General features: G+C 64.4%; 42 protein-coding genes (2 of these 42 cut by a window edge). 24 read left to right on the plus strand and 18 right to left on the minus strand.

Annotated features, from left to right (window positions below; all coding sequences use genetic code 11):
- Positions 1 to 12,540, plus strand: the final stretch of a protein-coding gene (locus ACNEOT_RS15500; RefSeq protein WP_415974913.1) for a non-ribosomal peptide synthase/polyketide synthase. 14,220 nt of this gene lie to the left of the window's left edge; the window shows 12,540 of its 26,760 coding nt (coding positions 14,221-26,760); its start codon lies beyond the left edge, outside the window; the stop codon is at positions 12,538 to 12,540.
- 100 nt (positions 12,541 to 12,640) lie between these two features.
- Entirely contained in the window at positions 12,641 to 13,237 is a 597-nt protein-coding gene (locus tag ACNEOT_RS15505) for a hypothetical protein (RefSeq protein ID WP_415974914.1), read from the plus strand.
- Between the two features lie 54 nt (positions 13,238 to 13,291).
- On the opposite strand, the gene pabB is transcribed toward ACNEOT_RS15505, so the two are convergent.
- From pabB to ACNEOT_RS15520, 3 genes are all read right to left on the minus strand, one after another.
- Complete coding sequence (gene pabB / locus ACNEOT_RS15510) at positions 13,292 to 15,364, minus strand: aminodeoxychorismate synthase component I (RefSeq protein WP_415974916.1); 2,073 nt, start codon at positions 15,362 to 15,364, stop codon at positions 13,292 to 13,294.
- A gap of 10 nt (positions 15,365 to 15,374) precedes the next feature.
- Complete coding sequence (locus ACNEOT_RS15515) at positions 15,375 to 15,770, minus strand: chorismate mutase family protein (protein ID WP_415974918.1); 396 nt, start codon at positions 15,768 to 15,770, stop codon at positions 15,375 to 15,377.
- 278 nt (positions 15,771 to 16,048) lie between these two features.
- Entirely contained in the window at positions 16,049 to 16,387 is a 339-nt protein-coding gene (locus ACNEOT_RS15520; RefSeq protein WP_027497120.1) for an RNA polymerase-binding protein RbpA, read from the minus strand.
- Between the two features lie 192 nt (positions 16,388 to 16,579).
- On the opposite strand from ACNEOT_RS15520, the gene ACNEOT_RS15525 reads away from it, so the two are divergent.
- The 3 genes from ACNEOT_RS15525 to ACNEOT_RS15535 all read left to right on the plus strand — a co-directional run bounded on the left by ACNEOT_RS15525 (position 16,580) and on the right by ACNEOT_RS15535 (position 19,289).
- On the plus strand, positions 16,580 to 16,912 hold the full coding sequence (locus ACNEOT_RS15525; protein ID WP_415974919.1) for a hypothetical protein: 333 nt from the start codon (positions 16,580 to 16,582) through the stop codon (positions 16,910 to 16,912).
- Positions 16,913 to 17,003: 91 nt separating this feature from the next.
- A complete protein-coding gene (locus ACNEOT_RS15530) occupies positions 17,004 to 17,459 on the plus strand; it encodes a tellurite resistance TerB family protein (protein WP_415974920.1) in 456 nt (151 codons plus the stop codon).
- Positions 17,460 to 17,666: 207 nt separating this feature from the next.
- The gene (locus ACNEOT_RS15535) at positions 17,667 to 19,289 is read left to right on the plus strand and encodes a cation:proton antiporter (protein ID WP_415974921.1); all 1,623 of its coding nucleotides are present in this window, start codon (positions 17,667 to 17,669) and stop codon (positions 19,287 to 19,289) included.
- Positions 19,290 to 19,310: 21 nt separating this feature from the next.
- On the opposite strand, the gene ACNEOT_RS15540 is transcribed toward ACNEOT_RS15535, so the two are convergent.
- Together ACNEOT_RS15540 and ACNEOT_RS15545 are read right to left on the minus strand one after the other, a co-directional pair.
- Positions 19,311 to 20,393, minus strand: a complete 1,083-nt coding sequence (locus ACNEOT_RS15540) for a diguanylate cyclase (protein WP_415974922.1) — start codon at positions 20,391 to 20,393, stop codon at positions 19,311 to 19,313.
- Positions 20,394 to 20,954: 561 nt separating this feature from the next.
- Positions 20,955 to 21,425, minus strand: a complete 471-nt coding sequence (locus ACNEOT_RS15545; RefSeq protein ID WP_415974923.1) for a MarR family winged helix-turn-helix transcriptional regulator — start codon at positions 21,423 to 21,425, stop codon at positions 20,955 to 20,957.
- A gap of 86 nt (positions 21,426 to 21,511) precedes the next feature.
- Here ACNEOT_RS15545 and ACNEOT_RS15550 point away from each other — a divergent pair, with 86 nt between their 5' ends.
- Positions 21,512 to 22,444: an alpha/beta fold hydrolase gene (locus ACNEOT_RS15550; protein WP_415974924.1), complete on the plus strand. Its 933-nt coding sequence runs from the start codon at positions 21,512 to 21,514 to the stop codon at positions 22,442 to 22,444.
- A 149-nt stretch (positions 22,445 to 22,593) separates the two neighbouring features.
- Here ACNEOT_RS15550 and ACNEOT_RS15555 read toward each other — a convergent pair whose 3' ends face one another.
- A complete protein-coding gene (locus ACNEOT_RS15555) occupies positions 22,594 to 23,745 on the minus strand; it encodes a GNAT family N-acetyltransferase (protein ID WP_415974925.1) in 1,152 nt (383 codons plus the stop codon).
- 109 nt (positions 23,746 to 23,854) lie between these two features.
- On the opposite strand from ACNEOT_RS15555, the gene ACNEOT_RS15560 reads away from it, so the two are divergent.
- The 4 genes from ACNEOT_RS15560 to ACNEOT_RS15575 all read left to right on the plus strand — a co-directional run bounded on the left by ACNEOT_RS15560 (position 23,855) and on the right by ACNEOT_RS15575 (position 28,073).
- Complete coding sequence (locus ACNEOT_RS15560) at positions 23,855 to 24,403, plus strand: hypothetical protein (RefSeq protein WP_415974926.1); 549 nt, start codon at positions 23,855 to 23,857, stop codon at positions 24,401 to 24,403.
- 41 nt (positions 24,404 to 24,444) lie between these two features.
- Entirely contained in the window at positions 24,445 to 25,107 is a 663-nt protein-coding gene (locus ACNEOT_RS15565; RefSeq protein WP_415974928.1) for a methyltransferase, read from the plus strand.
- 129 nt (positions 25,108 to 25,236) lie between these two features.
- A complete protein-coding gene (locus ACNEOT_RS15570; protein ID WP_415974929.1) occupies positions 25,237 to 27,432 on the plus strand; it encodes an EAL domain-containing protein in 2,196 nt (731 codons plus the stop codon).
- Between the two features lie 224 nt (positions 27,433 to 27,656).
- Positions 27,657 to 28,073: a hypothetical protein gene (locus ACNEOT_RS15575; RefSeq protein ID WP_415974930.1), complete on the plus strand. Its 417-nt coding sequence runs from the start codon at positions 27,657 to 27,659 to the stop codon at positions 28,071 to 28,073.
- Positions 28,074 to 28,076: 3 nt separating this feature from the next.
- Here the strand turns inward: ACNEOT_RS15575 and ACNEOT_RS15580 are convergent, their stop codons facing one another.
- Positions 28,077 to 28,652, minus strand: coding sequence for a hypothetical protein (locus ACNEOT_RS15580; protein ID WP_415975227.1), 576 nt, complete (start codon positions 28,650 to 28,652; stop codon positions 28,077 to 28,079).
- Between ACNEOT_RS15580 and helR the strand changes: the two genes are divergently transcribed.
- Positions 28,627 to 30,840, plus strand: a complete 2,214-nt coding sequence (gene helR, locus ACNEOT_RS15585) for an RNA polymerase recycling motor ATPase HelR (protein ID WP_415974931.1) — start codon at positions 28,627 to 28,629, stop codon at positions 30,838 to 30,840. The genes ACNEOT_RS15580 and helR overlap by 26 nt on opposite strands.
- Here helR and ACNEOT_RS15590 read toward each other — a convergent pair.
- On the minus strand, positions 30,801 to 31,700 hold the full coding sequence (locus ACNEOT_RS15590; RefSeq protein WP_415974932.1) for a LysR family transcriptional regulator: 900 nt from the start codon (positions 31,698 to 31,700) through the stop codon (positions 30,801 to 30,803). The two genes, helR and ACNEOT_RS15590, sit on opposite strands and share 40 nt — an antisense overlap.
- A 72-nt stretch (positions 31,701 to 31,772) precedes the next feature.
- Between ACNEOT_RS15590 and dapA the strand changes: the two genes are divergently transcribed.
- From dapA to ACNEOT_RS15620, 6 genes are all read left to right on the plus strand, one after another.
- A complete protein-coding gene (gene dapA, locus ACNEOT_RS15595) occupies positions 31,773 to 32,708 on the plus strand; it encodes a 4-hydroxy-tetrahydrodipicolinate synthase (protein ID WP_415974933.1) in 936 nt (311 codons plus the stop codon).
- Between the two features lie 6 nt (positions 32,709 to 32,714).
- Positions 32,715 to 35,099: an ATP-binding cassette domain-containing protein gene (locus ACNEOT_RS15600; RefSeq protein ID WP_415974935.1), complete on the plus strand. Its 2,385-nt coding sequence runs from the start codon at positions 32,715 to 32,717 to the stop codon at positions 35,097 to 35,099.
- Positions 35,100 to 35,133: 34 nt separating this feature from the next.
- Positions 35,134 to 35,688 carry a cysteine hydrolase family protein gene (locus tag ACNEOT_RS15605; protein WP_415974936.1) on the plus strand — a complete coding sequence of 185 codons (555 nt, stop codon included), beginning with the start codon at positions 35,134 to 35,136 and terminating at the stop codon, positions 35,686 to 35,688.
- A gap of 19 nt (positions 35,689 to 35,707) precedes the next feature.
- A complete protein-coding gene (locus ACNEOT_RS15610) occupies positions 35,708 to 36,385 on the plus strand; it encodes a GAP family protein (protein ID WP_415974937.1) in 678 nt (225 codons plus the stop codon).
- Between the two features lie 23 nt (positions 36,386 to 36,408).
- Positions 36,409 to 37,209 (plus strand): HugZ family protein, encoded by an 801-nt coding sequence (locus ACNEOT_RS15615; RefSeq protein WP_415974938.1) that lies wholly within the window; start codon positions 36,409 to 36,411, stop codon positions 37,207 to 37,209.
- A gap of 107 nt (positions 37,210 to 37,316) precedes the next feature.
- On the plus strand, positions 37,317 to 38,720 hold the full coding sequence (locus ACNEOT_RS15620; protein WP_415974939.1) for an NAD(P)/FAD-dependent oxidoreductase: 1,404 nt from the start codon (positions 37,317 to 37,319) through the stop codon (positions 38,718 to 38,720).
- Positions 38,721 to 38,804: 84 nt separating this feature from the next.
- Here ACNEOT_RS15620 and ACNEOT_RS15625 read toward each other — a convergent pair whose 3' ends face one another.
- The 8 genes from ACNEOT_RS15625 to ACNEOT_RS15660 form a co-directional block, all read right to left on the minus strand.
- Positions 38,805 to 39,473 carry an urease accessory protein UreD gene (locus ACNEOT_RS15625; protein ID WP_415974940.1) on the minus strand — a complete coding sequence of 223 codons (669 nt, stop codon included), beginning with the start codon at positions 39,471 to 39,473 and terminating at the stop codon, positions 38,805 to 38,807.
- Positions 39,474 to 39,479: 6 nt separating this feature from the next.
- Entirely contained in the window at positions 39,480 to 40,184 is a 705-nt protein-coding gene (ureG, locus tag ACNEOT_RS15630; protein ID WP_415974941.1) for an urease accessory protein UreG, read from the minus strand.
- 53 nt (positions 40,185 to 40,237) lie between these two features.
- Positions 40,238 to 40,894, minus strand: coding sequence for an urease accessory protein UreF (locus ACNEOT_RS15635; RefSeq protein WP_415974943.1), 657 nt, complete (start codon positions 40,892 to 40,894; stop codon positions 40,238 to 40,240).
- Positions 40,894 to 42,615, minus strand: a complete 1,722-nt coding sequence (locus ACNEOT_RS15640; protein ID WP_415974944.1) for an urease subunit alpha — start codon at positions 42,613 to 42,615, stop codon at positions 40,894 to 40,896. The genes ACNEOT_RS15635 and ACNEOT_RS15640 overlap by 1 nt, the downstream gene beginning before the upstream one ends.
- On the minus strand, positions 42,615 to 43,247 hold the full coding sequence (locus ACNEOT_RS15645; protein ID WP_415974945.1) for an urease subunit gamma: 633 nt from the start codon (positions 43,245 to 43,247) through the stop codon (positions 42,615 to 42,617). Before ACNEOT_RS15645 ends, ACNEOT_RS15640 begins: the two co-directional genes overlap by 1 nt.
- Before the next feature lie 85 nt (positions 43,248 to 43,332).
- Positions 43,333 to 44,613, minus strand: a complete 1,281-nt coding sequence (locus ACNEOT_RS15650; RefSeq protein WP_415974947.1) for a DUF6986 family protein — start codon at positions 44,611 to 44,613, stop codon at positions 43,333 to 43,335.
- Between the two features lie 5 nt (positions 44,614 to 44,618).
- Entirely contained in the window at positions 44,619 to 45,080 is a 462-nt protein-coding gene (locus ACNEOT_RS15655; RefSeq protein ID WP_415974948.1) for a PaaI family thioesterase, read from the minus strand.
- A gap of 223 nt (positions 45,081 to 45,303) precedes the next feature.
- Positions 45,304 to 46,065 (minus strand): hypothetical protein, encoded by a 762-nt coding sequence (locus ACNEOT_RS15660; protein WP_415974949.1) that lies wholly within the window; start codon positions 46,063 to 46,065, stop codon positions 45,304 to 45,306.
- Positions 46,066 to 46,248: 183 nt separating this feature from the next.
- On the opposite strand from ACNEOT_RS15660, the gene ACNEOT_RS15665 reads away from it, so the two are divergent.
- From ACNEOT_RS15665 to ACNEOT_RS15675, 3 genes are all read left to right on the plus strand, one after another.
- Positions 46,249 to 47,724 carry a FecCD family ABC transporter permease gene (locus ACNEOT_RS15665; protein ID WP_415974951.1) on the plus strand — a complete coding sequence of 492 codons (1,476 nt, stop codon included), beginning with the start codon at positions 46,249 to 46,251 and terminating at the stop codon, positions 47,722 to 47,724.
- 83 nt (positions 47,725 to 47,807) lie between these two features.
- Positions 47,808 to 48,818, plus strand: a complete 1,011-nt coding sequence (locus ACNEOT_RS15670) for a FecCD family ABC transporter permease (protein ID WP_415975222.1) — start codon at positions 47,808 to 47,810, stop codon at positions 48,816 to 48,818.
- On the plus strand, positions 48,815 to 49,684 hold the full coding sequence (locus tag ACNEOT_RS15675) for an ABC transporter ATP-binding protein (RefSeq protein ID WP_415974953.1): 870 nt from the start codon (positions 48,815 to 48,817) through the stop codon (positions 49,682 to 49,684). The genes ACNEOT_RS15670 and ACNEOT_RS15675 overlap by 4 nt, the downstream gene beginning before the upstream one ends.
- A 9-nt stretch (positions 49,685 to 49,693) precedes the next feature.
- Here ACNEOT_RS15675 and ACNEOT_RS15680 read toward each other — a convergent pair whose 3' ends face one another.
- Together ACNEOT_RS15680 and ACNEOT_RS15685 are read right to left on the minus strand one after the other, a co-directional pair.
- Positions 49,694 to 52,216 (minus strand): bifunctional lysylphosphatidylglycerol flippase/synthetase MprF, encoded by a 2,523-nt coding sequence (locus tag ACNEOT_RS15680; RefSeq protein ID WP_415975223.1) that lies wholly within the window; start codon positions 52,214 to 52,216, stop codon positions 49,694 to 49,696.
- 140 nt (positions 52,217 to 52,356) lie between these two features.
- On the minus strand, positions 52,357 to 53,658 hold the full coding sequence (locus ACNEOT_RS15685) for an alpha/beta hydrolase (RefSeq protein WP_415974954.1): 1,302 nt from the start codon (positions 53,656 to 53,658) through the stop codon (positions 52,357 to 52,359).
- 201 nt (positions 53,659 to 53,859) lie between these two features.
- Between ACNEOT_RS15685 and ACNEOT_RS15690 the strand changes: the two genes are divergently transcribed.
- The 4 genes from ACNEOT_RS15690 to gndA form a co-directional block, all read left to right on the plus strand.
- Positions 53,860 to 54,276 carry a BlaI/MecI/CopY family transcriptional regulator gene (locus ACNEOT_RS15690; protein WP_415974955.1) on the plus strand — a complete coding sequence of 139 codons (417 nt, stop codon included), beginning with the start codon at positions 53,860 to 53,862 and terminating at the stop codon, positions 54,274 to 54,276.
- A gap of 23 nt (positions 54,277 to 54,299) precedes the next feature.
- Positions 54,300 to 55,256, plus strand: a complete 957-nt coding sequence (locus ACNEOT_RS15695) for a M56 family metallopeptidase (RefSeq protein ID WP_415975225.1) — start codon at positions 54,300 to 54,302, stop codon at positions 55,254 to 55,256.
- Positions 55,257 to 55,534: 278 nt separating this feature from the next.
- Complete coding sequence (locus tag ACNEOT_RS15700; RefSeq protein ID WP_415974956.1) at positions 55,535 to 57,265, plus strand: DEAD/DEAH box helicase; 1,731 nt, start codon at positions 55,535 to 55,537, stop codon at positions 57,263 to 57,265.
- Positions 57,266 to 57,430: 165 nt separating this feature from the next.
- Positions 57,431 to 57,671, plus strand: partial view of an NADP-dependent phosphogluconate dehydrogenase gene (gene gndA / locus ACNEOT_RS15705; RefSeq protein WP_314143064.1) — the 5' end (the start) only. Its footprint extends 1,211 nt past the window's final position; the window shows 241 of its 1,452 coding nt (coding positions 1-241); it begins with the start codon at positions 57,431 to 57,433; its stop codon lies off the right edge, out of view.

The raw sequence follows: 57,671 nt of genomic DNA on the forward strand, positions 1-57,671 counted from the left end.
CGTTTCGTCGCACATCCGTTCGGTGAGCCAGGTGCTCGGATGTATCGGACCGGCGACGTGGTGCGCTGGACCGAATCCGGAACCCTCGAATACGTCGGACGCAGTGACTTCCAGGTCAAGGTGCGCGGTTTCCGCATCGAACTGGGCGAGATCGACGCCGTCCTGACCGACGATCCGACGGTCGAGTTCGCCACCACCATCGGCGTCGACGGCCCGACGGGCAACACGATTCTGGTCGCCTACGTCCTCCCTCGATCCGGCGAACAGGTCGATGCGGCAGCACTGCGCACTCACGTGTCGAGTTCGCTACCGACTCACATGATCCCGACGGCGTTCGTCGCGCTGGAGTCGATTCCGTTGACGCCGTCCGGCAAGCTGGACCGCAACGCACTGCCTGCGCCCGATCTTCATCTCGGAGGCGACTCGCGTGCACCGAGAAACGACACCGAGCAGGTCATCTGCGACATCTTCGGCGAGGTATTGGGGATCGACGGCGTCGGAATCGATTCGAGCTTCTTCGATCTGGGTGGCGACTCGCTCAGCGCCACCAGACTCACTGCGCGGGTGAACTCTGCCCTCGGCACCACCATCAGCGTTCGCGCACTGTTCGAGGCACCCACCGTCGAATCGCTCGCGGTGCGGGTGCACAGCGACCCGATCGGCGCGCTTCGTCGTCCGGCACTCGCGGCGAAACCTCGACCGAATTCGATTCCGTTGTCGCTGGCGCAGCAGCGAATGTGGTTCATCAATCAATTCGACGTGACCTCGGCGGCGTACAACATCCCGCTCGCGGTCCGTCTGACGGGTCGACTCGACATCGCCGCGATGAGCGCGGCAATCGGAGACGTCCTCGAACGGCACGAATCTCTTCGGACGGTGTTCCCCACCCACGGTGAGCGCCCCGAGCAGAAGATCCTCGACGTGCAGGCTGCGGAAACGGAACTCGACGTCGTCGATCTGGACGCCACCGAGGTCGTCGCGGCGATCTCGGCCGCTGCCGCAGCGGGATTCGACGTCTCGATCGAGCTACCGTTCCGCGCGGTCCTGTACCGGCTCGCGCCGGACGAGTTCGTACTGTCCATCGTCGTGCACCACATCGCTGCCGACGGCGCGTCCATGGCTCCACTGGCACGAGATGTCATGGTGGCCTACAGTTCTCGCGCGGCGTCCAGCGCGCCGAAGTGGGCACCGCTCGAGGTGCAGTACGCGGACTTCGCGATCTGGCAGCGGACGGTACTGGGCGACGAGTCCGATGCGTCGTCGTTGGCCGCCCAGCAATTGGACTTCTGGAAGACCGCCCTTGCAGATCTTCCCGACGTTCTGCCTCTGCCGCTCGATCATCCGCGACCGGCTCGGCAGTCGCTGCGCGGCAACAGTGTTCGGTTCGAGATAGACGGCGACACCCATGCCGGACTGGTGGACATCGCGCGCGCCAACGAGGCGACCGTCTTCATGACCGTGCACGCGGCGTGGTCGATCCTGATGGCGCGTATCAGCGGCATCGAGGACATCGCTGTCGGCACTCCGATCGCCGGCCGTGGTGACGCTGCACTCGACGATCTGGTCGGCATGTTCGTCGGAACGCTGGTTCTGCGTACGCAGGTGGCCCCGCAGCTGTCGTTCAGCGACCTGCTTCGTGCCACTCGCACAGCCGATCTGGCCGCGTTCGAGAACACCGATGTCCCGTTCGAGCGACTGGTCGACGTTCTCGACCCAGCTCGTTCGACCGACCACTCACCGCTGTTCCAGGTGCTGCTCGAATTCCAGAACAACACTTCGGCGACACTCGAACTGCCGGACCTCACGGTCGAAGCCGTCAACATCGATGCCCATGTCGCGAAGTTCGATCTGCAACTGACCGTCGCGGAGACGTACGACGAGTCGGGCGCGCCATCCGGGATGACCGCCGCCATCACCTACGCGGTCGACCTGTTCGAGGAATCCTCCGTGGAGGAGTTCGCGGCACGATTCGGTGCCGTGCTCGCCACCGTGACGGTCGACTCCGACCGCGCCGTCGGCGACATCGACGTGCTGCTCCCGGGCGAGCTCGATGCGATGACGCGCGAGTGGAACCATGCGGGCCTCGCGGCAGACGACGCGACGTTGGCCGATCGATTCTCCTCTGCCGCAGCTCGATTCCCCGATTCGCGCGCCGTCGTCTTCGGCGACCACTCGCTCACCTATGCCGAGTTGGACGAGCGGTCGAACCGACTCGCACGGGTGCTCGTTCGACGCGGAGTGACCTCGGAGTCGCTCGTGGCGGTGGCGATGCCGCGCAACGAGGAGCTCATCGTGGCTCTGCTCGCGGTGATCAAGTCCGGTGGCGGTTACCTGCCGATCGACGTCTCGTACCCGGCAGACCGGTTGGCGTTCATGCTCGAGGACGCCTCGCCCGTCTGTGTGATCTCCACGATGGCCGACAGCGCGTCGGTGCCGGCTTCCGATCTCGATGTCCTCGAGGTCGATTCACCGGACCTGATCGCCGAGCTCGACGGTGTGTCGGGTGACCCGCTGACGGACGCGGACCGCTCGGGAAGCGTGAGTGCCGATTCGATCGCGTACGTCATCTACACCTCGGGCAGCACCGGTCGCCCCAAGGGCGTGCAGATCGCGCACCGCAACGTCGCAACCCTGTTCGCGAACACCACGAATCTGTTCGATTTCGACGACCGCGACGTCTGGACGATGTTCCATTCGTACGCGTTCGACTTCTCGGTGTGGGAGCTGTGGGGACCACTGCTGCACGGCGGAACCCTCGTCGTCGTCGACTATTACACGGCGCGCTCGCCGGAACTGTTCCGCGAGTTGCTGATACGCGAGAAGGTCACTGTCCTCAACCAGACACCGACGGCGTTCTATCAGTTCGCAGAAGCGGACAGGGTGGCCACCGGCAGCACTACCGGCTCCGACCTCTCGCTCCGGTACGTGATCTTCGGCGGTGAGGCACTCGACCTCGGCCAGTTGGGTCGCTGGTACGCCCGACACGACGAGTCCGCCCCGACATTGGTCAACATGTACGGCATCACCGAGACGACCGTCCACGTGAGCCACTTGGCCCTGACCGAGCAGTTCGCGGCATCCGCGTCGGCGAGCGTCATCGGTCAGGCGATTCCCGCACTGCACGTCGCCGTTCTCGATACACGTCTCAATCCCGTGCCGCCCGGTGTAATCGGCGAAATGTACGTCTCCGGGGCACAGCTCTCCCGCGGCTACCTCGGCCGGGCCGGGCTCTCGGCCACTCGTTTCGTCGCAGATCCGTCCGGGGAGATCGGTGCCCGGATGTACCGCACCGGCGACACGGCCCGCTGGAACCGCAACGGCACACTCGAGTACCTGGGCCGCAGTGACATGCAGGTCCAGTTGCACGGATTCCGCATCGAACTCGGCGAGATCGAGAGCGCACTTCTCGGATTCGACGGTGTCGCGGCCTCCGTGGTCTCGGTTCGAGACGACGGATTCGGCGATCGACTGATCGGATATGTCGTCGCCGAGGCGGGTCGAACACTCGACCACTCCGCCGTTCTCGAGTTCGTCGGACACTCACTGACGTCGTACATGGTGCCGGCTGCCCTGATCGTGTTGGACGAGCTTCCGCTGACCGCCAACGGAAAGCTCGATCGCCGCGCACTGCCGGCTCCGGACTTCTCCGCCAACGTCACCGAAAGCCGTTTGCCGGCAACCGAAGTCGAGTCCATTCTCGCCGGCCTGTTCGCCGACGTCCTCGGTCTCGACACCGTCGGCGTCGACGACTCGTTCTTCGCACTCGGCGGCGACAGCATCATGTCCATTCAGCTGGTCTCGCGCGCCAAGGCAGCCGGCCTGGTCCTGGCACCGCGTGACATCTTCGAGCGCAAGACCGTCGCCGCGTTGGCCGAGGTCGTGGTTCTCGGCGGCGACGTCGTCGTGCTCGAGGAACTCGCCGGTGGGGGAGTCGGTTCGCTGCCCCTGACCCCGGTTGTTCGCTGGATGTTGGACCGCAGCACCGACTTCGGTCGCTACACCCAGACCGCCTTGCTTCAGCTTCCGGTCGGCATCGACAGCGACACGCTGGAGCGCACCGTCCAGGCCGTGCTCGATCGTCACGACATGCTCCGGTCGAGGCTGTTCGAGGATGCGGACGGCATCTGGCACGAGGAAGTATCTCCGATCGGCACGGTGTCCGCCGCGTCGGTCCTCCATGCCGTCCCCGTCGATTCCGTCGACGGTGCCGAGTTCTCTTCCTGCGCCGCAACGGAACTCGACGCCGCAGCAGATCGGCTGATTCCTGCCGACGGTGTCATGGTGCAGATGGTGTGGTTCCAGGGCCCGAACGGCTCCGGCCGACTGCTCGTCGTCGCGCATCACCTCGTCATCGACGGCGTCTCCTGGCGCATCCTCGTTCCCGATCTCGCGACGGCATGGAGCCAGATCGTGGCGGGCGACGAGCCCGTGTTGGCACCGATCGGCACGTCCATGCGTCGGTGGTCGACCGGTTTGACCGAGGTCACCGCGAGCCGTACCGACGAGATCGCCCTCTGGCAGCGCATTCTGGGCGGTGACGATCCGACCATCGGTTCGCGGCCGCTGGACAAGCGCGTCGATGTGGACGCGACCGTGCAGCGCATCCGCACGTCCTTGCCGATCGAGGTGACCGATCGCCTGCTGACCAGGGTGCCGAATGTCTTCCGAGGCAGCGTCAACGACGGCCTGCTGGCCGGTTTGGCCCTGGCGCTGACGGCATGGCGTCGCGAACGCGGGGCCGCTGTCCGTAGCGCGCTGATCACGCTCGAAGGCCATGGCCGTGAAGACGCCGTGGTACCCGGAGCAGATCTGGGCAGAACCGTCGGCTGGTTCACCACCATCTTCCCGGTGCGCCTCGACCTCGGTTCCGTGGACATCGCCGACGCGTTGTCCGGTGGCGAGGCCGCCGGTGCGCTGATCAAGGCCGTCAAGGAACAGCTCCTCGAAATCCCGGATCACGGCATCGGCTACGGCATGCTGCGGTACCTCGATCCCGCTGGGACCCAGGCGCTGTCCGACTTCACCGCTCCGCAGGTCAGCTTCAACTACCTCGGCCGATTCTCGACCGGATCCACCGAGGGCATGGCCGACGTGGGCTGGATTCCTGTGGCCGACGCCGAACTGGGCGACGCACAGAACCCGGACATGCCCGTCCCGGCCGCACTGGACATCAATGCCGTCACCACGTCGACACCCGACGGACCCCAACTCGACGCAACCTTCGCCTTCCCGGCCGGGATCCTGAACGCCGACGAGGTCGGTCGGTTGATCGAGCTGTGGACGCAGGCGCTCACGTCGATCACCGAGCACGCGTCGGCCGAGGGTGCAGGCGGCTTCACACCGTCCGACCTCGAGCTGGTCGACATCGATCAGCGCTCGATCGAGGTGCTCGAGAAGCGGTTCCCGGATCTCGACGACGTGTGGTCGATGTCGCCCTTGCAAGCCGGATTGCTGTTCCATGCCCGCCTGGCCGGCGAGGTCGGCAGCGACAGCTCAGGCGTGGACGCCTACATGGTGCAGCTCGGTCTCGAGTTGCGCGGTGTCGTCGATTCCGAGCGGATGCACTCCGCCGTGAACAAGCTCGTCTCGCGTCATCCGAACCTGCGAGCAGCGTTCGTGCACAACAGCACCGGCGAATCTCTGCAGATCGTGCAGAGTTCGGTCACGGTTCCCTGGTCCGAGGTCGATCTGCGCGGTGCGGCCGATGTCGATGCGGCCTTGGAAGAGGTCCTCGCAGCCGATCGAGCCGTACGGTTCGAGATGGACTCGGCACCGCTGCTTCGGTTCACGCTGATCACACTCGCCGACGATCACTGGCGACTGCTGCTGACCAACCACCACATTCTCCTCGACGGTTGGTCGACGCCACTGGTGGTCAAGGAACTGATCACGCTCTATGTCACCGAGTCCGACGACTCGATGCTGCCGCGGGTGCCCGCGTACCGGGATTACCTCTCCTGGATGCGGCAACGTGACGTCGCAATTTCCACCGCGCAGTGGGTCAGTGCGATGGCAGGGGTCGACGAGCCGACGCTGTTGGTCACGGGCGATCGGGGTCGACAGTTGTCCACCGTCTCGAGCGAGACCGAGCGGTCGCTGTCGGTCGAGACCACAGCGGCTCTGCGCGACTTCGCGGCCCGCCGCGGATCGACGCTGAACACGTTGGTTCAAACGGCGTGGGGCATCGTGCTCGCCACGCTGACCGGTCGTGACGACGTCGTGTTCGGTGCCACCGTGTCGGGTCGCCCGCCGGAGGTCCCCGGCATCGAGGGCATGATCGGTCTCTTCATCAACACGCTTCCCGTTCGTGTCACGCTCGATCGTGCCGAAACTCTCGGCGCTCTGGTCGATCGTGTTCAGGCGGAACAGGCATCGCTGTTGGACCATCACTACCTGGGCCTGACGGATATCCAACGCGCAGCCGGTCCGGGCGTCGCGTTCGACACGCTCACTGTGTTCGAGTCGTATCCCGTCGATCGCGCCGGCGCTTCTGCTGCAACGGATTTCGCAGGTATGCAGGTGACGGACATCCTCGGAACCGACGCCGCGCACTATCCGCTGACCCTCGTCTCGTCCGTCGACGAGCGCCTGAACCTCAAGGCGAAGTACCTGCCCGAACTGTTCGAGATCGATGACGTCCAGGCCATCGTCGACCGAGTCGAGCGTGTACTCGATGCGGTGCTTGCCGACGAACAGCAGCCGCTTGCCCGGCTCGGACTGCTCTCCGACACCGAATTTGCCACTCTGGCACCTGTATTCGGAATCGAAGGCCGTTCGACGCGGTTGTTGCCGGACATCTTCTCCGACGCAGCAGCGCTCGACCCGGACGCCATCGCGGTGCGCAGCGCCGACGGCCGGTCGACGTACCGAGAGTTGGATCGGCAGTCCAACCGACTCGCTCGTATTCTGCTCGGCCACGGCGTGCAGACCGAGACGTTCGTCGCACTCGGAATCGCGCGGTCGATCGAGTCGGTGTTGACGGTATGGGCGGTCGCCAAGTCCGGTGCGGCCTTCGTACCGGTCGACCCGAACTACCCGGCCGATCGCATCGAGCACATGCTGGCCGACTCCGGCGCAACGTTCGGTGTCACCACTCGCGCTCATCTGGACGACCTGCCGTCGACCGTGCCGTGGATCGTCCTCGACGACCTCGCTTTGGACGGCCCGAACACGGTGAGCGACGAGCCCATCGCCGACGACGAACGTCACGGTCGCGTCACTCTCGACAGTGCGGCGTACACGATCTACACGTCGGGCTCGACGGGCGTTCCGAAGGGGGTCGTGGTCACTCACTCCGGCCTCGACAACTTCGCGACCGAGCAGCGCGAGCGCTATCGGGTCACGAAAGATTCACGCACACTTCATGTTTCGTCGCCGAGTTTCGACGCGTCCGTACTCGAGTACCTCCTCGCGTTCGGCGTCGGAGCAACGATGGTGATCGTGCCGCCGACGGTGTACGGCGGAGCCGAGCTGGCGTCGTTGCTGTCCGAGGAATCGGTCACGCACGGTTTCGTCACGCCATCGGCGCTGGCATCTGTCGATCCGGCCGGTCTCGACACGTTCGCCGACGTCGTCGTCGGCGGTGAGGCCGTCCCGGCCGAGTTGGTCACCAAGTGGGCTCCCGGACGCAACCTGTTCAACGGGTACGGTCCGACCGAGGCCACGATCATGTCCAACATCAGTGCCCCGATGGTCGCCGGCGAGCCGGTGTCCATCGGCGGGCCCGTGCGGGGCGTGTACGAGGTGGTACTCGACTCGCGACTGCAGCCGGTTCCCGTCGGGGTGGCGGGCGAGCTGTACCTCGCAGGTGTCGGCCTGGCTCGCGGTTACCACGATCGGATGGGCCTGACGGCAGAGCGATTCGTCGCCGATCCGTTCGGCGCACCGGGTGCCCGGATGTACCGCACCGGAGACGTGGTGCGGTGGTCGCCGGATCTGACCATCGAGTACGTCGGTCGCAGCGACTCGCAGGTCAAGGTGCGCGGCTTCCGGATCGAACTCGGCGAGATCGACGCCGCGCTCTCCACACATCCGGCGGTCGACTTCGCCGCGACGTTCGGAGTTCCAGGGCCGGCCGGAGCAGCGGTTCTCGTTGCATACGTGCGCCTGGCGGGGGAGAACCCGGCCCACTCGGTCGACACCTTCGACACTGCGGTCCTGCGTGATCATTTGGCCGCCACGTTGCCGTCCCACATGGTGCCCGGCGCCATCGTCGTACTCGAGTCGATTCCGCTCACTCCGGTGGGCAAGCTCGATCGCGCCGCGCTGCCGGTGCCCGAGTTCGGCTCGGCCACCTCGTACCGCGAACCGAGCACGCCTGCCGAGCTGACGGTCGCCTCGGTGTTCGCCGAGATTCTCGAGGTGGATCGAGTCGGTGCGGACGACAGCTTCTTCGAGCTCGGCGGTGACTCGCTCAGCGCAACGCGGGTCATCGCTCGCGTCAACGCCGAGTTCGGTACTTCGATCGGCGTTCGTACGATCTTCGAGACCCCGACCGTGGCGGGGCTCGCGGGCGCAGTCGGCGCTGCCGACACTCGAACGCAACGCCCGGCTCTCGTTGCTGCGCCGCGTCCGGAGCACATTCCGCTCTCGCTCGCTCAGCAGCGAATGTGGTTCATCAACCAGTTCGACACGTCTTCGCCGGCGTACAACGTGCCTCTGGTCGTCAAGTTGACCGGGCAACTGGACACTGCTGCGCTGGCCGCCGCGGTGGTCGATGTACTCGACCGTCACGAGTCTCTTCGCACGACCTTCCCCGACGGCCCGCAGTTCCCGGTGCAGCTCGTGCACCAGGCGGCCGAGGTCGCGCCCGTGGTCGAGCCGGAACGAATCGATTCGGGTGTGCTGACCGATCGAGTCGCTCTGCTTGCTGGTCGAGGATTCGACGTGACCTCGGAGATCCCCGTGCATGTCGAGCTGTTCCAGGTGCTCGACCCCGATGAGCCGTCGGGCGATACCGTCTTCGTACTCGCGATGGTTGTGCACCACATCGCCGCCGATGGCGCGTCGATGGCACCTCTTGCCCGCGATGTCGTTCTCGCCTACTCGGCTCGGAGTGCAGGACAGGCCCCGATGTGGGAGCCGCTGCCCGTCCAGTACGCCGATTACACGATCTGGCAGCGCGCGTTGCTCGGCGACGAGCAGGATTCGTCGTCCGTGGCGGCGGCGCAGCTCGAGCACTGGTCCACCGTGCTCGCGGGTCTTCCCGACCTGTTGCCGCTGCCCACGGACCGACCGAGGCCGACCACCCAGGACTTCCGCGGTGGCCGAGTGCGTTTCACGATCGACGCCGACGTCCATCGGGCTCTGGTCGAGATCACGCGCGAACAGAACGTCAGTATGTTCATGGTTCTGCACGCGGCGTTCGCGGTGGTACTGGCTCGGTTGAGCGGTACCGACGACATCGCGATCACCACTCCGGTCGCCGGGCGCGGTGATGCGGCGCTCGACGATCTCGTGGGTATGTTCGTCAACACGCTCGTGCTGCGAAGTCGAGTGGACGAGTCCGCTACGTTCGTCGATCTGCTGAATCAGGTCAAGGCCCACGATCTCGACGCCTTCGATCACACCGAGATGCCCTTCGAGAGAATCGTCGAAGTTCTCAACCCCACTCGCTCGACGGCCTACGCTCCCCTCTCTCAGGTGGCGCTGTCGTTCCAGAACAACGAGAAGGCATCGCTCGAGCTCCCGGACCTACGGGTGGAGGGCTTCGACTTCGACGTTCCGGTAGCGAAGCAGGATCTTCAATTGCTGCTGTCGGAGACCTTCGACGACGACGGTCGGCCGGCCGGGTTCGAGGCCGCATTCGACTACGCGACGTCGCTGTTCGACGCAGCCAGCGTCGAGGCCGTCGCGGCACGACTGATCCGCGTACTCGACGCCGTGGGGCGTGACCGTCACGCGGTGGTCGGCGACATCGAGATCCTGGGCACCGACGAGCAGCGGGCCCTTGCACCGGCTCGAGGGAGCGCAGGGGTCGCAGTTCGGACGTGGCCGGAGCTACTCGCTGCGGCGGTCTCGCTCGACCCGTATGCGGTTGCCGTCACCTACCGAGGCGTGAGCCTGTCCTACGCCGACCTCGACAGTTGGTCGAACCGCATTGCTCGGATGCTGATCGATTACGGTGTCGGCCCGGAGACGTTCGTCGCGTTGGCTCTGCCTCGATCGATCGAATCGGTGCTGTCGGTATGGGCGGTGGCCAAGACCGGTGCCGCATTCTTGCCCGTCGATCCGAACTACCCGGCGGACCGAATTGCGCACATGCTCGAAGATTCCCGTGCCGCAATGGGTCTGACCGATGTGGACAGCAGGCACGCGCTGCCCGAGACCGTGCCGTGGCTGGTTCTGGACGATCCGGAGATCTCGGCCGAGTTGTCTCGCTACCCGGCGGACGCGGTGACGGACGTCGAGCGGACGGCGACCCTGCATCTCGACCACCCTGCCTACCTGATCTACACCTCGGGTTCGACGGGACGGCCGAAGGGTGTCGCAGTGCGACACCGCGGCCTGGCCAACTTGCAGGCCGAGATCATCGAGCGGTTCCGTCCCACCAGGGATTCACGGGTATCGCATATCGCGTCGCCGAGTTTCGATGCATCGGTCTACGAGTTGACGATGGCATTCGGGGTCGGGGCAACCGTCGTGATCGTGCCGCCGGGAGTCTTCGGCGGCGGCGAACTGGCCGATCTTCTCGAATCGGAACATGTCACACACGCGTTCCTGACGCCTGCGGCACTGTCCTCGATCGACGAGTCGCGGCTCGGCACCGTTCGCGTGCTGGCCGTCGGTGGTGAGGCCTGTACCCCGGAGCTGGTGGCCAAGTGGGCACCGGGACGGATGATGTTCAACGGCTACGGTCCGACGGAGACCACCATTCAGGCCAGCGTGGGCGGGCCTCTCGTGGCCGGCGGCACGGTCGACGTCGGCAGGCCCGGTGCCGGATTCCGGTTCATGGTGCTCGACGCACGTCTGCGGCCGGTCCCGGCAGGGGTGTCGGGCGAGCTGTACATCGCAGGACCCGGCACCGCGCGTGGCTACCTGCGCAGATTCGGACTCACGTCCGAGCGCTTCGTCGCCGACCCGTTCGGCACCGCCGGCGAGCGGATGTATCGAACCGGAGACGTCGTGCGCTGGGGGAGTGCAGGAGCCGTCGAGTTCGTCGGGCGCAGTGACTTCCAGGTCAAGGTGCGTGGGTTCCGCATCGAACTCGGCGAGATCGACTCCGCCCTCACCGAGCACGATCAGGTCGGTTTCGCCGCCACGATCGGACACACGGCCGCGTCCGGTGACACTGTGCTGGTGTCGTACGTCCTCGCGGCGGACGGCGAATCGGTCGATACCGAAGCACTACGCGATCGTGTCGCCAAAGTGCTTCCACGCCACATGGTTCCGTCGGCGATCATCGAGCTCGACGACATTCCGCTCACTCCGGTGGGCAAGCTCGATCGTCGGGCATTGCCGGTACCGGAGCTCACGGTGTCGACGACTCCGTACCGGGCACCGAGCACCGACGTGGAGGCTGCGATCGCCGACGCGTTCGCTCAGGTCCTCGGAGTCGAGCGGGTCGGTATGGACGACAACTTCTTCGAGCTGGGCGGAACGTCGCTGGTGGCCACGAAGATCGTGCCTGCCATCGAGAACGCCATCGGTGTACGGGTCCCGCTGCAGGCGCTGTTCGTCGACCCGACACCGGCCGGATTGGCCGCACGGGTCGCTGCCGACGCCGACGGCCAAGGCGCAGAACTCGATTCGGTGTTCGGTGTGGTGATTCCGCTGCGCAGCACGGGGTCGAAGTCTCCACTGTTCTGCATTCACCCCGGAATCGGTTTGTCGTGGGGTTACGCCGGGCTCGTCTCGCAGCTGAGCGAGGACCGTCCGGTGTACGGCCTGCAGTTGCCGAGCATCGTGGAAGGGTCGACGTTCGGCTCCATCCGCGACCTGGCACACCGCTACGCGGACGAAATCCGTACCGTCCAGCCCGTCGGTCCGTACCACCTGCTCGGCTGGTCGCTCGGTGGCTCGCTCGCCCATGCCGTGGCAGTGGAACTACGCAGCACCGGCAGCGAGGTCCACACGCTCGCGCTGCTCGACAGCTACGTCGACGGTCACGACGGCGAACCGGTCGAGGGTGCGTTGAGCGTCGAGAATCTGCTTGCGGGATTGGGACTCGACCTGACGGGTCACCCGTCGACCGATCCGTTGACCTACGAGCGGGGCGTCGAACTACTCGACGAATCGTTGGGGCAGACGACAGGTGTCACTGCCGATCACCTCAGAAGAATCAATGCGGGATTCGAGAACTCGACTCGGATAATGGCCGAGTTCATCCCCGGGATCTTCGACGGAGATGTTTTGTTCTTCTCCGCAACGAAGGGTGCAAGCGATGGAATTGTTCGATCCCCGCAAGAATGGCGTCCGTATGTGACGGGAGATATCGTCATCCACGATGTGGACGTTTTCCACAACGAGATGACCAATGCCGATGCCGCTGCGGTGATCGGTCCGGTGGTGGATTCTCATCTGAGCAATACGGCCGAATAACGATTGGTGTGTTCTCCACTTCGAAGAGCTCGAGTACGAATATCATCGGCGTTCGATACAAATGCGGTCGAATGCGAATCACTAACACCAGGGGACAGAAGTGAAACTGATCAGAACAGCAACGGTCGCGGTGGCGTTGACCGCTGCGGTAGCCACCGGAGCGGGCCACGCCGTAGCAGACCCGATGTCGGACTCGGTGAATTACGAGACGTCGGTCAACCCGGACGGAACGGTCACCACCGTCCTCGACGCCGGACTGTTCCGGGTCGACGCGACGAGCGAGACCGTGTCGATCATCGACCGGGCCGGTGCCACGCTCGCATCTGTTCCACTGGAGTACACCGTCAACGGCACCGTCTACTCGATCGCACCGCTCATCGGTGCCGAGGGTCGCGTATTGACGTTGACGCCCCAGACGGTTCCCGTTGCCGACGTCGCAGGCCCGCGGACCAAGCAGCAGGCATTCGACAACATGGTCAACCAGCTCGCGATCGGCTGGAACAACGGTGGCGGTGTCGGCACGGCGATCGGCGCGGGCCTCGGTTTCGCCATCGGGTGTGTGTCGATCTTTCCGAACTTCATCTCCGGATGCATCATCGGAACCGTGATCGGTACGGTCGCGGGCGCAGTCATCGGAACGGCCAACGGCAACCCGCAGGCTCAGCCCGCCGTGTTCGAGTACTTCACCACTCCGTAACAACCGTCGGCCACGAGCCGAAAGATGTACGACAGCGGGTGGAGCGCGTGCGCTCTACCCGCTGTTCTTCGTTCGACCGGTCAGTGCGCGACGCATCGACACAGCCTTGACCATCGTCTCCTCGAATTCCTCGTCAGGATCGGAGAGCGCGACGATCGCTCCGCCTACGCCGTAGGTCACTTCGTGTTCGGTCGCCACGATCGTACGAATGACGATCGAGAAGTCCGCGGTGCCGGTGATCGAGAAATAGCCGATGGCCCCCGAGTACACCCCGCGCGGTCCGTCTTCGAGCTTGTCGATGATCGCCATCGTGCGGATCTTCGGCGCACCGGTCATCGATCCGCCCGGGAACGCCGCTCGGATACAGTCCGCCGCGGAGGCGTCGTCGCGCAGGCGACCGCGAACGGTCGAGACCAGTTGGTGTACGGGGGCGTAGGTTTCGACGTCGAACAGCTTGGGGACGTGCACCGACCCAGGCACACACACCTGCGCGAGGTCGTTGCGCACCAGGTCCACGATCATCAGGTTCTCGGCCTTGTCCTTCTCGTTCGCGACGAGATCCGCCTTGAGCGCGTTGTCTTCCTCGGCAGTCGCTCCGCGCGGACGCGTTCCCTTGATCGGCTTGGACTCGACGATGCGGTCGGCATCTATGCGCAAGAACCGTTCCGGAGACGCGCTCAACACGGACACCTCGGGGAACTGCAACAGAGCGCTGTACGGCGTTGGGTTGATCTCGCGCATGTAGGAGTACGTGGCCGTTGGATCGATGGAACCGGCAACGGTCGCTGTGTTGGTCAGACACACCTCGTAGGTCTCACCGGATCGAATCTCGGCGAGGCACTGGGAAATCAGATCGAGGTAATGAGCGCGGTCGTGGCGTAACCGGGGTTCCAGCGAACGATCGGCACCGAGCAGGGGAGTGCCGGACGCAGACGCACCCGTACGGTCCTCGGGCGTGACTTTTCCGATCAGACCACGCAAGGTAGCGGTGATCGAATCGAACCACTGCGCCAACACAGGATCGCCTGGGGTGGTGGCCAACCCCATCAGGTACAGGGTGCCGGCCTCGTGGTCGAACACCAGCGCACGGTCCGCGAAGACCATCGACGCATCGGGTGTCGCAGCGGTATGTACCAATTGCCCGCCGGTATCTGCCTTGAGTTCGTACCCCAGATATCCGACATAGCCGAGCCCGAAGGCAAACGGGAGGTCATGGCGAGGGGGAGTGGCGCGCTCCCGCAGTCGTTCGTCGATGTAGTCGAAGAAGGTGGAATGAATGTGCTCGGTCGCACCGTCGGCACCCTGCACGGTCACCGTGGTCTCGGCGACCGAATAGGTCACGTACTCCGCGTGTGGACCCGAGCAGTCGCCCATGACGGTGAATCTGCAATCGGGTTCGAGCGCCGCACTGCCGTCCAGCCAGAAACTCTTGGAGCCGTCCGCGAACAGAGCCTCGAAGACCTGCTGGGAATCGAAAGCCTCGTCCAGAGTGCGGGTTTCGATGGTGAACATGGAATCCTGGGTACGCGCGGCACCCGAAGTGTTCGATCGAGCCAGCGTCAGATCGCGGAAGTTTGCGAGTAGTTCGCGGCCGTATTCGGTACTGATCGACTCCGGATGAAACTGAACTCCCCACATCGGCTCGGTGCGGTGCCGGACTGCCATGACCAGGCCGTCGGGAGTCCACGCAACTTCCTCGAAGTCGTCAGGAGTGCGCGTCACGACGAGCGAGTGATACCGCACCACCGAATACGGCGACGGAATCCCGGCGAACAGATCTGTACCGGTATGAGTGATGTCGGTGATCCTGCCGTGCATCGGTGCAGGCGCGAGATCGACACTGCCACCGAACAATTGACACAGACCCTGGTGTCCGAGGCACACGCCGAGTATGGGGAGATCGGATTCGAGGATCACGCGAGCGCTGATACCGAAATCCTGCTCCAGACTCGGACGCCCGGGCCCGGGAGAGATGACGACGTTGTCGTAGGCGTCGAAATCCAGAGACGTCCACTCGACGTCGTTCTTGACCACCGTCGGGGGCCGACCGTTCACCTCGGCCAGCAGGCTGTACAGGTTGTAGGTGAAGGAATCGTAATTGTCCACCAGAAGCGTATTGATACTCATCGCCGTGCCTCTACCGTTCACTGCCGAGGCCGAGCCCCGGCGTCGGAGAATCGATGATCGAATCCTCGACGCGACAGGCTTCCGCGATCATCGATCGGTACAAGTCTTCGAGAAAGTCGGGGGACAGCCCGTTGGCCGACGCGAATTCTCTCGCTCGCTCGGTCACGAGTCCGACGCGGCCGGGTTGCATCATCGGAATGGCGTGTTCGCGTTTTACGTGTGCAACGCGTACACACACATCGATGCGATCGCGAATGGCGGCGCGCAGAACTTCGTCGATTCCGTCCAACTCTCGCCGTAACTCCGCAAGCTTCTGCTCGCCGACTGCGCGATGGCCTTCCGATTCCGCTTCGGAGGCAGCCGTGCGCAGAGCGTCGGTCGAGCACTGATCAGAATCCTGGCTCACGAGTTTCTGCCCCCTGATTGTTTTCGATTCCGGTGCTGCTGTTTATCGGTGCATTTCGACAATTGTTACGTCGACCATTCACGAATCGTCCACCTGCAAGACAACCGATACTCGATGATGACACCTCGCACTGCCAGGCCGCCACTCGATCGTATTGGAACCCCGGATCGGGCGACAATGAATGCAACAGAGCGCTCAGAAACCTCGATCGAGTTCGATCGGCAACAAAAAACTGCACCGCCGGATTGTTTCCAATCCGACGGTGCAGTGGAGGACGATCAGGCGCCGCGGCGTTTGACCTTCAGCAGGTCCAAGCGCTCCTTGAGCAGCTCCTCCAGCTCGTCGACCGATCGCCGTTCGAGCAACATATCCCAGTGCGTGCGCGGCGGTTTGACCTTCTTCGCCTCCGGCGCGGTTCCCTCGATCAACGACCCTTCGAGACCGTTGCGGCAAGCCCAGGTTCCCGGGATCTCGGCGTCGTCGGCGAACGGTACGTCGAACTCCTCACCGTTGTCGCACCGGTAACGTGCAACACGACGGGGTGCCAGGTCGTGATCACGATCGGTTTCGTAGCTGACCGCTCCCAGTCGGCTACCTCGAAGTACACGATCTGCCATGGTGAAGTCCTCTCCATCGATAGTAGGTACGTGCGTCGAAGCCATCCGTCGACATCGAACTACACCGTCTACCCACTGATCTACAACGTCGCTGAGCGTCGGTTCGTTCCCGGGCCGGTGAGTCCCGACGCGGTGCTATCGGCGCAGCGTATCGGGGAATCTTACCTCGCGGCCACAGTAGGCTGAACGACCATGTCCGTCAGAACCCGCCGCGACCAGACGTGCGCCTGGTGCGGGCGCCCGGTCGCCGACACCGGCACCGGCCGTAAGCGGCGGTACTGCCGTCAATCGTGCCGCCAACGTGCATACGAACAACGCACCGCGATAAAAGGGACATCGGTTCCCGACGATGCCGTCGTGCTGACTGCCGAAGAGGTGTCGGCCGCGGCCGATCGAGCGTTCGAGGTTCGCTGTGCCGCCGAAGACGTGAGTACAGCGGTCACGGAAGGGGCGGACTCCGCGGAACTTCACCGATTGTGCGTCGAGCTGTTGGCCAAAGCGCACGACGCGGAACGGCTGCGCTGAACTGCGCTTCCTCCGTTCGTTCACCGTATCCATGGACAATGGGTCGAAGTCCGCGTGACTGCGCGGACGTTACGAACCAGCGAGGAGCTCCATGGCGTTCTGGGATCAACTCAAGTCCAAGGCACAGGAACTGAACGGCCAGCTACAGACCAAGACCAGCCAGTTCAAGAACAAGGAATTCGCCAACGGCAGCATGGCCATGTGTGCCCTGATCGCGGCGGCGGACGGCACCATCGATCCTGCCGAGCGTCAGAAGACGGCATCTCTGATCGCGGGGAACGAGGCCCTGCGGGTCTTCGAGCCCGACGAACTTCGGCAGAAGTTCGACTGGTACTGCGACAAGCTGCAGGGAGATTTCGACTTCGGCAAGGTCGAGGCGACTGCGACGATCGGCAAGCTGAAGTCGAAGCCGGACCAGGCCCGAGCCGTAATCCAGATCGGCATCATCATCGGCGGTGCCGACGGCAATTTCGACGATCACGAGAAGGCTGCGGTACGCAATGCCTGCTTCGCGGTCGGAATCGATCCGGCCGAGTTCGAACTCTGAGACGTCTCTCCACAGGAGGCCAACGCCAACTGATCGCGCGCACGGCGATCGACGAAGTCACCACTTCGCCGGTCGCCGTTCTCGTCGGGCGTCGTCCGCTGTGAAATGTTCGCAATGCCGGGATACTGGGGACACTCCAACGGCATGTGCCGATGTCGTCGATCCGTCGGAGATCCGGCCAGCAGCCCACCAGCAAAGGGACCGTGCATGACAATTGCCGCGATCTACCTCGTCATCGCCTTCGGTCTCGGCGGTCTTGCCATGGTGGTGCGGCTACCTCCCCTGGTCGGGTTTCTGGCTGCCGGATTCGTGATCAACGCGCTGGACGTCGGCGAGGTACCCCAGCTGGAGCTGTTGGCCGACCTGGGCGTCACCCTGCTGTTGTTCGCTATCGGCCTCAAGCTCGACGTCCGCATTCTGTTGCGCCGAGAAGTGTGGCTGACCACTTCGGTGCATCTGGTGCTCAGCATCGCGATCGGTACTACCGTGCTGTGGCTCGCCGCCGTCGCCGGCTTGGCCATGTTGTCCGGCCAGAGCCTGGCGACGATAGCGCTGCTCGCCTTCGCGATGTCGTTCTCGAGCACCGTGTTCGTGGTCAAGGTTCTGGAAGAACGAGGGGAGTCGCACGCCCTCTACGGGCGCGTGGCGATCGGTGTGCTGGTGATGCAGGACATCGTTGCCGTGGTCTTCTTGACCGTCACCAGTGGCACGCTGCCGAGCCTGTGGGCGCTGACACTGGTACTTCTGTGGCCCCTGACGCGGGTTCTTCGGAGGATATGGAGCGGACTCGGCCACGGCGAGATGCAGTCGTTGTTCGGCATCGTGATGGCGTTGGTCCCGGGCTATGCGCTGTTCTCCGCCCTAGGACTCAAAGGGGATCTGGGTGCCTTGATCGTCGGCGTGTTGCTGGCGTCGCATCCGGCCTCGTCCGAGCTGTCTCGATCGCTGTTCCACATCAAGGAACTGCTGCTGGTGGGTTTTTTCGTCTCGATCGGTCTGACCGGATTGCCGGACCTGCCCAGCCTCGGTGTCGCCCTGCTCATGGTGCTTCTGCTGCCGCTGAAATCCGTCCTGTATCTGGTGTTGTTCGCCATGATGAAATTGCGGTACCGAACTGCTCTCCTCGCCGGGCTGAGCCTGATGAACTACTCCGAGTTCGGCCTGATCGTCGTCTCGGTGGGCGTGACCACCGGCCTGCTCGCACCGGCATGGCTGGTGGAGATGTCGATCGCCGTGGCCTTGAGCTTCGTCGTATCGGCCCTGGTGAACGGGCGTGGACACCTGATGGTCGAGAAGATGGCGACACGCCTGCCCGAGCAGGACGAGCGCAGCCTTCATCCCGAGGAACGCTCCGGTGACGCCGGCGACGCCGAGGTGGTCGTGATCGGTATGGGACGCGTCGGATTCGCGGCGTATCAGCGTCTCACCGATCACTACCAACTCAGCGTGGTAGGCGTCGACTACGACGGGCCTCGCATTCGTCGCCTCGCCGACCAGGGACTGCGAGTCATCGAGGGGGACGCAACCGATCTCGACTTCTGGCACCAACTTCGGCACTCGGAGTCGGTCAGAATCGCAGTGCTGGCCATGCCGCGTCACGGTGCCAACGTCACCGCGCTCGCCTGTCTACGTGAATCCGGATTCAGCGGAACGGTGGCCGCTGTTGCTCGCTACGACGACGAAGTGCAATGGGCCAAGGAACACGGCGTGGACATCGCGTTCAATGTTTACGCGGGCGCGGGATTGGAGCTGGCGGATCAGGTTGCGACCGTGGCTCCGAATCCTGTCGACGACGGAGTCCGCCTCGACCCCGACGCACCCGAAGCCTGATTTTCCGTTCTTACGAAGGGTTCAGGCCGGCCAGCGACTACGTTTCACGCGATACATCTCCGAGTCCGCGATGCGCAGGACGTCGTGCGCCGACTGCCGCACATCGCTGTCGACATCGATGTGTACCGATGCCGAACCGACGCTCACGGTGAGTCCGGACAACATTCGAGCCTGCGTCAGACTCGACACGAGTTCTGCTGTCCTAGCGGCGATGTCGGCAGGTCTGCCGACGGCTATGCAGGCGAACTCGTCACCGCCCAGCCGTGCCACGATCCAGCGATTGGCGGCCAGCGCTCGGAGATGCTGCGCCACATCCACGAGGACCGAATCACCGGTGTGATGTCCGTAGTTGTCGTTGACGCGCTTCATTCCATCGACATCGGCGGCAACGGCGCACATGACCTTGGGCTCGACGTCCGGCACGGTCACCGCGGCGGCAGCGACCGCTGCAAACAGGCCGCGGCGATTGTGCAGACCGGTCAGTGGATCAACCAGCGATTCTCTTGCGCGAGAACGGAGCTCACTCACGTACACCATCAGGACGAGTGGGGACGAGAACATCAACAGCATCGTCAAGCTGTGTGCGGCGACGACCCAGCCGCTGGCGACGTCGGCTCGGACCGTCTGCACGGCCACGACCCCGAGAATTGTTGAGGCGAAGACCATGTGCGCAACGCAGGGGAGTAGCGGCAGAGCCACCACGGCCAGTGTGGTGATCACAGCGAACAGGACCGTACCGCCGATGGCCGTCAACTGCGTGTCCTTCAACAACAGACTTGCGGCAATCGATACATCGGAATACACGATGAATGCATTGAGCAAAGCCGGACCGGGCCATCGACCGAAGAACCAGCGCAGCGCCACAGGGAAGGCGGACAGACTGATCACAACCACAACGTGAACTCGCCAGCTGCTGTACTCCTCGGACGGTGCACTGAGCAGTCCGAGGACACCGATCAGCAGCGTGCCCATACCCACGAGAAACTGAATGACCCTGGTACGACTCGCGTCGAGATCCAACAAGCCCGCCACCGAAGTGTCGTCGTGCAAACGAAGTGACGCGAGAGGCCCCGAGGCCGAGAGGAACGGACGTACGGCAAACATCGGATGACCTTCGACTGGTATTTGCCCCGAGCGACAATTCCACGCAGCGTAGCAGTTACGGGCGGTTCGAATGCTCGATCCGTCACTACCGACCGCAATGGTTGTTTTGCGTCGAATCGGTCGTCAGCGACACCTTGATCAGGCAGTGTCGGCTGACATCCACTCCGGTCGAAACGTCACAGTGACGTTTCGAACCGGGGGATTCTTCGACAACCGAAAGGGCTGCGCGGCGGGACGCCGATTCCGCCGAGCGACTCGATTCACCGAATGGTTGACGAGAAGAGTCCCGACGACGCCGACCAACGGGTGTGACTTCGGCAATCGAGGTGCGAGGCCAGACAGGCGTCTACGGAACGGCCGGTCGGTCGACATAGAACCAGCGAGACGATGGCCCAACCCTTCTGAGCTGCATCGCCGTTTCGCCGATAATCAACATTATGTCAAGTAATGCCAACCACGATGCACCTGCCCCACCTGTCCCCCCAAGCTCGGTGATCCACGCCGCGACCGAGGAACATGGACCAGCGCCTGACTGATGCCGAACCGGAACCGTCGGACACATCAGTCCGATCCCTGTGCCACCCAGCCCGGCGCTTCGACCCGAATCGGCTTGTCACCGACGAGTGTGGACAGCTGGGATTCGAGTACCGCGAGTTCGGTGGCACCGATCTGCCGCTCCCACTCATCGCGTAGTTTGTCGAAAATTTCTGCGCCCTCGCGCATGACGGTCAATCCAAGAGGAGTGACTCGAATCCGCTTGCGGCGGGCGTCGATGGGATCGGTCTCTCGCACGACCAAGCCACGCTGGACAAGAACGGCGATGGTCTTCGCTGCAGCTTGCTTCGACACCGCCAGGCGGCGTCCGAGCTCTGATGCATTGTCGGCTCCGGCGACGATGGCACGCATGGCGTAATCGTGGACCGGCCGCACATCCTGGTGTCCGCGCGCCGCCAACTCATCGATGACGGACTCCACCAGTCGGCGGTAGCTACCCAGGAGAAGTAGAGCAAGTTCAGCGCCCGAACGCGACATCACTCGAGAATACCGACGTGCGTCGACAAAGACAACCTGATTGTCTATATTTAGACAATCAGGTTGTCTATCGAATGGAGAACGTCATGTCCGAATCAGTTCCGAGCCCGTTCGTCGACGGCATCACCCACCACACTGCACAGGTCAACGGCACCGTTTTGCATTACGTGTCGGCCGGATCAACCGGCTCGCCGATCCTGCTGGTTCATGGGTTCCCGGAGACATGGTGGGCCTTCCACAAACTGATTCCGCTTCTTGCAAGCAATCACAGGGTCTTCGCTGTCGATCTACGCGGGTTCGGCGACTCCAGCATCGCCGACGACACGCACGACAGCAGCATCTCCGCAGCCGATCTTCATCACTTGATCCGCCACCTCGATGTAGGTCCAGTCCACCTTTCCGCGCAGGACATTGCCGGAGCTACAGTGTTCAGACTCGCCACCGCCCATCCAGAAGACGTACTGTCACTCACTGCCATCGAGATGGGTTTGGCCGGGTTCGGGCTGGAAGGATTCGCAGATGTCACCCGCGGGGGTTCTTGGCACATCGGGGTCCTCGCAGCGCCCGGCATCAGCGACCTACTTCTCAGCGGCCGGGAGCGCGACTTTCTGGGCAATTGGGCATTTCCCGCCATGACGGCGGTGGCGGAGTCGATCACCGACACCGACATCGACGAATTCACGCGAACATACGCACGACCAGGCGGGTGGCGCGGCGCGGGAGGCCTCTATCGATCGATGCTCGACGAGGGAGAAGACATCATCGCGCTTGCCAAGTCCACTCCCCTGACCGTTCCCGTGTTGGCCGTAGGCGCAAGCGGCGGTTCGTTCACCGCGATCACAATGAGGTCCGTTTCCGCAGGCAAGCTCACCGCGATACAGCTCGATGGCGTCGGTCATTACGTAGCACTGGAAGCACCGGCGGCACTGTCGAAGGCCATGATGCACTTCCTGGCCGAAACCGATAGTGAAAGGCAACCAACGCCAACGAGTTTCACCGAAAGTCCGACGGCTATGTAGAAAAAGCCCGCTACACGGGTCAGTGGCCGAAAACGGAAGCCCCCCCAGCTGTGTCGACGCCGGCTACGACCGGGACATCCCACAGCACTCTGGATACCTACGAGATGGATCGGAGGCCACGTCGCCGGCAGGCGCTGGCCCCACGTTGATCAGACGGATCGCAGGAAACAGCGAGCGGACTCGAGCCGGTCAGCGTCGTAGTCCTCCCACTTGGCTCGAGGCACGTCCCGGCGCTCGACCTCGACAAAACTGCGCTTGACGAAGAACTCTGCGGCTTCACTGCTGACGGTCACCGCAAACAGATGTGCGACGCCCTTCGTACGGCAGACCTCCAACAACCCGTCCATCAATAGGCCACCCGCACCGAGTCCGGAGAATTCGGCGACTGTGATCAAACCCGACACTTCACCGAAACCTGTTCCGGCGTAACGGTCCACCTCGAGTCCAACGATGCCGGCGAGGTGGCCGGTGCGCAGGACCCGCGCGCCGAGGCCACCGACCGCCATCCGCGCTATCTCGATTCGGCTGCGCGACTTGAGAACCCCTTCTCGCACTCCCTGCGCAACCAACGCCTCGATTGCCGGGAAGTCGTCCACCTGAAGCGAGGCCAAATGAAGGTAGCGCCCTTGGGTCAGGACCGTGCCACGGCCGTCGAAGGTGAGCAGTTCGAATTCGAGATCCTCGGCGCGACAGAGATTTACGCTGTACGCACCGCCGGCAAGCGCTGCCTCGGCCGCGGGCGGAAAATCGTCGAGCCCTCGTTCTGCCAGGTGCGCGACAAGGCGCTCGCGGTGCAGGTCGATGTCGGCGAAGCTACGAGGAGGATCGCCCCAGCCCCCGCCCGGATCGGTCAGCACCATCTTCGAGGCGCGCACGCTCGCAGACACAGAGCCGGCCGTGCGCGCGACAGCGGCAGCCTCCGCCCCGATCACGACGCACTCCGAGTCCGCCGTAGCAAGCCACAAACGGGCAACGGACTCGTCGTTCCACACCGCCGCACCGTCCAGGGCCACACCACCGACTGCAGCGGTGACCGCAGGAACGTGGCCCACCGGGACCACGAAAATGAACCGCGTGTCACCCGTGACGAACTCACCGACCGTGCGTTCCATCGCGTCCAATGCCGCGGTACTCACTACGGGAAGGGCAACCACGATCGTGACCCCGCGGAACTCCTCGATGAAGAAGTCGCGTTCGGGAACAGGTACCCCGCTGTAGGTCAGGTCGACTGCCGCGTCGCGTGGGACCGCCGGCCGCGGCCGCAATTTGATTGGATTCGCGCGCAGACCGTAGTTCGTCATGATGCTTCTCAGTTTGGACTGTTGGCTCGCACCCCGCAACGCACAACCGCGACGCCATCCGCTCGGATCAAACTGTTCCAGCATGTAGTCGACGCGATATTCTGGGCTCGTGCCCATCGAACCCGCCGTCCGAATGTCCAGGCTGCGGGCATTGATCGATCACCCTCGCACGGTGAGCTCGGAGCGAGATGTTGCGCAGCGCATGCTGAATCGACTACTCCGCTCGATGCGCCCCACGGCCGACAGCAGTCGGCACTATGGTTCCAATCACCACCGGCTCGGCCTACATGCGGGGCTCGACGACGTCGCCGAGATGATTCGTCACGACCTCACTCCGGCCCGGACCGTCCCGGCAGAATTCCACAGCGTGGCAGCAGTCGACCCAATTGCAGCAGTCGACCCAATTGCCGACGCGCCCGCCGCCATCCGGTACGAGGTCGAGGCCCGCCACGACTGCGAGATCGTGGTCACGATCAGCTGCGTCCCCGCCGAGTGGGGTTGGCAGCGCGACGGTGGAATCGACGTCCACTCCCCTGCGCTACGTGCCCTGGTCGACGAGCTCGCCGCAATGATCAACAGCTACAACCACTCCGGCGACGACATCACGGATCGCTTCTTCGGCCGTGTTCGCGTCGAGGATCGGATTGTGGTCTGGTGAGCGCTCGATCTTCGAACAGCTCCGATGAGACATCCGATTCCATGACGACGCCATCCACTCGCGCGGGCGCGGCCCCGTACAGCAAGCTCTTTCTCAGCGTATACGACCTCTGGGTGATCAGACTGTCGAACGACTACGGATGGCGCTGCAACAGACGACATTTCGTCGATCTCTACCGCGAGCACCTCGGTCGCCGTCACCTCGAAGTCGGCCCAGGATCGGGCTGGATTCTCGCCAACGTCGACCTACCGACCGATATCGACCTCACCCTCGTCGATCTCAATACCAACTCACTCGAGCACACCGCATCCCGTCTCGGTGTCACTCCCACTCTGATCGAACACGACGTGCTGTTGCCGTTGAACGACAACGTCGACCAGTTCGATTCGGTGTCGATCAACTACGTCTTGCACTGCCTTCCTGGCAATTGGTCCACCAAGTCCGTCGCGCTGACGAACCTGGCGAACGCGCTGACGCCGGAGGGCGTGTTGTTCGGATCGACCGTGATCGGAGTCGATCAGAAGTACACCGCACTCGGTTCTGCCTTGATGTTCGCGTACAACAGAATCGGCGCGTTTGCCAATCGGAGTGACGATCTGCCGGGCCTGCGCCGACTACTTTCCGACAGATTCGAGCAGGTCGAGGTGACGATGGTGGGCAATGTGGCGCTCTTCGTCGCTCGCAGACCCCTCCACGCGAAGTAGCGAGAACACTGACTCCCGTCGAACTCATCCCGGGCAGGTCGACGTCGTATTCGAGCCCGCGGACCGCGAACGCCGAATAACATGGGCCCGGTGCCGCTCGTATCCCGAGCGGAACGGATCGGAGGGCCGATGTTCGATCTCCCGGGCGATCCGGTGAGTCTTCGATCCTTCATGGAACGTTCTCCGGACTTCATTGCGTTGTCGGATTTCACGGGGAAAGTTCTGTACATCAATCCGGCCGGTTCGGACCTGATCGGTGTCACGGACGTCGCCGATTTCGACACACTGTCGGCACTGGAATTACTGACAGCGGACGGACTCGATCTCACCGACGACATTGCTGCGGGTCTGCTCTCCGAGGGCAAATGGGAAGGCTACTGCGAGCTGCGCCACCACGTGACCGGTGCCGGAATCCCGGTAGTGGTGTCCGCCTACGTGATCAGTCGTGACGACGGTGGCCCCGACGTGGTGGCCTCCACCATTCGGCACCGGCACACCGTGGAGCAACGCAGCGCTCGGATGGCAGCCGACGCGGTGATCGCCGGTCGTCACGCACAGGAGCAGAGGGCACTCGCCGACCTGAGCCGATTCGCCGTCATCGCCGAGCTACCCAGATTGCTCACCGCGGCAACCGACACCGCCGCAACCTTGATCGGGGTGGGAAACTCCGCTATCGCTCATCTCGCGCATCCGACCGACCCGTACTTGACCATGGACGCAGCCAGCGGTGCACTGGGCATGCGTCAGGACATTCCGTCCGGAGACGGTTCGTTGGTGGGGTACGCATTGACGCTCTCGGAGCCCGTCGTGTGCAACGACTCTCACGCCGAGGGGCGTTTTCGCACCGACACGATGATTGCGCTCGGCCTCCGCAGCGGCGTGGCAGTCCCTGTCTTCACCGCTGCGGGTAAGGCATGGGGCGTGCTCTCCGTCCACAGCGTCGAGGCACGTCTGTACCGCGACGAGGAAGTGTCGTTCCTCGGATCGGTGGCAGGTATCGTGTCCGCGGCAATTCGACGAATCGACCTCGAACGTCAATTGCGGCGACGGAGTACGCACGACGCACTGACCGGTCTACCCAACCGCACACTCGCGTACGACGTCATCGATTCGGCGTTGGACCGCGCTCGGCAACAGTCCGGAACCGTTGCGCTGCTCCTGCTCGACATCGACGACTTCAAGATCATCAACGACAGTCTGGGACACGACGCAGGAGACCGGGCGTTGGTGAAGTTCGTCGATCGACTTGCGTCGGCAATCCGAGACGAGGACACAATTGCGCGACTGGGCGGCGACGAGTTCTTGATCGTCTGCGAAGGCGTGGACAGCGTCGCTCATGTGGAAGAGCTCGCCCGACACATCACGAGTTCCATTGCGGTTCCGTTCTCCGCCGAGGACGTGCCCATCCCCCTCAGTGCCAGCATCGGGATAGCGGTGTCCGAACCGAATTCGACACGGCACGAATTGATTCACCGTGCCGACTTGGCCATGTACCGCGCGAAGGACAGCGGCACCGGTGGTCACGCCGTCTTCGATCCCACCGACCTGTACGACGCCGATCGCATCAGAAGCCTGTCGATCGATCTCCGGGCGGCTCTGCGTGCCGACGAACTCACGCTCGCTTATCAACCGTTGGTGGACATTGCCACTCGCAAGATCGTTGCGGTCGAAGCGCTCGCGCGCTGGAATCACCGCGAACTCGGACCCATAGAACCCAGCGAGTTCGTCGGTGTAGCCGAAAGAACCGGTCTCGCAACACCGTTGGGGGCATGGGCACTGCGCACGGCATGCACGGCCGCAGCGCGGTGGCGAACGTTCTCCGACATTGTGGTTCGCGTGAACGTCAGCGCACTTCAGCTCCGCGATCCCGCCTTTCCCACGGAAGTCGCTTCGGTACTGGCCGACACGGGCCTGCCGGCCTTCGCTCTCGGTCTGGAAGTGACCGAAACCGTATGGGTCGCAGACACCGAACGGGTCGCCGACACCGTCTCGACCCTGCATGCCATGGGTGTGGCTCTGCTGCTCGACGACATGGGCAAGGGCCACAGCTCCATGTCGTACCTCGACCGCTACCCCATGTTCGAGTGTTTCAAGATCGACAAGTCGTACATTGCCCGGCTCCCGGCCCCACGCGCCCACGCCATCGTCTCGGCCATCGTCGCGTTGGCCCGCGCATTCGACGTCACCGTCGTCGGCGAGGGGGTCGAAACCGAAGAGCAGCTCGAGGCGCTGGCCGCTACCGGCTGCGACTTCGCTCAGGGTTACCTGCTCGGCCGACCTGTCGGGGCCGGTGCCATCGCCGATCTGCTGCTCGGTGATCGATGACGCGCGGGTTAGCCCAGGATTCGTGATAGCGTGCCGAACCAGAGCTACTCGCATAGCCACCCCAGCTGCAGCAGGCACCCGCGTCGCCTCCGTCAGCGCTCCAGGGGCAAGGTCCTTCTTGGATCTGCGATCGGGAATCGCTAGTTTTTGTTGCACGCCGTGTCCATGACTTCCGACCGGTGCAGCAGTGCGCGGGGCTGGTGCACACAGGGATTGGAACTCTCGTGACCAAGAACCATGCAGACAAGATTGCCGCACGAGCGCATGCTCGAGCACATGGACTCGTCTACCGACGAGCCTTGGCATCGGTGCGCGCCGCCCGCGCCGATCGAATGTCGTTGTTGCCCTTCGCGGAGCGCCTTCTGATCGAGGCCGTCGAAGGATGCGGAATTCGGCATTGGGCTCGTGTCGAGGAATGGGACGGCGTGGGTCGCGCCGCCATCACCGACGTCGGCGGCGAACGATTCGTCCTCACTGTCGACACCGTTCTGCTGGTTCTTCGAGAACACCTCGACGACCATCCGGGACTGAAGCCGAACGATATCGACAGCTACTTCGCCGACGAGGCGGTGCAACGCATCCTGTTCGGCGGCATCATCTACCGCCTCGAACTTCATCGCGGCAGGGGCCTCGTCGCCTGATCGCTACTCGAATCCTGGACTGCGCGGGCAGTTTCGCCGCCGATCCGCGAGCAGTATCAGAAGCCCCGGAATTCCAGCCACGGTCCAGGGCACCACTGCCCCGAGAGTCGGGACGACCTGCACCACTCCGAGACCGCAGAAGTCGGCCGAATTCTCACACACGATCGCGTCGTAGGGCGCCGCTGCCACGAGGACGAAGAACATGGTGAGCGGAATGGACAGTGCCACCGTCGACAACGCTGCCGCAATCGCTTTCGGTCGAGTGGCCAGCCTCGTCCAACCCCACGCGAGGAGCGCAACAGGGACAGTGAGGCCGAACAGTGCCACAGCGGCACCGGCTTCGCCGCCGTTGCCCTCGACCGTCGGTCCATAGAGAAAGCCGAGTTGGACTGCGCCACCGGCGAGCACACCGGAACCGACGAGCGGAAGAAGCCCACTCAGAATGGGCCGGCTGCGTTTCGGTAAGGGGTTCGGAAAGCGACGGTCAGCTCTTTCCACTTTCAATGTATAGCGCACCCCGGGGCTTGCGGCAAGACCCCGTACAGGGCTCAGAATGGCTCGCTGCAACCACGCGGTCATCGATCGGAGTCCTGTGAAACCTGTGCGCCAGAGCATTTTCGACCTCCCGGACAACCTCGTACGGAAACGAGATCCAGCGCTGGTCGGCTACGACGAGCAACACTTCTCCGCAATACGCGCGAGCATCGAGAAGTCTCGATCCGATACCGCGTCGCGTCTCGACACCGCGCAGAAGTCGTCCGGCCGGATGGGGCAGGAGGTCATGGAACGAGACTTCGAGATCCATCGTCTCGGGGCACGCCTGCGGTCGTTGCGCAGGTACGGCGTGGATCTGTGCCTGGGCCGCATCGTGACCGCAGACGCTGCCGAGCCGGTGTACATCGGACGACTCGGACTGTTGGGGACCCACGGCGAACAACTCCTCGTCGACTGGCGCTCTCCTGCGGCCGAGCCCTTCTTCGGTGCCACCCATGCCGATCCCATGGGGTTGACCAGTCGACGTCGATATCGGTGGACGAACGGCCTCGTCACCGACTACTGGGACGAGGTGTTCGACCTCGCCCAACTGAGCGCCGATGGCGCGCTGGACGATCAGTCTGCATTCATCGCCAGTCTGGGTGCGGCACGTTCACCGCGAATGCGGGACGTGCTGGGCACCGTTCAGGCGGATCAGGACGCGATCATTCGGGCGGACGCCCGCGGTGCTCTCGTTGTCGACGGTGGGCCAGGAACCGGGAAAACCGTTGTCGCTCTGCACCGAACCGCTTACCTGCTGTACGCCCAATCGCGACTCGGCCACAACCGCGGCGGGGTGCTGTTCGTCGGTCCGCACGACCCGTACCTCGCCTACGTTTCCGACGTGCTGCCGAGTCTGGGTGAGGACAGCGTGCAGACCTGCACTCTTCGGGACCTCGTCGCCGAGGGAACGAACGCCGTCGAGGAAACCGATCCAGTGGTGGCGCAGCTCGAGTCGACCGTAGAGATGCACTCGGCGATCGAGGCCGCAGTCGCGTTCTACGAGCAGCCACCGACACGAAACATGATCGTCGAAACGGAATGGGGAGAGCTTACTCTCACTCCCGCCGACTGGATCGAGGCATTCGCCGCACCCGATCCAGGCACGCCGCACAACGAAGCGCGTGAGCAGATCTGGGATCTGCTGCTGACGATTCTGACGGACCGATACGCAGGCGACAATCCCGAGGACGTTCGAAACTCGCTGCAACGCAACGCGGATCTGCGTAAGGAACTGGACAGCTCGTGGACGATCATCGATGCCGCCGACCTCCTCTCGGACCTGTGGAGCGTGCCCGCATATCTCCGCAGGTGCGCGCCATGGCTCGGCCTCGAGGAGATTGGTGCGCTCCAGCGACCCGATCCGACCCGATGGACGGTGGCCGATCTGCCGTTGCTCGACGCCGCACGGATGCGACTCGGAGATCCCGAGCACGCCCGGCGTACACGGCGTCGGGAACTCGCCGCGGCACACGAGCGCGCACGGATGGACCGTGTAGTCGACGAACTCATGGCATCCGACGACGACGAGATGATGGCCGCCCAATTTCGACAGGACGGAATTCGCGACGCCCTGGTCGATCGAGCGGGATTGGAGGAAGTGCCGTCGGATCCGTTGGCGGGTCCCTTCGCGCATGTCGTCGTGGACGAAGCACAAGAGTTGACCGATGCGCAGTGGCAGATGGTGCTGCGCCGGTGCCCGTCGGGCAGCTTCACCATCGTCGGCGACCGCGCGCAAGCGCGTCGGGGATTCGCGGAGTCCTGGGGCGAGCGCCTCGAACGGGTCGGAATCGATCGTGTGGAGATCGCCACCCTCGGTGTCAACTACCGCACCCCGCGAGAGGTGATGGCCGAGGCCGAGCCGGTGATTCGAGCTGTGCTCGCGGACGCCAATGTTCCGGTCTCGATCCGCAGCAGCGGTGTGCCCGTCGAGCACGGCGATACGGCAGATCTGCCGAGAATTCTCGACCGATGGCTCCGCACCGATTCAGACGGAATTGCCTGTGTCATTGGCGATCTCAGCTTTCCGGCGTCGGAGCGCATTCGATCGCTGACACCGCAGCTGACGAAGGGACTCGAATTCGACCTCGTCGTCCTGGTCGAGCCGGACTCGTTCGGGTCGGGAGTCGCAGGTGCCGTCGACAGGTATGTGGCGATGACACGGGCAACAGGTCGGCTGGTCGTCCTGACCGATCATGGTGTGGCCGCGTCGAGCACGTCCAGCAGGGCATGAATGGCTGGGCTCGAGTCGGCACTGCGTCGCCACGCAGCCTGCACCTCTCGTACGGGAGTCCGCTCGAGCGGTACTGCAACGAGGCCTGCGCGTAGGGCCGGGCGCGCGAGACGGGGCACGAGCGCGAGCACATCGTCGGTTTCGACCAGTGCAAGCTGCGTGGAGAAATCGTCCACGAGATGACGAACGTCGATTTCGGCCATCGTCTCGGCGAACAGCCGCCGGAACCACTGGTGGCACACCGTCCCGGCCGGGCTCGTCACCCACGGATACTCGGCGAGCTCGGCGGGCGTCAACGCGGACTCCCGTCGGGCGAGCGGGTGGGTTCGCTTCATGACCACGTCGCCGTAGTCCGTGTGGATCGGTCGCCGAACGACAGAGGGTGGTGCGGCCGCCGGTACGCCGTCCGCATCGTGCACCAACGCCAGATCAGCGGTGCCCGCATGCACGCTGTGCAGCGCACGGTCCGGATCCTCCTCGCTGATGTGCACCGTCAGATCCGGATATCGATGCTTCAGGTCGGACAGGGCCGGTGCCACCAACCCTCGAACTGCGGTCGAGAAGCCCACCAACCGAACGATCCCGCGTGCGACGCCCTCGTCAGCGGATCGGGCCGCTTCGACGCACCGTTCGAGGGCCTGGAACACCTCGTCCGCCGACTCGACCACTGCCCGGCCCGCCGGGGTGAGCACGACGCCCCGGCCGGCCTGGGCGAGTACCGGTGTGCCGACCTGCCGCTCGAGTCTCTTGATCTGCTGCGACACTGCCGAGGAGGTGTAACCGAGTTCGTCCGCTGCCCGCGCCAGGGTGCCGAGGGCGGCCACGGCCCGTAGGGCATGCAGAGCATTCACGTCGATCATGAAGCAACCGTACGCAATAGTGTGGAGAATACATCGCTGGACCTCACCAATTGCGCGGTCCACACTGGGGCGATGACCATCACTCCCCCGTCGATCTTCGGCACGAACCTCGTCGCCATGGCCACCCCGATGCACCCCGACGGACGTGTGGACAGAGCCGGCGTCGGTTCACTCCTCGACCACCTCCTGTCGTCGGGATGCGATGGCGTCGTCGTCGCCGGCACCACCGGTGAAGCACCGACACTGACGAGTCTCGAGATCGCCCAGCTGATCGAGCAGGTACGAGGGCACTCGGATCACGCTCTTCGAGTGATCGCGGGAGTCGGAACCAACGACACTTCGAAGGGCATCGACATGGCCAGGTCCGCCTCGGCGGCCGGAGCCGACGCGCTGTTGATCACCGCTCCCTACTACTCGCGGCCCACTCAGGCCGGCATCGCCGAGCACATCGTTGTCATCGCCGATGCCGGTGGGCTGCCCGTGATGCTGTACGACGTTCCGGCACGCACGGGTGTGGCCATCGAGGCATCCACACTCGTCGAGCTCTCTCGCCACCCCTTGATCCGGGCCGTCAAGGACGCGAAGGGCGACCTGTACGAGGCCATGACCGTCATGTCGGCGACGGACCTCGCCTACTACTGCGGTATCGACGAACTCGCACTCCCCTATCTCGCCTGCGGTGCAACAGGATTGGTCAGCGTCACCGGCAATGTGGTGGCCGATCGCTACGCCGAGCTGATCGCTGCAGTCCGTTCCGGTGACCTGGACCGGGCAAACGCAGTACAGCGAGCGCTCCTCCCGTTGACCGACGCCGTCATGCGCACGACGCAGGGAGCCATCATGGCGAAAGCCGCGCTGGCCCGGATCGGCGTCATCTCCGACGCGACCGTGCGGCGCCCACTTCTCGAATCCTCGGCTGCCGACCTGAGTCGGCTCGGCGACGCCCTGTCCGCCACCGGAATCGATCAGGAATCGAGAAGCGTGCAGGTTCCGGTACGACTAGCCTGACTGCTCATGGCGACGAAGAAGGTCACGCAGGGCTCGGCACCGCACGCTGCCGACAGTCACGATTTGATTCGCGTGCAGGGGGCGCGGCAGAACAACCTTCAGGACATCGACGTCGAGCTGCCCAAGCGGCGCCTGACCGTGTTCACCGGCGTCTCCGGGTCCGGGAAGAGCTCGCTTGTCTTCAGCACCATCGCGGCCGAATCGCAGCGGATGATCAACGAGACCTACAGCGCCTTCGTACAAGGATTCATGCCGACGCTGGCGCGCCCCGATGTCGACGTCATGGATGGACTCACCACGGCCATCATCGTCGATCAACAGCGTATGGGTGCCAATCCCCATTCCACCGTCGGCACCGCCACCGATGCCAACGCCATGCTCCGCATCCTGTTCAGCCGGATCGGAATACCGTATATCGGCTCGGCGCAGGCATTTTCGTTCAACGTCGCGTCGGTGTCTGGTGCAGGTGCATACAAGGTGGACAAGGGCGGCAGGCAGACCACCGAGAAGAAGTCCTTCTCCGTCACCGGCGGCATGTGCCCGCGCTGCGAGGGCCGAGGCTCCGTCAGCGACTTCGATCTCACCGCTCTCTACGACTCGAGCAAGTCCCTCAACGAGAGCGCGATCACCATCCCCGGTTACAGCATGGACGGCTGGTACGGCCGAATATTCCGCGGCTGTGGGTATTTCGATCCCGACAAGCCCATCTCGAAGTACACGAAGAAAGAACTCGACGATCTGCTCTATCGTGAGCCGACGAAGATCAAGGTCGAGGGCATCAATCTGACCTACTCGGGGCTGGTGCCTGCGATCCAGAAGTCGTTCCTGTCCAAGGATGTCGACGCGATGCAGCCCCACATCCGCGCCTTCGTCGACCGCGCGATCACCTTCACCACCTGCCCGGACTGTCATGGAACCAGGCTCAACGAGGGCGCTCGGTCGTCGAAGATCAAGGGCGTCAACATAGCCGACGCGTGCTCCATGCAGATCAGCGACCTGGCCGCGTGGGTCGATGGTCTGAAAGAACCGTCGGTGGCACCGCTGCTGACGACATTGAGCGAGACCCTGAATTCGTTCGTGGAGATCGGGCTCGGCTATCTGAGCCTGGACCGTCCGTCGGGAACGCTGTCCGGTGGAGAGGCGCAGCGCACCAAAATGATTCGTCACCTGGGATCGTCGTTGACCGATGTGACATACGTCTTCGACGAGCCGACGACAGGCCTGCACCCCCATGACATCGAGCGGATGAACAACCTCCTGCTTCAGTTGCGAGACAAGGGAAACACCGTTCTGGTGGTGGAGCACAAACCGGAGACGATTTCGATTGCCGACCACGTCGTCGATCTGGGTCCCGGCGCCGGCAGTGCGGGCGGCCACGTCTGTTTCGAGGGCACCGTCGACGAGTTGCGCCGAAGCGACACCGTCACCGGACGGCATTTCGACGACCGTGCAGCACTGAAGGATTCGGTACGCGAGTTCTCGGAGGTGCTCGAGATTCGAGGCGCGGACTCGCACAATCTGCGCGACGTCGACGTCGACGTTCCACTCGGAGTGCTGGTCGTGATCACCGGAGTCGCGGGCTCGGGCAAGAGTTCGCTCATTCACGGATCGCTCTCGGGGACAGACGATGTGGTCTCTGTCGATCAGGGAGCAATACGTGGGTCTCGGCGAAGCAACCCAGCGACGTACACCGGGTTGCTCGAACCGATACGCAAGGCGTTCGCCAAGGAGAATGCGGTCAAACCCGCACTTTTCAGCTCCAATTCGGAGGGCGCATGCCCGACGTGCAACGGCGCGGGCGTCATCTACAGCGACCTCGCGATGATGGCCGGGGTGGCCACGGTGTGCGAGGTGTGCGAGGGCAAACGATTCCAGGCTTCGGTACTCGAGTATCACTTCGGCGGCCGCAATATCGACGAGGTGCTGTCGATGTCCGTCGCCGAGGCCGAGGAGTTCTTCTCCGACGGTGCCGCGAAACTGCTCCCGGCGCACAAGATTCTGCAGCGTCTGAACGACGTCGGGCTGGGCTATCTGAAAATCGGCCAGCCGTTGACGACGTTGTCGGGTGGCGAACGCCAACGCCTCAAACTGGCGACGCACATGGCCGACAATGGCGGCATCTATGTGCTCGACGAGCCCACCACCGGACTGCATCTCGCCGATGTCGACAAGCTCCTCGGGCTGCTCGACCGCTTGGTCGACTCGGGCAAATCGGTGATCGTCATCGAGCATCACCAAGCCGTCATGGCGCACGCCGACTGGATCATCGATCTCGGTCCCGGTGCCGGTCACGACGGCGGACTCGTGGTGTTCGAAGGAACGCCGTCCGATCTCGTGGCGGACGGTTCCACCTTGACCGGCCGGCACCTGGCCGCGTACGTCGGTAGCTGACGTTCGATCGACCGCTCGAAGAATCGGAGTTCTCGTGACCACCCTGACCCATCGGCCCGCAACCGCACTGCTGATCATCGACGTCCAGAACGACGTGATGGTCGGCGTCCACGAACGCGAGCGCGTCGTCGACAACATCCTCACGCTGGTAGCTCGCGCGCGGAAGACCGACACTCCGGTGATCTGGGTGCAGCACTCCTCCGAGAACGAGCTGGCATTCGGAACGGAGGGATGGACATTTCTCGCCGAGTTGCCCGTGCAACCAGCAGATCCGATCGTGCACAAGAAGCACGGCGATGCCTTCGAGGACACGAACCTCGAGGCCGACCTAGAGGCCGCCGACGTAGGGCACCTCGTCATCGCCGGAGCACACACGGATTTCTGCGTCAGATCCACGCTCCACGGCGGTCTGGTCCGTGGATACGACGTGACGTTGGTGAGCGACGCGCACACGGCCGAGGACCTGACCGAATGGGGAGCGCCGCCACCCGAGCAGGTCATCGCGCACACGAACATGTACTGGGACAACCAAACAGCGCCCGGCCGAACTGCCGAGGCTGTCCTGACCGAGAAGGTCACGTTCACCTGACCGATACCCTGGACTTTCTATGGCGACTCTGCTGCTTGCGCTCGTCGGATTCGCAGTCCTCGATTCGCTCGACGTGTTGTTGATCGGCGTCACGGCCGCAATTGCAGTGCACTCCAGGACCACCCGCCGGTCGCCTTTCCGAGCCGGGCTGGCTTTCGTCGGTGGAGTCTTCGCAGCGACGACGACATTCGGCATCCTCACCGTCCTCGGAGTCGATTTCTTCACCGATCTGTTCGACTTCACCGTCACTCCCACGGTTCGGTATCGCACAGAGCTCGTGATCGGGCTGGTTCTCGTAGCGCTCGGTGCGCTGCGAACCACCGAGCGCCGCCCACCGGCGTGGGCCACCAGAACCGGCTCGAGCGTTCCTCTCCTCGCCCTGACCGGACTGGCGATCGGACTGGTGCAGGGTCCGACGGCCGTGCCGTATCTTGCGGGTCTGACGATGCTCTCCACGCACGATCCCAGACCGCAGTGGTGGCCGGCCGTCGTTTTCGCCTATTGCCTGATCGCCTTGCTACCGCCCCTCGTCGTGCTGATTCTGGCGTCGAGAAGGAGTCGACGTTCGCGGCGGGCATTCACCGTGATCGTGCGGAGCATGACGCGCTACGGACCGCCTGCGGTGCGGGTGATCTTCGTCGTGCTCGGTCTCGCACTCGTCGCCGACGCTCTGGTTCATGCCGGAGACCTCGTGTAGGCCTTCGCCGTAAGCTGCTGCGCATGGCACTCGATCACGGCGATCCCGGTGACGCCCCGTCCGTTCCCCCTCCCCTGGCCCCGGTCGTCGACGACCGTCGTCCCTCCGCTGCCGAGGAAGCACGCACGATCGCGGCGTCCACCAACACCGCAACTCTTGCGAGCCTGACCGCGGACGGCGACCCGTGGGCTTCGTTCGTCACGTACGGATTGCTCGACGGCGCTCCGGTTCTGTGCGTCTCGCGAATGGCCGAGCACGGACGCAATCTCGCAGGCGATCGACGGGTGAGCGTGTCGATCGTCGCACCGCAATCGCAGACCGATCCGCTGGCCTCGGGCCGAATCACACTGGCAGGCGTGGTCGAACGGCCCGAGGGAGACGAAGTGGCCGCAGCACGCGCCGCACATCTCGACGGCGTACCGGCCGCGAAGTACTACCTGGACTACAGCGATTTCACCCTGTGGGTCATGCGCGTGCATCGCGTTCGGTGGGTCGGCGGATACGGCCGGATGGACTCGGCAACCGCGGAAGCGTATTACGAGGCCACGCCGGATCCGGTGTCGCCGACCTCCGCGTACGCGATCGAGCACCTCAACGCCGACCACTCGTCGTCGCTGACGGCGATGGCGCGCGAACTGGGCGGCTTTCCCGACGCCACCTCCGCCGAATGCACGGCCGCGGACCGCTACGGACTGGATCTGAAGGTGCTCACCCCGCGCGGGATCGCGTACACCAGGGTCGGCTATGCGGCCCCGATCGACTCGGCCGGCGAACTACGTGCCGCGACCGTCGAACTGGCGAAGCGAGCTGCGGCCGGCCGTTAGGCGTCCGCGCCGTTCTCCCACCCGGGCCGGTACGACGCCCTTGCCGAGACGTCCCGATCGATGGCGACTACCGTTGTCCTCACACCGCAATCGTTAGGGAGCAGGTAATGAGCATCCAACCGCTCGAATCGAAGCGTCACCGCGTCGTCGTCATCGGTTCCGGGTTCGGAGGTCTGTTCGGCGTCAAGGCGCTCAAGAAAGCCGACGTCGACATCACCCTCGTCGCCAAGACGACACACCACCTTTTCCAGCCGCTCCTCTACCAGGTCGCGACCGGCATTCTGTCCGTCGGCGAGATCGCTCCCACGACCCGCGTCATTCTGCGCAAGCAGAAGAACGCCGAGGTGCTGCTGGGAGACGTGCTCAACATCGATCTCGAAGCCAAGACGGTCACGTCCAAGCTCCTCGAACGCATCACCGTCACTCCTTTCGACAGCCTGATCGTCGCGGCCGGCGCACAGCAGTCCTACTTCGGTAACGATCACTTCGCCGAGTTCGCTCCCGGTATGAAGACCATCGACGATGCACTCGAACTGCGTGGACGCATTCTCGGTGCCTTCGAGCAGGCCGAACTCTCCGACGATCAGGAGGAGAAGGACCGCCTCATGACCTTCGTGGTCGTCGGCGCGGGCCCCACGGGCGTGGAGTTGGCCGGTCAGATCGCCGAACTCGCCGATCGCACCCTCGACGGTGCCTTCCGCAACATCGATCCCCGCGACGCCCGCGTCATCCTGCTCGACGCCGCACCTGCCGTACTGCCCCCCATGGGCGAGAAGCTAGGCCGCAAGGCCGCCGAGCGGCTCGAGAAGCTGGGCGTCGAGATCCAGCTCAACGCGATGGTCACCGACGTCGACAACGACGGTCTGACGGTCAAGGAGAAGGACGGCACGACGCGTCGCATCGAGGCGCAGTGCAAGGTCTGGTCCGCGGGCGTGCAGGGCAGCCCCCTCGGCAAGCAGCTCGCCGACCAGTCGGGATCGGAAACCGACCGCGCCGGACGCGTGCTCGTCGAACCGGATCTGACGGTCAAGGGCCACCCGAACGTGTTCGTGGTCGGCGACCTGATGTCGGTCAAGGACGTTCCGGGTATGGCTCAGGGTGCCATCCAGGGCGCAACCTATGCCGCGAAGTTGATCAAGGCCGCGGTCAAGGGCGAGGACGATCCCGCTCAGCGGGCCCCGTTCAAGTACTTCGACAAGGGTTCGATGGCAACGGTCTCGCGGTTCAACGCGGTCGCCAAGGTCGGCAAACTCGAATTCGGCGGATTCATCGCGTGGCTCATGTGGCTCGCACTCCACCTGTACTACCTCGTGGGCTACCGCAGTCGCATCACGACCGTCATCTCCTGGTTCGTGACGTTCCTCGGCAAGGGCCGGGCGCAGATGGCATCGACCGAGCAGCAGGTGTTCGCGCGGCTGGCCATCGAGCAACTCAACTCTCTCGAACGCGCGGGTGCCGTGAAGGCGGACACCGCCGCTTCCGAGCAGGAACGCGAGACGGCATCAGGCTGAACGACCGCTGACACCACTCCACGAACGACACATCGGCCGACGGGACACCGTCGGCCGATGTGTTTCGTTGTGCGGAGTGCCGCCTCACACGCCTGTACGGCTCGGCTGCAGACGACGCGCAACCGACGTACTCAGCGAGCCTCCTCCGGCAAGCGCCAGCCGAACGCTTCCGTCGGCCAGATCCACCGCGGACGCCCGAGTATCGGGATACTGCAGCGTGCTCGACATCGACAGCGGAGCCGACAACGCATCGTGCGCAACCGATCCCTCGCCCAGCTCCACTCGATGACGCAGCAAGGGCCTACCTCCGACGTCGCATCGCATCGAACTGCTCCACCGACCCGACGCTTCCTCGAACCGTCCGATCTGCGTACGCTCACGCAACCACAATGTCGAATCATCATGCAGCACAATGGTGTTCACCACCGAATGTGAAGCATCGGAAACAACCACCATCGGTTCGGGATCGAAGACGAGCGACGCGCCTGCTCCGACCTCGAAGTGCCACTGCGCGGACGAATGACGATGCAGCCCACCGGGCATCGCCAACGACGCCGCGACACTGCGCACCTCCAGGTGCGCTCCGGCCGCCACCGAAATCCTGACCACGATGGTGTCACCCCCGAGAGGTGTTGCCGCAGTACCGATCAGATGGACTGTGTCCGGTCCCGTCTGTCGCCCGGCGAGTCCGCCCACCGAGGTGATGCGTGGGCTACGGCTTCGGCTCGCGTCGATGCAGAGCTCGGTGTGCATCGACGCTCAGTGAGTGTGGGCGTGCGCGTCGGCGTCGGCAATGACCTTCAGCTGCTCGCGCACCCACTCGAGCACCATGGTCGCGGCCGGATCGTCGGTCAGGGAGATCAGCGCAGTCGGGCGCCCCTCGCGCACCTGGGCCGCGTCGCGCTCCATGACACCCAAGTCCGCTCCCACGTACGGTGCGAGGTCCGTCTTGTTGACGACCAACAGGTCGGAGAACGTGACGCCCGGCCCACCCTTGCGGGGCACCTTGTCTCCCCCGGCGACATCGACGACGAAGATCTGCACGTCGATCAGGCCGGACGAGAATGTCGCGGTCAGATTGTCGCCGCCGGACTCCACGAGAATCAGGTCCAGCGGTGGGTTGTTCTCGATCAGATCGTCGATCGCGTCGAGATTGGCAGTGATGTCGTCGCGGATCGCGGTGTGCGGGCAGCCACCGGTCTGCACCGCCGTGATGCGCTCGTCGGGCAACACCGCGTGCCTGCGCAAGAAGTCGGCGTCCTCGGTGGTGTAGATGTCGTTGGTGAGCACGGCGAGCGAGAGTTCGTCACGAAGCTGACGACACAGTGCAGCCACCAACGCCGTCTTGCCGGAACCCACGGGCCCACCGATGCCGACCCGTAGGGCGTCGCCTGCCACCCGTGCGCGCTTGGGCCGATCCAAGCCGTGGTCGTGTGGTTCACCGTCGATCAGGTGCGGGGGCATGTCGATCTCCTTGTGTGTCGGGAACAGTCGCTGGGGAAAAATCGGAACCGTACTCAGGATACGAACAGTGGCCGATCGCGGACGGCGTGGGCTTCGGCGAACATGTCCAGCAACGGATCCGACAACTCCATCAGCTCGGGCAAGCACGCGCACACAGCCGCCGTCACCTCGTCGCAGAAGTCGCCCAATCGGATGGTGCACGCGGCAACCTCGGCCGGATCGAGCGCGAGCAGCCGCTGCGCTGCGATAGCCGACCCGGTCATGGTGATGTACACCTGCACCGCGGCTGTGTCGGCAACCGACAGGCCTGCCGCCAGTCCGACGTGCCCGGCGGCGACGGCCAGGTGCGGCTTCTTCCCGATCGACGTCCAATCATGATGCAGCCATGCGGATTTGGCCAGTCGAAGCAATCCGCGCCCCTGAGCACGGGAGGCAGATCTGGCAGCCGGGGACGGAGTTCGTGCGTCGGACTCGGCATCTGCCTCGTCCGTGCTCGACGAGCCGTGCACCAGCGATGCAGCGATGGACGCTGTTGTGGCCCCGGACGTTCGGATACGACGGCGAAGGAATGCCTCGAGCGTCGTGATGTCTCGGACGAAGCCTGAAGCGATCGCTTCTTCCACTCCACCGGAGTGGACGTGTCCACCGGTGGGCAGGCGTGAATCGGCAAGCGAGAGAAGCGTGGTCACCTGAGAACGGGCATCGGGCATCAGAACAGGAAGTATCGCTGCGCCATCGGCAGTTCGGTTGCCGGCTGTTCCTTCCACACGTCACCGTCGATACGTACGGTGAAGGTGTCGGGATCCACTCGGATATCGGGCAGGGCGTCGTTGAGAGCCATGTCGGACTTCCTGACACTGCGCACGTTCTTGACCGGAACCAGCCGCCGATCGCAGTTCAGACGGTCGGCGAGTCCGTCCTCGATCGCCTGCGGGGCAACGAAATGCAACGACGTGGCCGCCGCGGCCTTCGGTGACGCCCCGAACATCGGACGTGGCAGTTCGGGTTGCGGAGTCGGAATGGACGCGTTGGCATCGCCCATGGCCGCCCAGGCGATCATGCCGCCCTTGATGACCATATGGGGACGGACGCCGAAGAAGGCCGGATCCCACAGCACCAGATCGGCGAGCTTGCCCGGCTCGACCGACCCGATCTCGTCGTCCAGCCCGTGTGCGACGGCCGGGCAGATGGTGTATTTCGCGATGTAGCGCATGACGCGGTTGTTGTCCGCTCCGTTGTCACCGGCCAGGAAGCCGCGACGAGACTTCATCACGTGTGCCGTCTGCCAGGTGCGCAGAACGACCTCACCGATCCGGCCCATCGCCTGGGCGTCGCTGCCGATCATCGAGATCGCGCCCATGTCGTGCAGCAGATCCTCGGCTGCGATGGTCGACGGCCGAATCCGGCTCTCCGCGAACGCCAGATCTTCCGGAATCGACGGACTGAGGTGGTGGCACACCATCAACATGTCGAGATGCTCGTCGAGGGTGTTGACGGTGTGGGGACGCGTCGGGTTGGTCGAGCTGGGGAGGACGTGTGGCTGCGCCGCCACGGTGATGATGTCGGGTGCGTGCCCACCACCTGCACCTTCGGTGTGGTAGGCGTGAATTCCGCGACCCGCGATCGCATCGAGAGTGGTCTCGACGAATCCGGCCTCGTTCAGGGTGTCCGAGTGCAGGGCCGCCTGCACCCCCGCGTCCTCGCACACTCGCAAGCAGGCATCGATTGCGGCCGGGGTGGATCCCCAGTCCTCGTGCAGTTTGAATCCCGATGCGCCCGCGCGCAATTGCTCCCACATCGAGTCGGGATTGACCGTGTTGCCCTTGCCGAGGAGCACGATGTTCATCGGCCAGTCGTCCAGCGACTCGAGCATCCGGGACAGGTGCCATGCGCCCGGGGTGACGGTGGTGGCCTTACTGCCTTCTGCGGGTCCGGTACCGCCTGCGATCACGGTGGTGATGCCGCCACCGAGGGCTTCCTCCTTGATCTGCGGGCAGATCAGGTGGACGTGGCAATCGATGCCGCCGGCCGTGACGATTTTCCCGTTGCCTGCGATTATCTCGGTCGACGGGCCGATGACCAGATCGGGATGCACACCGGTCATGGTGTCGGGATTACCGGCCTTGCCCAGTGCCACGATGCGGCCGTCGCGAATTCCGAGATCGGCCTTGATGATTCCCCAGTAGTCGACGACGACCACTCCGGTGATCACCGTGTCGGGAGCACCGTCGACGCGGGTCGCTCGCGATTGACCCATCGATTCACGAATCACTTTTCCGCCGCCGAACACGGCCTCCTCACCCGCGATGCCGGGGCCTCCGCTGCGGTCCTCGGTGACCTCGATCAGAAGATCGGTGTCTGCCAAGCGGATTCGATCACCCGTGGTGGGGCCGAACAACTGGGCATATCGACTGCGACTCATGCGCGCCATCAGGAGTCCAACTTTCCGGGAGGTGTCATGCTCAATCCGTGGACCTCGCGCGTGCCGCCGAGCGGCACGAGTCGAATCTCCTGTTCGATACCGGGCTCGAACCGCACCGCCGTTCCTGCGGGGATGTCGAGGCGGTGGCCGTGCGCCCGCTCGCGGTCGAACTGCAAGGCCGCGTTGGACTGAGGAAAGTGCACGTGGCTGCCCACCTGTACCGGTCGATCTCCCGCGTTGACAACGGTCAGGGTGACCGCCTCGGCACCCTCGTTGACCTCGATGTCGCCTGCGACGCTGATGATCTCGCCCGGAATCAGGTGACCGTCACCCCGCTTCGGCGAGATCGGCTCGTGCACCGTGATCAGCTTCGTGCCGTCCGGAAAGGTCGCTTCGACCATCACCTCGGGGAGCAACTCGGGAACGCCACCGAGAACGTCGTCGGCACCGAGAATCTCACGGCCGGAGGACATCAGCTCCGCGACGGATCGGCCGTCGCGGGCACCCTCGAGGAGGTGATCGGTGATCACCGCAATCGCCTCGGGGTGATTGAGTTTGAGGCCGCGAGCCTGTCGACGCCGAGCGAGTTCGGCCGCGTAGCTGACGAGCAGTCGATCCTGCTCGTGCGGAGACAACCGCATTGGAGTTCTCCGTCCCGATCGGTGATGGTGCTCGGCAATTCTGACACGCCCGCGCCGGACCGGCAGCGGAGCGCGCCGACGCACCTCATCCGAGCGGTACGGTCACCGATCGATCGAGCAGTCCCCGCAGCACGTCTCGGTCGATGCCGGCAGCGATGTTCTGCAGTTCGGCGATGCCGAACGCGCCCGAATCCAAGCCCCGCATCAGAACACCGGCCAGAGCCTGGGCCGTCGCCGGCTCGTCCATCACCTCGCCGCCCTGACGGTCGAGGTAGTTTCCCAACCGAGCTGCCGCGACCGGCATGGCCTGGCGGAAGAAGCCGAAAGTAGCCAACCATCGCGTCACCAGATGCCCGGGATGCATGTCCCAACCCTGATAGAAACCGCGCTCGAGAGATCGGGTCACCAGATCGAAGTGTCGACGCGCGGACGCGGCCACCTGCGCGGGATCGCCTGTCGGCACCACCTGGGTCGAACCGTCGCACACCCACACCCCGGTCTGCGCCGCAGCCACCAGCATGACGTTCTTCGCGTGGTCTGCCACCGGATGGGCCAGTGATTGCTGGGCAGAGGTGATTCCGCATGCGGCGCTGTAGTCGTAGGTTCCGTAATGCAGGGAGGTGCAACGGCCGTCCGCTCCGGTGATCGCACGCGCAAGCGTCGTCGTGCCGTCGGCCCCGATCACTGCCTGCGGACTTTCGATCTGCAACTCGAAACGTAAGGCTCGATCGGGCAGTCCGTGTGCGCGCTCGACCTCCTCGCACAGTGCGACCACGGCGGCTACCTGCTCTGCAGCGCGCAGCTTGGGCACGGTGAACACGAAGCCGTCGGGCACTCCCCCGGCTCCGTCCAGGACGAGCTCAAGTGTTCTGATTCCGCGCCGACGCTCGTGTGCGGCAAGCCCTTTGGCACGTATTCCGAGCCAGGCCGGGCCCGTGGGATCCTTCGCCAGGACGGACAGCGCTGCCCCGACAGCGGTCGCATGGCCGTCCTCGACAGCGTCCGATCGCCACCCGTACCCGTCCTCGAAATCGAACCTGAGGTCCTGGATGGGAGCGCTACCGAGTCGCTCGCGCACGAGAGGTACTGCATCGACGGCGTCGAGGCCGGCGAACATCTCGGGATGATCATCCAGAATTGTCAGAGCGGCATTGCCCCATGCGGCGGGCACATCCGCCGACGCGTCCGCGGCCGAGACGTAGACGGTATGAGAGGGCTGGCCACCGATTCGGTCACCCGGATAGCGTTGCGCCAGTTCGTCGTCGATGGGATCGAACAGTGACTCGAGGCGAGCGAACGCCTCGGAAGTCAATGCGGTGGTCCCCGACTTCACGGTGGATTCGGCGTTGTCGCTGTGTCCCGTCATGGACATCACTTTCCCAGAAGTGCGGTGTTTTCGATATTCGCCAGCCGCACCTTGCCCTGGGCGACGAGGCGTCCGTTCTCGTCCGAGATGTCGACCTGCCAGAGTTGCTGAGTCCGTCCCCGATGAATCGGATGTCCTTGTGCGATCACGGTGCCCGATCGCGTCGCTCGAAGGAAATCGGTGCTGTTGTTGACACCGACGACGTGACCACGGGAGCCGAACCACGCAGACCCACCGATGCTTGCCACCGACTCGACCACCGCGCACAGGACTCCGCCGTGCATGATCCCGGCCGGTTGATGAAGTTGCGGGGTGACGTCCCACTCCGCACGAACTTCGTCGCCGGACACGTGGAGGTACCGCAGACCGACGACGCCGTCGAACCCGCGTCCGCAGAGTTCGGTCAGCTGCTCCGGGGTGAGGGTCTCGAAGGGGCTCGCTTCGGTGGTGCCGTTCGAATCGGTCATTGCTCCGCTTTCCGGTCGCGTCGGGATTGTCGGGCCCACATCGAAGTCGACCCCCACCAGAACTACACGACGAGAGACCAACGAAAATCGGTGGGCCTCCCGTTCGAGAAGAACGGGAGGCCCACCGTGGCAAGGACCGGGAGTCACTGCAGCCCTCAGGACTCCGGCGCGGTCCGTTGGTACCAATTCAGCATAGGCAAACCTTAGTTGAGACGCAAGAGCCTCACGACGCTCGAAGCTTCGCTCGGCCCGGAACCCCGACGCGTGAGCGGACGGGAGCCCCGGCAGCGACCATCGCGTCGAGCAGCATCTGCCCCCGCCGCGCGCCGGCCGACGCGCTCGACCCCGCCAGAATCGGCACGTAGGTGGAGGCCCCGAGAATGGCGTCGCCGACCAGTGCCCAGAAAACTCGAACGTCGAGCGGCGCGCGCTCGGAAATCGCACGGAACACCGCACCGAGCGAGGTGGTGCAGCGATGTGCGGTCCACACCAGAAGAGCTTGCTCGCACGGCAGCGTCACGGTGCCGGGCTCTCCCGCAGCGGGATCGTCCTGCAGCACGCGCAGAATCGGCGAAGCGACTCCCGCCCAATCTATTCCGCCGTCACTGTCCATGTGGATCCACAGATTGTCGATACCCGGATCCCACGCGCGCCCTTCCAGGACCAGCAACGCGGCCACCCGTCCGACGACAGCGTGAATCAGGGCCGTCGCCACCTGCACCGCGGCGGCCTCCGGTACATCCAGATCCTCGAGCGATCGTCGGTACATCTGTTCGATTCGACCGTCGTCGAGACCCACTGCCAACTGCCACCAGCGACGCTTACCCTCGTTGGCCATCGCCGCCACCGCGTACATCCGGGGATAGTCGGGATTCAGCGCGCGCAGTGTCGCACTCGACTCGGCCAACAGCGCCGTTCCGCCGGATCGATTCGACAAACGATGAATATCGGCCCAGCCCGTGGATGCTGCGGTTGCAACTGACACCTGATCGCTCCTTGAAGTTCGTGGCGGGTGCACACGTCGCACCCCGACTCGGTAGATGTAGGTTAGCCTAACCAGATCTGAAAGCGGGTCAGGCACCGCTACCCTTACCTCACCTCACGCGGTGAGCAAGGGTTCCGTAACCTAAACCATGTCCCTTCGATTCAGCGAGGAGTCACGACCACTGTGACCACAGCTCCGCTACTCGGCCCCCACGGCGCGCGTCGGTCCTCCGACGAGCCGTACGGAACCGAGGACGTGCCCACCGGGCCGCCGCCGCGGAGTTCCCGCATCGCTGCTGCCGCGATCGATGCGCTCATCGTGCTGATCCCACTGTTCGTCGGCTGGTCCATCGTCGACGCGCTGCGTGACGACAACGGTGGCGGTCAGGCGGACCGCTTCGTGTTCGGAACGATCGCAGCGTGCGTCGCGCTGGCTCTGTTCGTGTGGAACCGCGGCTACCGCGATGGCAACGAAGGTCAGAGCACCGGTCGACGCTGGATGGGTCTGACAGTGCGCGACAGCGTCACTCATGGTCCGATCGGGGCGCGTCGCGCGCTGCGACGCCAGTTCGGGATCGGCGCTGCATCATCCGAGGTGGTGCGCGAGAAGACCGCTACCGCAGAAGGTTTCGAGCCAATCCCCAAGGACGGTTCGGTGGCCGCCATCCGTCGTCGGAGGTTGATCGGCCTGGCGGTCCTGGTCGCAGCTCTCGTGGCAGGCGTACTCGCCAGCATCGCAATCGGTGCACGGCCTTTGACCTTTGCCGAGATCGCGCACGCCCTGCTCGATTCGACGGGCACCGATACCGACATCATCGTGCGCACGTTGCGGGTTCCCCGTACGGTGCTCGCGTTGGTCGTCGGTATTGCCCTCGGAATCGCAGGAGCCCTGATCCAGGGGCACACGCGTAACCCTCTGGCCGACGCCAGCCTGCTCGGCCTCAATTCCGGCGCGGCCTTCTTCGTCGTGATGGCCATCTATCTGTTCCGGTTCACCTCGCCGAGTCAGTATCTGTGGTTCGCATTCGCAGGCTCGGCTGTGGCCAGCATCGTGGTGTTCGGGTTGTCGTCGATCGGGTCGGGCAGATCGAGTCCGATCAATCTCGCCCTGGCCGGAGCAGGCGTCTCCTTCTTCCTGATAGCGATGACCAATGCCGTCGTGCTCCTCGACCAGACCAGCCTCGACGGCTATCGCTTCTGGGTGGTGGGATCCGTCGCCGGTCGCGGCCTCGACGTGTTGTGGCAGGTACTCCCCTTCCTGGTGATCGGTGTTCTCATCGCCCTCGCCAGTACTCCCGGTCTGAATGTGATGAGTCTCGGCGAGGACGTCGCACGATCGCTCGGGACCAACATCGCGATCACCCGAACCGTCGGCATTCTCGCGATCACGCTGCTCACCGGTGCAGCAACAGCAGCATGCGGACCCATAGCGTTCGTGGGCCTCGTCGTTCCGCACATCGCCCGCGCGGTGACCGGACCCGACTATCGCTGGCTCGTCCCCTATGCGGGCCTGATGGGCGGGGTGATGCTGATGATCGCGGACGTCATCGGACGCGTCGTGGTGCGCCCGGGCGAGCTTCAGGTCGGCATCGTCCTGGCCTTGATCGGAGCGCCGTTCTTCATCGCCCTCGTTCGACGCCGGAAGTTGGTCGGCCTGTGACCGCCGACCTGAAATTCCCGACGCCGTCGCCCGGCACGGGCGGCGTGCGTTCCCGGCCCCCGTTTCGCCTTGGTCCGATCTCGATGGTCCGACGGCCGTTGATGGTCCTCACAACCGTTCTGCTGGCTGCAGCTCTCGTGCTCGTCATGTGCGTGAACATCGGCCGCGGCGACTTCCCACTGTCGATCGCGCAGGTCCTCGACGTGTTGCTCGGTGGCGGTTCACGGATCGAACGATTCATCGTGATGGATTTGCGCCTGCCTCGATCGCTGACCGGGCTTCTCGTAGGAGCCGCGCTCGGGATCTCCGGCGCGATCACCCAGTCGATCTCTCGCAACGCGCTCGCCAGCCCCGACATTCTGGGCATCACCGCCGGTTCCAGTGCCGCAGCCGTCGCGCTGATCGTGCTCGGCGGTGGCAGCTTCAGTGGGCTGCTGGCCACCCTCGGTCTGCCCCTGGCGGCACTGATCGGCGGGCTGCTGACCGCAATCGCGATCTATGCCCTCGCCTGGCGCAAGGGCGTCGACGGGTTCCGCCTGATTCTGGTGGGGATCGCCGTCAACGCCATGCTGACCGCGGTGATCGGCTGGCTGCTGATCAGCGCGGACATCAACGATGTCTCGCGCGCCCAGGTCTGGCTCAACGGTTCGCTCAACGGGGCCGACTGGGCATCGGTGTGGCCGGTGGCGATCGCGGTCGTCCTGGTCGGCGGCGGCACCGTCGTCGCGACGTTCACGCTCGGTGCCTTACGACTCGGCGACGACAACGCGCGATCGCTGGGTGTACGCCTGCAACACAGTCAAGCCATGATGCTGCTCGCGGCCGTCGCTCTCGCTGCGATCGCCACCGCCGCAGCGGGACCAATCGGATTCGTCGCGCTGGCCGCTCCTCAGATTGCCCTGAGAATTCTGCGAACTCCCGGCCCGCCGATCATCGCGTCGGCGCTGCTCGGTGGATTGCTCGTGGTGGCGAGCGATCTGATCGCTCGCACGATTCTGCCGGTGGAGCTCCCGGTCGGCATCGTTACCTCGGCCCTGGGTGGACCGTTCCTTCTGTACCTTCTCGTTCGCAGTAATCGAAAGGTTTCCGTATGACAACCAGCCACGCCTCGCGTCTGATCGCGGAGGATCTCAGCCTCGGTTACGGCGACCGCACCATCGTCGAGCACCTCGATCTGGAGATACACACCGGAGTCATCACCACGGTGATCGGACCCAACGGCTGCGGAAAATCGACCCTGCTGCGCTCGCTCGGTCGGTTGCTCAAGCCCAAGGCCGGCAGCGTGATGCTCGACGGCCGAGCGATCTCGTCGATGAAGACCAAGGAAGTGGCACGCATCCTCGGCATGCTGCCTCAAGCCCCGACCGCTCCGGAAGGACTCACCGTCGCCGATCTCGTCTCGCGCGGTCGCCATCCGCACCAGTCGTGGATCAGGCAGTGGAGTTCGGACGACGAGGCCGAGGTGGCGAACGCACTGGAATTGACCGGCGTCGGCGACCTCGCCGACCGACCCGTCGACGAACTGTCCGGCGGCCAGCGGCAGCGCGCGTGGATCTCGATGGCGCTGGCCCAGGGCACCGACATCCTGCTGCTCGACGAGCCGACCACCTACCTCGATCTGGCGCACTCCATCGAAGTTCTGGACCTTGTCGACCGCCTGCACGACGAGCTCGGCCGCACCGTCGTCATGGTGCTGCACGATCTGAACCTTGCGATCCGCTACAGCGACCGATTGATCGTCATGAAGCAGGGACAGATCGTCACCTCCGGCCGGCCGCAGGACATCATTTCCGAGCAACTGCTGCTCGACGTTTTCGGCCTCGAGGCCACCGTGATCGAGGACCCGATGTCCGATCGTCCCCTCATCGTTCCGATCGGCACGAGGCACGTGTACGGATCGGTCGGCGGTCCTGTGAAGTCCGTGAGCCGATCCGGCGCAGGCGTGTCCCCCGCCGAATAGAGCCGAACCTCACCGCTCGATCATCGTGCGCACCAGCTTGACGCCCTGACCGATCGACACGTCGGGCAGATAGGCCCGGCCGATCGCATTGCCGATGCTGGGCAGTGCGGCCGGATCTGCGAAGGTCATGTGCATCGATTCGTATCGAGGCTGGAACTTGGATTTGAACGCCAGGAGGGAACGGAATCCGTAGACGGGTTCGAGAGTGCGTCCGAGGACGTCGAGCAGTCGTTCGAGCAGTCCCGACAGCGTCGACTGTTCCGCGCTGGAGACGTGTTCGGGCTGCTTCTCGTCGACCTTGGCCAGGGGTGCGCCGGAGAGACTGAGGAATCGGGCTCCCTCCTGCTCGAGAAGCAGAGCGGCCGACGCGATGAGAAATTCCATCGTGGGCCGAAAACCTTCGGATCGCCGTCTCATGAAGTCGAGCGTCCATCCGACGATCACGCCGTTCTCGTACACCGGCATCCACGAGGTCACGCCGTGCACGGTCCGGTGTTCGTCGACGGCGATCAGGCAACGCACGTTCTCGTCGTCGACCTCTTCGAGACCACCGAGGGTGAACCCCATCTCGGGCATACCCTTGTCAGCGACCCATTCCTCCGATATCGCGGTGATCTGGTCCGTGATCGCCAGCGGGGCCGAGGGGAAACGGATCCACTCGGCGACGACGCCCGCCTTCTTCGCTCGATTCAATGCAGTCCGCACATCCTGAAATCGCTTGCCGGTGAACGCAATTCCCTCCAGGTCGAGAACAGTTTCCTCACCGACCTGAATGCCGCCCCAGCCGAGAGAGTCGGTGATGCGGCGAACATCCGGCGTGACGGAGTAGAAGCACGGGATCCATCCGTTCTCGGACGCGAACTCGGCGAAGTCGACGACGTTGTCCCGCAGGGACTCTCGCGGCCCGACGGGATCGCCGGTGGTCAAGGCGACGCCGGAGATGACGCGGTAGGCGACATAGCTGCGGCCGTCGGGACCGAACCAGTACTTGTTGCCGCGCCAGGTCGTCATCCACGACAGAGCCGAACCGCTACTGGACATGAGCAGTTCGCGTGCACGTTCGGTGGCGTCGGTTTCCGATCCGTACACCGGGGTCAGGAAGGTCCCTGCGGTGAGCCCGCAGACAACCACCCAGAACACCACGCCGGTCCACTCGAACAGCAACGTGGTCGGGGTGCTCTGCGGAAGCAGGGACGGTTCGAGCCACTGCAAATAGACCGGCGGTACCAAACGCTGCGGGAAGTCCACCAGCAAACCGCCGAACGACGGTGAATCGGCAAAACCACCTCGCGCCAGGTATCCACCGATCGAGTAGACGAGGGCGAGGCCGACGGCGACCCCGAACACCGACGCCGCCCAGCGTCGATAGGTGCCAGAGGGAGCAGACACATCGAAAAATTTGCGGGTGACGATCAGGATAAGCAGTACGACCAGCGGCAGCAGGAACGGCACGGCGGTGCGGTACGCGGTCGGTGACTCCATTCCGTAGAACAGCGACTGGTCGTCGCCGGATTCGAGGAACCGAATGGCGAAGTTGGCCAACGACAGTGCGAGCAGAATCCCCTGCGCGATCACCGCCATCGCCCACGCAAACCGCCTTCCACGACGCAGACCGTCGCTGATCACCAGCAGGAACAACGACGGCATGATGCTCAGGATGGTCGGGCCGACTCCCCCCAGTCTGAGATCGAGCAGACCGCGACGGCATTCCGCCGGGTCGGTGGTGGCGTCGGCGCAGATTTCGCGCACTTCGGCAGCGGTGTACGGAACACCCCGCACCACGTCGCGAAGTACCGCGAACGGACCGACGGCGTTGGGGCTCAGGGCCGCCAAAACCGGACCGAGGGCGCTCGCGGCAACGATCAACGCGACCAGCACTCGACCTTCGCGCCGAGTGCCTGCCAATCGCGGTCCGCGCGCCGAACGGCCGACGATCCACGGTCCCACGACGAGGCCGATCACCGCCGCCGCCAGTCTGACGACGTCTTGCAAGTGTCCGCCGAAGAGCGCCAACGTTACCAGCAGCGCCAGCAAACCGACACGGATTCGCCTGCGCCACAACGTATCCATCCGCGAGGTAGCGACCAGCACCACGCCGAAGATCCAGGTCGTAGGACCCACTGCGGTTCCGACGTGCAGCCGGAACCCCCAGTCCTCGTCGAAGACCTTGGCCAGTGCCGCGAGACCGAGGCCGAGCAGTGAACCCGCCACCTGTGTCACGAACGCGGCGATCGCGAAATGACGGGACCCGATGCGGCGCTCGATGGGTGCAGCGGCGAGCAGAACCCCGACGGTCGCCACCACACAACCGGCGATATCGGGTGCGGCCAAGCCCGAGGTCAGTGGGGTCCACAGGTGCCAGTGCTCGAACGGCATGATGCCCACTGCGAAGTACTTGTCGATCTCACCCCGATTGCCGGCGACGGCAGCAACGATGCCCATCACCCAGATGACTGCGAGCAGGGTGAAGCTGACCGGCGCTCCGACGGCACCGAACACTATGAGCGCCCACACCCGCCGAAGTTGACGCATCACCGCAGATGCGCCCGACCGAACGGACTCGGCGCGCTGAGAAATCCACGAGGGTCCGGCGAGGTCCGGTGAAGGGGCCAGCGCCGCCGATGAGGGTGTCTCGGCGTTCGCCGCGGACGGTCGATCCGGATCGGTCACGTTCACGAAGTCAACCCTGTTCTCGTTGCCAGCCATGGGAGCTCACGACGGAGGCCCTCCGACCACACCGCGAAGCTGTGCCCGCCCGGTACCTCCACGTACTGCACATCCATTCCGGCGGCCTTCGCCGCGTCGTACATCTCTTGTTGGCCCGGTTTGTAGTCCTTGTCGTCCGACCCCACGACGAAAATACCCGCCGAGGCAGGGTACTGACGTGATTTCAGCAGGTCGAGCGGGTTGATCGCGGTGAACGCCGCAGCATTGCCACCGAAAATCTGTTGCACGGTTCGATCTCGATCGCCGAGAGTCGGCTCGCGCTGACCGGACAGGTCGAGAAATGTGGGATAGACGTCGGGGTGGTTGGTTGCCATCTGGATCGAGCACGTTCCGCCGTAGGACAATCCGCCGATCGCCCAGTGCGCGCGATTTGGGTCGACCTGCAATGCGGTGTCTATCCAGTCGGGGACGTCGCGGGAGAGGTACGTGTCCACGTTGCCCTGAGGCGAATCGACGCAGAGTGGATTGGCAATGGACGAGCCCGTGCCGTCGGCGACGACGACGACCGGCGCGAGACCGGCATGATCACGGGCGAAGTTGTCCATGGTCTCGGCGAGCCTTCCGCCGTTGAGCCAGTCCTCGGGTGCACCCGGCTGACCTGCGAGCAGCACGAGGACCGGAAGAAGAGGGCGGGGATCGGCGAAGTACGCAGGCGGCAGATAGATCTCGGCGTCTCGGGCCGAGAAGTTCGACGCCGTGGCGGGAATGGACGCCGACGTGACCTTCCCGGCGGTCGCCAGATCTGCAGGCGCGGTCCAGACAGAGTCGAGTGGCGTGCCTGCGACGGTCTGCGCCGCCGCGGCCGGTACCTCGGAGAACTGGATGCGGGCCGCGGACTCGACCCCGAGGGCGTTGCCGACGGTGGGATAGGCGTCGAACTCCAGGTTGACGTGCAGGGCGGACGCCGCCACCACGAACACCATTGCCAGTATCGAGGCGAGCGTGCCCAACACTCCACGAGCGGCTGCCAGCCGGGGAATCACCACGAAGAGCGCAGCGAGCCCTACTCCGATCCACACGTAGATCGAGGTCTCGATCGGATCCGGGAACGGTCGCCACACCTTTTCGACCACCACATATCCGATCGCCGTGACCGCGACTGCTGCTGTCGCGGCGATCGGCAACGCGCGCCTGCTGTAGCGCTGCGATGTCGACACGAGCAGCCACAGACCACCGAGGGCACCGAGAACGGACACGATGACCGGTACCGGGCCGTCGAGCAACGACAGAGAATCGAACCAGTCCACGCTTGCGTCTCCGCTCACTTCCGCCGAAGTCGGACCGAGGGGCGGCACGACCACAGCACAGAATATTCGTCCTCGAATCCCAGCGGTCGGGACCCGCCGACTCGATGTGTGCGGATGTATGACCGAACCCACATCACCTGACCGCTCGGTACTACCACGAGTAGTACGCATCCGCGTCGGAGTAGCCGTAGACTCGGACGAATGGCTGGTCTTGGTGAACTAGAGCGTGCGGTGATGGACCATCTGTGGGAGTCGACGGAGCCCCAGACTGTTCGACAGGTCCACGAGGCACTCGCGACGCGTCGCGAACTCGCGTACACGACTGTGATGACGGTGCTGCAGCGGCTGGCGAAGAAGAAGTTGGTCGTCCAGCAACGCGACGATCGAGCGCACCGTTATGCGCCGTTGCACGGACGCGACGAGCTGGTCGCGAGCCTCATGGTCGACGCTCTGTCGCAGGCACCGGCGTCGGGTGGACGTGCGGCAGCACTCGTGCACTTCGTCGGACAGGTGGGGGCGGACGAAGCCGCCGCACTCCGCGAGGCGCTGGCGGCGTTGGAAGTGGCACAATCGACGACAGAGTCCCCTTCGGCTGGAGAAAGCCGTCCGACGGACTGACGCTAGCCGTAGTGAGTGAGGACATGAACTCGACGACTGCGCTGGTTTTCGCGGTACTCGCGCTTGTTCTGGCGGGGCCGGTTCCAGCCGTGCTCGCTCGCGCGAGTTGGCCGTATCGGTCGCCGCGCGCTGCCCTTGTGCTGTGGCAAGCAATCGCTCTCGCTGCGGTGCTCTCGGCCTTCAGCTCCGGGCTCGCGATCGGCGGACTGCTGCTCGTTCCCGGTCCGGACGGACGGCCCACGACGGCACCGACCGACGAGATAGACGCCCTGGGGCTTCCCCTGTGGCTCCTGTACGTCGTCGTTCTCGCGATCACGCTGGGAATCGGTGCCAAATTGATGTTCTCCGTCGTCCAGGTCGCAGTTCGAACCCGTCGTCGACGTTCCCGGCACCGTGTGCTCGTCGACCTCCTCGATCGAAGCGACCTGAGCGAGAACCCTTTTCGCGGTCTCCGCGATGCCGACATCCGCGTGTTGGACGCAGCAGAACCGATCGCATACTGCCTGCCCGGTCTTCGCCAACGGGTAGTTCTCAGTCGCGGAACACTCGCCAACCTCTCCGAGGCCGAAGTCACCGCCATCCTCAGTCACGAGCGGTCGCATCTGCGAGCCCGCCACGACCTGGTCCTCGAAGCATTCACCGCGGTGAACGAAGCGTTCCCGCGGATCGTCCGAAGCAAGTCGGCCCTGGGCAGCGTGCAACTCCTGGTCGAACTGCTGGCAGACGACTCGGCGGTCAAGGTCACCGGCCCCACCCCGCTGGCTCGGGCACTGGTCACGTGCGCCGGGTCCACCGCACCGCGAGGTGCGATGGCGGCGGGCGGACCGCACACCCTCATTCGGGTTCAACGATTGAGCGGCCCGGGCAGCGACGTACGCATCGCCGCGGTTGCCTACGCAACGGCGGTGGTGATCCTCGTTCTTCCCACGATCTACGTGGCGATGCCGTGGCTGGAGGAACTGAGCAAACTCGTCGGATGAGACCGCGGGCCGATCAGGGTCGCACAGGTCACATCGACTCGAGGTGAACAATTCGCGATCCGTCGCGTACAGTAGAGACCGGTCGCCATCGCGACCTAGCAATCGAAATGGCACAAACAGCCCCACTTTGTGCAGGTCTCACCTGCATTCTGATGGCCAGGTGACAGTGCCCTGGCTCGTATCAATGTGTTCTGGCTGTTTTTCGTGTTCCCCGGTTTTTCGGGTGCTCTCAGCTTCGGGCTTATTGGCGTGCCCGTAATCCGGAGAGGCTTTACTGCGTGACCCACGCTGTTTCCAACACACCCGTTTCCACCACCGACACCACGGCTGTCCCGATGCCCGTAGCGGCACCGGCGTTCACATTCGCCGATCTCGGACTGCCCGAGGCTGTCGTCGCCGCACTGGCGCGCAACTCGATCACCGTGCCCTCCCCCATTCAGGAGAAGGCGCTTCCCGACGCCATCGCAGGTAAGAACGTCCTCGGCCGCGCGCAGACAGGTTCGGGCAAGACCCTCGCCTTCGGCCTGCCGATTCTGCAGCGCCTGTCGCTGCACACCGACCGCCCGGCCGCCAAGCGCCCGCGTTCGCTCGTTCTGGTTCCCACCCGCGAGCTCGCATTCCAGGTCGTCGAATCTCTCGCTCCGTACGCCAATGCGCAGGGCTTGCGCGTCATGCCCGCCGTCGGCGGCACTCCGTTCAACAAGCAGGTCGAGCAGCTCCGACGCGGAGTCGACGTCCTCGTCGCCACCCCGGGCCGCCTCGCCGATCACCTCCGTCAGGGCACCTGCATTCTCGACTCCATCGAGATCACCGCGCTCGACGAAGCCGATCAGATGGCCGACATGGGCTTCCTGCCCGAGGTGCGTGCCGTCCTCGCCGACACCCCGGCAGACGGACAGCGCATGCTGTTCTCGGCCACCCTCGACCGTGAGGTCCAGTCGCTGGTCCGCCAGTTCCTGCCCGATCACGTCGAGCACTCCACTCAGGACGGCAAGGCCAGCGTTCGCACCATGGACCACTACGTCCTCATGGTCGACCGGGGTCAGAAGGACCTGGTTCTCTCCGAGATCGGTGCCCGCGAGGGCGGCCGCACCATCATGTTCGCGCGCACCAAGCTGGGCTGCGACGGAATCACCGATCGCCTGCGTGCACTCGGTATCGCCGCGGAGTCGCTGCACGGCGGCAAAGCACAGAATCAGCGCACTCGTGTTCTCGAGCGCTTCAAGAACGGTCGCACCCCCGTTCTGGTCGCCACCGACGTTGCAGCTCGCGGAATCCACGTCGACGGTATCGACCTCGTCGTTCACGTCGATCCGCCCGCCGACCACAAGGACTACCTGCACCGCGCAGGACGTACGGCGCGCGCTGGAGAGAAGGGCACCGTCGTCGCGATCGTGCTCCCCAATCAGCGTCGTCAGGTCCTCCGCTTGACCGGTATGGCCGGCGTCAAGGCCACGGCCGTCAACGTCTCCCCCGGTTCGGCAGAACTGAACAGCATCACCGGTGCGAAGAAGCCGACCGGTGAGCCGTTGCGCGCCGAGTCCGCTCCCCGTGACCGCAACAGCCGTCCCGGATACCAGGGCTCCAACCCGCGCAGCGGCGGCTACCAGGGTTCGAACCCCCGCAGCAGCGGCGGCTACCAGGGTTCGAACCCCCGCAGCAGCGGCGGTTACCAGGGTTCGAACCCCCGCAGCAGCGAGGGCTACCAGGGCGACCGTCCCCGCACCGGCTACCAGGGATCCAACCCGCGCTCGAGTGGCGGATACCAGGGCTCCAATCCGCGCAGCGAAGGCGGATACCAGGGTGACCGCCCGCGTCGCACCGACTCGAGCTCGTACCGCGGCTCCGAGAGCCGGGGCTACGAAGGACGCAGCTCCGACAACCGGGGCTCGGACAACCGTCGCCCGGCATCGGCTCCCCGCCAGGACGAGCACCGGTCGGGTGGCTTCCGTAGCCGTACGGACCGCCGTTCGTACGACGGTTTCGACGGTCCGGCTCGCAGCCACTGATCGGACAGTGACCGTGCGGTCGTAGTGTCGACCGGATCAGTTCTCGATTACGAGAGGTGCCGCATTCTTCGCGAATGCGGCACCTCTCGTCGTTGTGCGGGTCGGGTTCGACACGGCTCGGGGGGTTGGCTCGCGCGAAACTGCTCGGCAGGGAAAGCTGTCGGTATGACCTCAGCAGCAGAACCGACAGAACTGGCTCAGATCGGAGTCACCGGCCTTGCCGTCATGGGCTCCAACATCGCCCGCAACTTCGCCCATCACGGCCACACCGTCGCGTTGCACAACCGCAGTGTCGCCAAGACCGATGCCCTGATCGCCGAGCACGGCACCGAGGGCACCTTCATCCGCACCGAAACCATCGAGGAGTTCGTCGCCGCGCTCGCAAAGCCGCGCCGGGTTCTCATCA

The organism is Rhodococcus sp. 077-4, from assembly GCF_047782425.1.
Lineage (GTDB): Bacteria > Actinomycetota > Actinomycetes > Mycobacteriales > Mycobacteriaceae > Rhodococcoides.

What these genes read in the sequence shown, in the direction of transcription:
- ACNEOT_RS15600 (WP_415974935.1), top strand. Translation starts at nt 32,715, where the DNA reads ATGGCGACGAAGAAGGTCACGCAGGGCTCGGCACCGCACGCTGCCGAC.
- ACNEOT_RS15570 (WP_415974929.1), top strand. Translation starts at nt 25,237, where the DNA reads ATGTTCGATCTCCCGGGCGATCCGGTGAGTCTTCGATCCTTCATGGAA.
- ACNEOT_RS15590 (WP_415974932.1), bottom strand. Translation starts at nt 31,700, where the DNA reads ATGATCGACGTGAATGCTCTGCATGCCCTACGGGCCGTGGCCGCCCTC.
- ACNEOT_RS15545 (WP_415974923.1), bottom strand. Translation starts at nt 21,425, where the DNA reads ATGTCGCGTTCGGGCGCTGAACTTGCTCTACTTCTCCTGGGTAGCTAC.
- helR (WP_415974931.1), top strand. Translation starts at nt 28,627, where the DNA reads ATGGCTCGCTGCAACCACGCGGTCATCGATCGGAGTCCTGTGAAACCT.
- pabB (WP_415974916.1), bottom strand. Translation starts at nt 15,364, where the DNA reads ATGAGTATCAATACGCTTCTGGTGGACAATTACGATTCCTTCACCTAC.
- ACNEOT_RS15530 (WP_415974920.1), top strand. Translation starts at nt 17,004, where the DNA reads ATGGCGTTCTGGGATCAACTCAAGTCCAAGGCACAGGAACTGAACGGC.
- ACNEOT_RS15565 (WP_415974928.1), top strand. Translation starts at nt 24,445, where the DNA reads ATGACGACGCCATCCACTCGCGCGGGCGCGGCCCCGTACAGCAAGCTC.
- ACNEOT_RS15535 (WP_415974921.1), top strand. Translation starts at nt 17,667, where the DNA reads ATGACAATTGCCGCGATCTACCTCGTCATCGCCTTCGGTCTCGGCGGT.
- ACNEOT_RS15690 (WP_415974955.1), top strand. Translation starts at nt 53,860, where the DNA reads ATGGCTGGTCTTGGTGAACTAGAGCGTGCGGTGATGGACCATCTGTGG.
- ACNEOT_RS15680 (WP_415975223.1), bottom strand. Translation starts at nt 52,216, where the DNA reads ATGCGTCAACTTCGGCGGGTGTGGGCGCTCATAGTGTTCGGTGCCGTC.
- ACNEOT_RS15655 (WP_415974948.1), bottom strand. Translation starts at nt 45,080, where the DNA reads ATGACCGATTCGAACGGCACCACCGAAGCGAGCCCCTTCGAGACCCTC.
- ACNEOT_RS15620 (WP_415974939.1), top strand. Translation starts at nt 37,317, where the DNA reads ATGAGCATCCAACCGCTCGAATCGAAGCGTCACCGCGTCGTCGTCATC.
- ACNEOT_RS15625 (WP_415974940.1), bottom strand. Translation starts at nt 39,473, where the DNA reads ATGCACACCGAGCTCTGCATCGACGCGAGCCGAAGCCGTAGCCCACGC.
- dapA (WP_415974933.1), top strand. Translation starts at nt 31,773, where the DNA reads ATGACCATCACTCCCCCGTCGATCTTCGGCACGAACCTCGTCGCCATG.
- ACNEOT_RS15580 (WP_415975227.1), bottom strand. Translation starts at nt 28,652, where the DNA reads ATGACCGCGTGGTTGCAGCGAGCCATTCTGAGCCCTGTACGGGGTCTT.
- ACNEOT_RS15520 (WP_027497120.1), bottom strand. Translation starts at nt 16,387, where the DNA reads ATGGCAGATCGTGTACTTCGAGGTAGCCGACTGGGAGCGGTCAGCTAC.
- ACNEOT_RS15640 (WP_415974944.1), bottom strand. Translation starts at nt 42,615, where the DNA reads ATGGCGCGCATGAGTCGCAGTCGATATGCCCAGTTGTTCGGCCCCACC.
- ACNEOT_RS15650 (WP_415974947.1), bottom strand. Translation starts at nt 44,613, where the DNA reads ATGACGGGACACAGCGACAACGCCGAATCCACCGTGAAGTCGGGGACC.
- ACNEOT_RS15635 (WP_415974943.1), bottom strand. Translation starts at nt 40,894, where the DNA reads ATGCCCGATGCCCGTTCTCAGGTGACCACGCTTCTCTCGCTTGCCGAT.
- ACNEOT_RS15525 (WP_415974919.1), top strand. Translation starts at nt 16,580, where the DNA reads ATGTCCGTCAGAACCCGCCGCGACCAGACGTGCGCCTGGTGCGGGCGC.
- ACNEOT_RS15695 (WP_415975225.1), top strand. Translation starts at nt 54,300, where the DNA reads ATGAACTCGACGACTGCGCTGGTTTTCGCGGTACTCGCGCTTGTTCTG.
- ACNEOT_RS15615 (WP_415974938.1), top strand. Translation starts at nt 36,409, where the DNA reads ATGGCACTCGATCACGGCGATCCCGGTGACGCCCCGTCCGTTCCCCCT.
- ACNEOT_RS15670 (WP_415975222.1), top strand. Translation starts at nt 47,808, where the DNA reads ATGGTCCGACGGCCGTTGATGGTCCTCACAACCGTTCTGCTGGCTGCA.
- ACNEOT_RS15550 (WP_415974924.1), top strand. Translation starts at nt 21,512, where the DNA reads ATGTCCGAATCAGTTCCGAGCCCGTTCGTCGACGGCATCACCCACCAC.
- ACNEOT_RS15555 (WP_415974925.1), bottom strand. Translation starts at nt 23,745, where the DNA reads ATGACGAACTACGGTCTGCGCGCGAATCCAATCAAATTGCGGCCGCGG.
- ACNEOT_RS15645 (WP_415974945.1), bottom strand. Translation starts at nt 43,247, where the DNA reads ATGCGGTTGTCTCCGCACGAGCAGGATCGACTGCTCGTCAGCTACGCG.
- ACNEOT_RS15610 (WP_415974937.1), top strand. Translation starts at nt 35,708, where the DNA reads ATGGCGACTCTGCTGCTTGCGCTCGTCGGATTCGCAGTCCTCGATTCG.
- ACNEOT_RS15540 (WP_415974922.1), bottom strand. Translation starts at nt 20,393, where the DNA reads ATGTTTGCCGTACGTCCGTTCCTCTCGGCCTCGGGGCCTCTCGCGTCA.
- ureG (WP_415974941.1), bottom strand. Translation starts at nt 40,184, where the DNA reads ATGCCCCCGCACCTGATCGACGGTGAACCACACGACCACGGCTTGGAT.
- ACNEOT_RS15675 (WP_415974953.1), top strand. Translation starts at nt 48,815, where the DNA reads ATGACAACCAGCCACGCCTCGCGTCTGATCGCGGAGGATCTCAGCCTC.